Source organism: Rhodococcus sp. NyZ502, from assembly GCF_041464245.1.
Taxonomy (GTDB): domain Bacteria; phylum Actinomycetota; class Actinomycetes; order Mycobacteriales; family Mycobacteriaceae; genus Rhodococcus_F; species Rhodococcus_F qingshengii.
Genome location: NZ_CP167156.1, coordinates 229,226 through 284,037, shown reverse-complemented (window position 1 = coordinate 284,037; position 54,812 = coordinate 229,226). Strand labels below are relative to the sequence as shown.

The 54,812-nt window shown below is 63.1% G+C and carries 63 protein-coding genes and 3 pseudogenes (2 of these 66 running past the window's edge); 36 read left to right on the top strand and 30 right to left on the bottom strand.

The window, feature by feature from the left end; genetic code table 11:
* Window positions 1-11, bottom strand: the beginning of a protein-coding gene (locus ACBG85_RS30430; RefSeq protein ID WP_285183354.1) for a three-helix bundle dimerization domain-containing protein. The gene continues 193 nt to the left of window position 1, outside the view; only the first 11 of its 204 coding nucleotides appear in the window; its start codon is at window positions 9-11; its stop codon lies off the left edge, out of view.
* A gap of 78 nt (window positions 12-89) precedes the next feature.
* The gene (locus ACBG85_RS30425; protein WP_285183355.1) at window positions 90-254 is read right to left on the bottom strand and encodes a hypothetical protein; all 165 of its coding nucleotides are present in this window, start codon (window positions 252-254) and stop codon (window positions 90-92) included.
* A gap of 36 nt (window positions 255-290) precedes the next feature.
* Between ACBG85_RS30425 and ACBG85_RS30420 the strand changes: the two genes are divergently transcribed.
* Complete coding sequence (locus tag ACBG85_RS30420) at window positions 291-656, top strand: hypothetical protein (protein WP_285183356.1); 366 nt, start codon at window positions 291-293, stop codon at window positions 654-656.
* 33 nt (window positions 657-689) lie between these two features.
* Here ACBG85_RS30420 and ACBG85_RS30415 read toward each other — a convergent pair.
* Window positions 690-1,139 (bottom strand): annotated as a pseudogene (locus tag ACBG85_RS30415) (SOS response-associated peptidase); the annotation flags it as partial.
* 103 nt (window positions 1,140-1,242) lie between these two features.
* Between ACBG85_RS30415 and ACBG85_RS30410 the strand changes: the two are divergent.
* Window positions 1,243-2,382, top strand: a complete 1,140-nt coding sequence (locus tag ACBG85_RS30410; protein ID WP_372027966.1) for a tyrosine-type recombinase/integrase — start codon at window positions 1,243-1,245, stop codon at window positions 2,380-2,382.
* Window positions 2,383-2,617: 235 nt separating this feature from the next.
* Here ACBG85_RS30410 and ACBG85_RS30405 read toward each other — a convergent pair whose 3' ends face one another.
* A complete protein-coding gene (locus tag ACBG85_RS30405; protein WP_372027965.1) occupies window positions 2,618-2,767 on the bottom strand; it encodes a hypothetical protein in 150 nt (49 codons plus the stop codon).
* Between the two features lie 285 nt (window positions 2,768-3,052).
* Here ACBG85_RS30405 and ACBG85_RS30400 point away from each other — a divergent pair, with 285 nt between their 5' ends.
* The 3 genes from ACBG85_RS30400 to ACBG85_RS30390 are packed head-to-tail and all read left to right on the top strand — an operon-like array spanning window position 3,053 to window position 5,476.
* Window positions 3,053-3,949, top strand: coding sequence for a hypothetical protein (locus ACBG85_RS30400; protein ID WP_372027964.1), 897 nt, complete (start codon window positions 3,053-3,055; stop codon window positions 3,947-3,949).
* Window positions 3,936-4,868, top strand: a complete 933-nt coding sequence (locus ACBG85_RS30395) for a tyrosine-type recombinase/integrase (RefSeq protein ID WP_372027963.1) — start codon at window positions 3,936-3,938, stop codon at window positions 4,866-4,868. Before ACBG85_RS30400 ends, ACBG85_RS30395 begins: the two co-directional genes overlap by 14 nt.
* On the top strand, window positions 4,865-5,476 hold the full coding sequence (locus ACBG85_RS30390; protein ID WP_372027962.1) for a DUF6262 family protein: 612 nt from the start codon (window positions 4,865-4,867) through the stop codon (window positions 5,474-5,476). The genes ACBG85_RS30395 and ACBG85_RS30390 overlap by 4 nt, the downstream gene beginning before the upstream one ends.
* A gap of 134 nt (window positions 5,477-5,610) precedes the next feature.
* On the opposite strand, the gene ACBG85_RS30385 is transcribed toward ACBG85_RS30390, so the two are convergent.
* Window positions 5,611-5,748, bottom strand: coding sequence for a hypothetical protein (locus ACBG85_RS30385; protein ID WP_372027961.1), 138 nt, complete (start codon window positions 5,746-5,748; stop codon window positions 5,611-5,613).
* A 213-nt stretch (window positions 5,749-5,961) separates the two neighbouring features.
* A complete protein-coding gene (locus tag ACBG85_RS30380) occupies window positions 5,962-6,153 on the bottom strand; it encodes a maleylpyruvate isomerase N-terminal domain-containing protein (protein WP_372027960.1) in 192 nt (63 codons plus the stop codon).
* 176 nt (window positions 6,154-6,329) lie between these two features.
* Here ACBG85_RS30380 and ACBG85_RS30375 point away from each other — a divergent pair, with 176 nt between their 5' ends.
* On the top strand, window positions 6,330-6,770 hold the full coding sequence (locus ACBG85_RS30375) for a MarR family winged helix-turn-helix transcriptional regulator (RefSeq protein ID WP_372027959.1): 441 nt from the start codon (window positions 6,330-6,332) through the stop codon (window positions 6,768-6,770).
* Window positions 6,771-6,834: 64 nt separating this feature from the next.
* On the opposite strand, the gene ACBG85_RS30370 is transcribed toward ACBG85_RS30375, so the two are convergent.
* Window positions 6,835-7,377, bottom strand: coding sequence for a PadR family transcriptional regulator (locus ACBG85_RS30370; protein WP_372027958.1), 543 nt, complete (start codon window positions 7,375-7,377; stop codon window positions 6,835-6,837).
* A 46-nt stretch (window positions 7,378-7,423) separates the two neighbouring features.
* Here ACBG85_RS30370 and ACBG85_RS30365 point away from each other — a divergent pair, with 46 nt between their 5' ends.
* Window positions 7,424-7,990: a peptide deformylase gene (locus tag ACBG85_RS30365; protein WP_372027957.1), complete on the top strand. Its 567-nt coding sequence runs from the start codon at window positions 7,424-7,426 to the stop codon at window positions 7,988-7,990.
* A gap of 269 nt (window positions 7,991-8,259) precedes the next feature.
* Here the strand turns inward: ACBG85_RS30365 and ACBG85_RS30360 are convergent.
* Window positions 8,260-8,532 (bottom strand): annotated as a pseudogene (locus ACBG85_RS30360) (SOS response-associated peptidase family protein); the annotation flags it as partial.
* 166 nt (window positions 8,533-8,698) lie between these two features.
* Here ACBG85_RS30360 and ACBG85_RS30355 point away from each other — a divergent pair.
* Window positions 8,699-8,827 (top strand): hypothetical protein, encoded by a 129-nt coding sequence (locus ACBG85_RS30355; protein WP_256063984.1) that lies wholly within the window; start codon window positions 8,699-8,701, stop codon window positions 8,825-8,827.
* 420 nt (window positions 8,828-9,247) lie between these two features.
* Here the strand turns inward: ACBG85_RS30355 and ligD are convergent, their stop codons facing one another.
* Window positions 9,248-10,303, bottom strand: a complete 1,056-nt coding sequence (gene ligD, locus ACBG85_RS30350) for a non-homologous end-joining DNA ligase (RefSeq protein WP_350318890.1) — start codon at window positions 10,301-10,303, stop codon at window positions 9,248-9,250.
* Window positions 10,304-10,310: 7 nt separating this feature from the next.
* Here ligD and ACBG85_RS30345 point away from each other — a divergent pair, with 7 nt between their 5' ends.
* The 9 genes from ACBG85_RS30345 (at window position 10,311) to ACBG85_RS30305 (ending at window position 17,705) form a co-directional block, all read left to right on the top strand.
* Entirely contained in the window at window positions 10,311-10,505 is a 195-nt protein-coding gene (locus tag ACBG85_RS30345) for a hypothetical protein (RefSeq protein ID WP_083471082.1), read from the top strand.
* 244 nt (window positions 10,506-10,749) lie between these two features.
* A complete protein-coding gene (locus tag ACBG85_RS30340; RefSeq protein ID WP_054186475.1) occupies window positions 10,750-11,136 on the top strand; it encodes a hypothetical protein in 387 nt (128 codons plus the stop codon).
* Window positions 11,137-11,138: 2 nt separating this feature from the next.
* On the top strand, window positions 11,139-11,558 hold the full coding sequence (locus tag ACBG85_RS30335; protein WP_147343833.1) for a hypothetical protein: 420 nt from the start codon (window positions 11,139-11,141) through the stop codon (window positions 11,556-11,558).
* A gap of 372 nt (window positions 11,559-11,930) precedes the next feature.
* Entirely contained in the window at window positions 11,931-12,524 is a 594-nt protein-coding gene (locus ACBG85_RS30330; RefSeq protein WP_054186477.1) for a site-specific integrase, read from the top strand.
* A complete protein-coding gene (locus tag ACBG85_RS30325; RefSeq protein ID WP_054186478.1) occupies window positions 12,521-13,405 on the top strand; it encodes a site-specific integrase in 885 nt (294 codons plus the stop codon). The genes ACBG85_RS30330 and ACBG85_RS30325 overlap by 4 nt, the downstream gene beginning before the upstream one ends.
* Entirely contained in the window at window positions 13,402-14,088 is a 687-nt protein-coding gene (locus tag ACBG85_RS30320) for a hypothetical protein (RefSeq protein ID WP_054186479.1), read from the top strand. Before ACBG85_RS30325 ends, ACBG85_RS30320 begins: the two co-directional genes overlap by 4 nt.
* 61 nt (window positions 14,089-14,149) lie before the next feature.
* Complete coding sequence (locus ACBG85_RS30315) at window positions 14,150-15,250, top strand: hypothetical protein (protein ID WP_054186480.1); 1,101 nt, start codon at window positions 14,150-14,152, stop codon at window positions 15,248-15,250.
* A 332-nt stretch (window positions 15,251-15,582) separates the two neighbouring features.
* Window positions 15,583-17,304: a hypothetical protein gene (locus ACBG85_RS30310; protein WP_147343832.1), complete on the top strand. Its 1,722-nt coding sequence runs from the start codon at window positions 15,583-15,585 to the stop codon at window positions 17,302-17,304.
* Window positions 17,301-17,705 (top strand): hypothetical protein, encoded by a 405-nt coding sequence (locus ACBG85_RS30305; RefSeq protein ID WP_054186482.1) that lies wholly within the window; start codon window positions 17,301-17,303, stop codon window positions 17,703-17,705. The genes ACBG85_RS30310 and ACBG85_RS30305 overlap by 4 nt, the downstream gene beginning before the upstream one ends.
* A 28-nt stretch (window positions 17,706-17,733) precedes the next feature.
* Here ACBG85_RS30305 and arsA read toward each other — a convergent pair whose 3' ends face one another.
* Genes arsA through ACBG85_RS30255 form a run of 10 tightly spaced genes read right to left on the bottom strand, consistent with a single transcriptional unit; the run spans window position 17,734 to window position 25,065 of the window.
* Window positions 17,734-19,491, bottom strand: a complete 1,758-nt coding sequence (gene arsA / locus ACBG85_RS30300; protein WP_054186483.1) for an arsenical pump-driving ATPase — start codon at window positions 19,489-19,491, stop codon at window positions 17,734-17,736.
* 16 nt (window positions 19,492-19,507) lie between these two features.
* Window positions 19,508-19,915 (bottom strand): arsenite efflux transporter metallochaperone ArsD, encoded by a 408-nt coding sequence (gene arsD, locus ACBG85_RS30295; protein ID WP_054186484.1) that lies wholly within the window; start codon window positions 19,913-19,915, stop codon window positions 19,508-19,510.
* 58 nt (window positions 19,916-19,973) lie between these two features.
* On the bottom strand, window positions 19,974-20,384 hold the full coding sequence (locus ACBG85_RS30290) for a low molecular weight phosphatase family protein (protein WP_054186485.1): 411 nt from the start codon (window positions 20,382-20,384) through the stop codon (window positions 19,974-19,976).
* 27 nt (window positions 20,385-20,411) lie between these two features.
* The gene (gene trxB / locus ACBG85_RS30285) at window positions 20,412-21,398 is read right to left on the bottom strand and encodes a thioredoxin-disulfide reductase (RefSeq protein WP_182263378.1); all 987 of its coding nucleotides are present in this window, start codon (window positions 21,396-21,398) and stop codon (window positions 20,412-20,414) included.
* A 37-nt stretch (window positions 21,399-21,435) separates the two neighbouring features.
* On the bottom strand, window positions 21,436-21,852 hold the full coding sequence (locus tag ACBG85_RS30280) for an arsenate reductase ArsC (protein WP_054186421.1): 417 nt from the start codon (window positions 21,850-21,852) through the stop codon (window positions 21,436-21,438).
* Window positions 21,849-22,937: an ACR3 family arsenite efflux transporter gene (gene arsB / locus ACBG85_RS30275; protein WP_372027956.1), complete on the bottom strand. Its 1,089-nt coding sequence runs from the start codon at window positions 22,935-22,937 to the stop codon at window positions 21,849-21,851. Before arsB ends, ACBG85_RS30280 begins: the two co-directional genes overlap by 4 nt.
* Window positions 22,934-23,317, bottom strand: a complete 384-nt coding sequence (locus ACBG85_RS30270) for a helix-turn-helix transcriptional regulator (protein WP_037131620.1) — start codon at window positions 23,315-23,317, stop codon at window positions 22,934-22,936. Before ACBG85_RS30270 ends, arsB begins: the two co-directional genes overlap by 4 nt.
* Before the next feature lie 24 nt (window positions 23,318-23,341).
* Window positions 23,342-23,668 (bottom strand): DUF3349 domain-containing protein, encoded by a 327-nt coding sequence (locus ACBG85_RS30265; RefSeq protein WP_054186447.1) that lies wholly within the window; start codon window positions 23,666-23,668, stop codon window positions 23,342-23,344.
* A gap of 36 nt (window positions 23,669-23,704) precedes the next feature.
* Window positions 23,705-24,376, bottom strand: a complete 672-nt coding sequence (locus ACBG85_RS30260; RefSeq protein WP_054186448.1) for an arsenate reductase ArsC — start codon at window positions 24,374-24,376, stop codon at window positions 23,705-23,707.
* A complete protein-coding gene (locus ACBG85_RS30255) occupies window positions 24,373-25,065 on the bottom strand; it encodes a helix-turn-helix domain-containing protein (protein ID WP_054186449.1) in 693 nt (230 codons plus the stop codon). The genes ACBG85_RS30260 and ACBG85_RS30255 overlap by 4 nt, the downstream gene beginning before the upstream one ends.
* Before the next feature lie 231 nt (window positions 25,066-25,296).
* Here ACBG85_RS30255 and pstS point away from each other — a divergent pair, with 231 nt between their 5' ends.
* The 6 genes from pstS to ACBG85_RS30225 all read left to right on the top strand — a co-directional run bounded on the left by pstS (window position 25,297) and on the right by ACBG85_RS30225 (window position 31,158).
* On the top strand, window positions 25,297-26,424 hold the full coding sequence (gene pstS / locus ACBG85_RS30250; RefSeq protein ID WP_054186450.1) for a phosphate ABC transporter substrate-binding protein PstS: 1,128 nt from the start codon (window positions 25,297-25,299) through the stop codon (window positions 26,422-26,424).
* 98 nt (window positions 26,425-26,522) lie between these two features.
* Window positions 26,523-27,503, top strand: coding sequence for a phosphate ABC transporter permease subunit PstC (gene pstC, locus ACBG85_RS30245; RefSeq protein ID WP_054186453.1), 981 nt, complete (start codon window positions 26,523-26,525; stop codon window positions 27,501-27,503).
* Window positions 27,500-28,402, top strand: a complete 903-nt coding sequence (gene pstA, locus ACBG85_RS30240; protein ID WP_054186451.1) for a phosphate ABC transporter permease PstA — start codon at window positions 27,500-27,502, stop codon at window positions 28,400-28,402. Before pstC ends, pstA begins: the two co-directional genes overlap by 4 nt.
* Window positions 28,403-28,423: 21 nt before the next feature.
* Entirely contained in the window at window positions 28,424-29,200 is a 777-nt protein-coding gene (gene pstB, locus ACBG85_RS30235) for a phosphate ABC transporter ATP-binding protein PstB (RefSeq protein ID WP_118606089.1), read from the top strand.
* A 91-nt stretch (window positions 29,201-29,291) separates the two neighbouring features.
* Complete coding sequence (locus ACBG85_RS30230; RefSeq protein ID WP_054186436.1) at window positions 29,292-30,041, top strand: response regulator transcription factor; 750 nt, start codon at window positions 29,292-29,294, stop codon at window positions 30,039-30,041.
* 52 nt (window positions 30,042-30,093) lie between these two features.
* Window positions 30,094-31,158, top strand: a complete 1,065-nt coding sequence (locus ACBG85_RS30225) for a helicase associated domain-containing protein (protein ID WP_011331631.1) — start codon at window positions 30,094-30,096, stop codon at window positions 31,156-31,158.
* Window positions 31,159-31,518: 360 nt separating this feature from the next.
* Here the strand turns inward: ACBG85_RS30225 and ACBG85_RS30220 are convergent, their stop codons facing one another.
* Entirely contained in the window at window positions 31,519-31,977 is a 459-nt protein-coding gene (locus ACBG85_RS30220; RefSeq protein WP_003944650.1) for a heavy metal-responsive transcriptional regulator, read from the bottom strand.
* Between the two features lie 302 nt (window positions 31,978-32,279).
* Here ACBG85_RS30220 and ACBG85_RS30215 point away from each other — a divergent pair, with 302 nt between their 5' ends.
* From ACBG85_RS30215 to ACBG85_RS30200, 4 genes are read left to right on the top strand one after another with little or no spacing between them, the layout of a single operon-like run.
* Window positions 32,280-32,660 (top strand): helix-turn-helix transcriptional regulator, encoded by a 381-nt coding sequence (locus ACBG85_RS30215; protein WP_054186437.1) that lies wholly within the window; start codon window positions 32,280-32,282, stop codon window positions 32,658-32,660.
* Complete coding sequence (locus ACBG85_RS30210; protein WP_372027955.1) at window positions 32,653-34,605, top strand: heavy metal translocating P-type ATPase; 1,953 nt, start codon at window positions 32,653-32,655, stop codon at window positions 34,603-34,605. The genes ACBG85_RS30215 and ACBG85_RS30210 overlap by 8 nt, the downstream gene beginning before the upstream one ends.
* Window positions 34,602-35,126 carry a signal peptidase II gene (gene lspA, locus ACBG85_RS30205; RefSeq protein WP_011133466.1) on the top strand — a complete coding sequence of 175 codons (525 nt, stop codon included), beginning with the start codon at window positions 34,602-34,604 and terminating at the stop codon, window positions 35,124-35,126. Before ACBG85_RS30210 ends, lspA begins: the two co-directional genes overlap by 4 nt.
* Window positions 35,127-35,175: 49 nt before the next feature.
* Window positions 35,176-35,778: a cadmium resistance transporter gene (locus ACBG85_RS30200; protein WP_003944587.1), complete on the top strand. Its 603-nt coding sequence runs from the start codon at window positions 35,176-35,178 to the stop codon at window positions 35,776-35,778.
* 362 nt (window positions 35,779-36,140) lie between these two features.
* Here ACBG85_RS30200 and ACBG85_RS30195 read toward each other — a convergent pair whose 3' ends face one another.
* The 6 genes from ACBG85_RS30195 to ACBG85_RS30170 form a co-directional block, all read right to left on the bottom strand.
* Complete coding sequence (locus ACBG85_RS30195) at window positions 36,141-37,508, bottom strand: rhodanese-like domain-containing protein (RefSeq protein ID WP_003944677.1); 1,368 nt, start codon at window positions 37,506-37,508, stop codon at window positions 36,141-36,143.
* A gap of 53 nt (window positions 37,509-37,561) precedes the next feature.
* Window positions 37,562-37,831, bottom strand: coding sequence for a metal-sensitive transcriptional regulator (locus ACBG85_RS30190; RefSeq protein WP_003944639.1), 270 nt, complete (start codon window positions 37,829-37,831; stop codon window positions 37,562-37,564).
* Window positions 37,832-37,909: 78 nt separating this feature from the next.
* A complete protein-coding gene (locus ACBG85_RS30185) occupies window positions 37,910-38,683 on the bottom strand; it encodes a sulfite exporter TauE/SafE family protein (protein ID WP_003944622.1) in 774 nt (257 codons plus the stop codon).
* Window positions 38,683-39,099 (bottom strand): DUF302 domain-containing protein, encoded by a 417-nt coding sequence (locus tag ACBG85_RS30180; RefSeq protein WP_011133463.1) that lies wholly within the window; start codon window positions 39,097-39,099, stop codon window positions 38,683-38,685. The genes ACBG85_RS30185 and ACBG85_RS30180 overlap by 1 nt, the downstream gene beginning before the upstream one ends.
* A 44-nt stretch (window positions 39,100-39,143) precedes the next feature.
* Window positions 39,144-39,395 carry a YgaP-like transmembrane domain gene (locus ACBG85_RS30175; protein ID WP_003944652.1) on the bottom strand — a complete coding sequence of 84 codons (252 nt, stop codon included), beginning with the start codon at window positions 39,393-39,395 and terminating at the stop codon, window positions 39,144-39,146.
* Window positions 39,396-39,421: 26 nt separating this feature from the next.
* A complete protein-coding gene (locus tag ACBG85_RS30170) occupies window positions 39,422-41,578 on the bottom strand; it encodes an MMPL family transporter (RefSeq protein WP_030538075.1) in 2,157 nt (718 codons plus the stop codon).
* A gap of 544 nt (window positions 41,579-42,122) precedes the next feature.
* Between ACBG85_RS30170 and ACBG85_RS30165 the strand changes: the two are divergent.
* The 3 genes and pseudogenes from ACBG85_RS30165 to ACBG85_RS30155 all read left to right on the top strand — a co-directional run.
* Window positions 42,123-42,509, top strand: a pseudogene (locus ACBG85_RS30165) (HAD-IC family P-type ATPase); the annotation flags it as partial.
* Between the two features lie 56 nt (window positions 42,510-42,565).
* On the top strand, window positions 42,566-42,991 hold the full coding sequence (locus ACBG85_RS30160) for a DUF3703 domain-containing protein (protein WP_087503898.1): 426 nt from the start codon (window positions 42,566-42,568) through the stop codon (window positions 42,989-42,991).
* A complete protein-coding gene (locus tag ACBG85_RS30155) occupies window positions 42,978-43,316 on the top strand; it encodes a hypothetical protein (protein ID WP_003944633.1) in 339 nt (112 codons plus the stop codon). Before ACBG85_RS30160 ends, ACBG85_RS30155 begins: the two co-directional genes overlap by 14 nt.
* 364 nt (window positions 43,317-43,680) lie before the next feature.
* Here ACBG85_RS30155 and ACBG85_RS30150 read toward each other — a convergent pair whose 3' ends face one another.
* On the bottom strand, window positions 43,681-44,046 hold the full coding sequence (locus tag ACBG85_RS30150) for a DUF4229 domain-containing protein (RefSeq protein ID WP_019747393.1): 366 nt from the start codon (window positions 44,044-44,046) through the stop codon (window positions 43,681-43,683).
* 554 nt (window positions 44,047-44,600) lie between these two features.
* Between ACBG85_RS30150 and ACBG85_RS30145 the strand changes: the two genes are divergently transcribed.
* From ACBG85_RS30145 to ACBG85_RS30135, 3 genes are read left to right on the top strand one after another with little or no spacing between them, the layout of a single operon-like run.
* Window positions 44,601-44,930 (top strand): helix-turn-helix transcriptional regulator, encoded by a 330-nt coding sequence (locus tag ACBG85_RS30145; RefSeq protein ID WP_054186557.1) that lies wholly within the window; start codon window positions 44,601-44,603, stop codon window positions 44,928-44,930.
* 26 nt (window positions 44,931-44,956) lie between these two features.
* Window positions 44,957-45,349 (top strand): DUF3703 domain-containing protein, encoded by a 393-nt coding sequence (locus ACBG85_RS30140; RefSeq protein WP_054186556.1) that lies wholly within the window; start codon window positions 44,957-44,959, stop codon window positions 45,347-45,349.
* On the top strand, window positions 45,342-47,513 hold the full coding sequence (locus tag ACBG85_RS30135) for a cation-translocating P-type ATPase (protein ID WP_054186555.1): 2,172 nt from the start codon (window positions 45,342-45,344) through the stop codon (window positions 47,511-47,513). Before ACBG85_RS30140 ends, ACBG85_RS30135 begins: the two co-directional genes overlap by 8 nt.
* A 134-nt stretch (window positions 47,514-47,647) precedes the next feature.
* Here ACBG85_RS30135 and ACBG85_RS30130 read toward each other — a convergent pair whose 3' ends face one another.
* Window positions 47,648-48,529 carry a metalloregulator ArsR/SmtB family transcription factor gene (locus ACBG85_RS30130; RefSeq protein ID WP_054186559.1) on the bottom strand — a complete coding sequence of 294 codons (882 nt, stop codon included), beginning with the start codon at window positions 48,527-48,529 and terminating at the stop codon, window positions 47,648-47,650.
* A gap of 99 nt (window positions 48,530-48,628) precedes the next feature.
* Here ACBG85_RS30130 and ACBG85_RS30125 point away from each other — a divergent pair, with 99 nt between their 5' ends.
* The 3 genes from ACBG85_RS30125 to ACBG85_RS30115 are packed head-to-tail and all read left to right on the top strand — an operon-like array spanning window position 48,629 to window position 52,324.
* Window positions 48,629-49,981 carry an NAD(P)-binding domain-containing protein gene (locus ACBG85_RS30125; protein ID WP_054186558.1) on the top strand — a complete coding sequence of 451 codons (1,353 nt, stop codon included), beginning with the start codon at window positions 48,629-48,631 and terminating at the stop codon, window positions 49,979-49,981.
* A gap of 10 nt (window positions 49,982-49,991) precedes the next feature.
* A complete protein-coding gene (locus ACBG85_RS30120; RefSeq protein ID WP_054186554.1) occupies window positions 49,992-51,236 on the top strand; it encodes an MFS transporter in 1,245 nt (414 codons plus the stop codon).
* Window positions 51,237-51,253: 17 nt separating this feature from the next.
* The gene (locus ACBG85_RS30115; protein ID WP_054186553.1) at window positions 51,254-52,324 is read left to right on the top strand and encodes an NAD(P)/FAD-dependent oxidoreductase; all 1,071 of its coding nucleotides are present in this window, start codon (window positions 51,254-51,256) and stop codon (window positions 52,322-52,324) included.
* Between the two features lie 434 nt (window positions 52,325-52,758).
* On the opposite strand, the gene ACBG85_RS30110 is transcribed toward ACBG85_RS30115, so the two are convergent.
* Both ACBG85_RS30110 and ACBG85_RS30105 read right to left on the bottom strand, forming a co-directional pair.
* Window positions 52,759-53,265 carry a hypothetical protein gene (locus tag ACBG85_RS30110; protein WP_054186552.1) on the bottom strand — a complete coding sequence of 169 codons (507 nt, stop codon included), beginning with the start codon at window positions 53,263-53,265 and terminating at the stop codon, window positions 52,759-52,761.
* Window positions 53,266-54,002: 737 nt separating this feature from the next.
* Window positions 54,003-54,812 carry the 3' portion of a DHA2 family efflux MFS transporter permease subunit gene (locus ACBG85_RS30105; RefSeq protein WP_372027954.1) on the bottom strand. It continues 648 nt past the right edge of the window, so the window shows 810 of its 1,458 coding nt (coding positions 649-1,458); the start codon falls outside the window, past its right edge — the gene reads right to left on this strand; its stop codon occupies window positions 54,003-54,005.

Genomic DNA, 54,812 nt, shown 5'->3' with positions numbered 1-54,812 from the left:
TCGGTCTTCATCGGTAAATACTGCGCCCCACCTGCCCACAGTTCAACAGGAAAGACAACTATCGGCTGAAGGCGACGATCAGCACATGGTCACGCTGTGCTGCCACGAGTCGAACCCGACCGGCCGAGTTCGTCCCACACCGGCGACGGTGCACGGAACCGGGATGCGATGTCCACCGACGCCCCGATCGACACGGGCGTCACCGAACCCTCCACGAGGGTCGTGGGCCCGAAGTCCTCGATCGCCGCGTGCATGGCGGGGAGAGGGATCTCGGAGGACGGGCGACGGTCGTGAGCGCCGCCGATGCCCACCCAGATCAGCCGCGGCGCCTTTCGGCGTCGCCACCGGCGTTCGGCCGGGTCGTTGAATCGAGTAACGACTTCTACAGTGCGGCGGATCTGGTCGCTCTGGGCTATGTGTCCGCGCGTCTGACGTCGGTGTTCGGTGAACCCGATTCCATCGACGGGGAGTTCCGTTGGGATGCCGACACCGTTGACGCCGTCGAGCGGGACGTACTCGCTCCCGCTGCTCGGATCATGTTCGATGCCTTCGCTCCGGAGTGGAACACACGGGTCCAGATGAGCGGATCGAACCTCGCTCTCGGATGGCCGCAGATGGAGCAGATGCTCGCCCGGGTGACGATGCGGGAATCCTGACCTCTCGTCGAGCGCGAAGGCCCAGAACGTCAGTCAGTGGACCGGTTCGAGCAAGCTCGGGCCGTTGTTCCTCGGACTATTGACCGCAGTCGAGACTTCGTAGGGTTCGAGGTGCGGCTCCGGAACGGAGTTGATCATGGCCTGGACCTCGCCTTTGTCGGTGAGTGTCGGGTCGAGCCAGTGTTCCCAGAATGATTCGGGCAGGATCAGCGGGGATCTGTCGTGTATGTGTCCCGTGGAATCCGTAGCTGGCCGAGTCAAGACAGTGCAGGTCCATACCCACTTGTTCGGATCGTCTTCTGGCAGTTCAGGATCGGGCCACAACTCGTAGAGTCCAGCCATCGCGATCAGGTCACCGTCTCCGTGAAGAAAGTACGGAATCTTCTTTCCCTCTTCGCTTTTCATCCATTCGTAGTAGCCGTTCGCGGGAACGATGGCCAGTCGTTTGGCAGCACTACTCCTGAATGAGGGCTTCTCCGTTATCTACTCTTGGTTGCCTGGTGGAGGCACGTTGGTCGACAGTTGTTCGTGCGACGTTCCTTTTCGTTATCAGGGTCTTTGCTGGCGCGTTGGTTAGCTTTGTCATGTGGACGTCTTCGTCGCGGAACGGGCAATGTCACCATCGGATGACTCACTCCGTTATGTCGTGATCGATGGCGCGTACCGCGTGCACACCGAAGCGTCGGCGTATTTAGCGGCGCTGCGCGCATTGGACCGGTCACCGAACACCGAGCGGGTATACGCGAGCCGTATAGCGTTGTTTCTGAGCTACTGCGGGCGATTCGGATTCGATTGGCAGAAAATACAGTTCAGCGACTTGGCGCGCTTTTTGCGGTGGCTGGTCGCTGAGCCGTTGCCGCCGCGCCGACCGAGTTCGCCAACGCGGTTTCGCAGCGCGGGCACAGCGAACGCGGTGATGACGTCGGTGTGCGAGTTCTTACGGTTCGCCGCGGCGCACGGTTGGGTCTCGTCAGAACTGATACCACGGTTGTCACATCGAAAAGACCTGCGATACCTGCCGGGCCACGACAGCGGGGAGATGGGCCAATTCGCCTCCATCCGGGCGAAGTCGTTGAAGTTGACGGCGCCGGTACCCGAGATCGAGTTCCTGACCGCACGGCAGGTAGACGAGCTGATTGCAGCGGCGGCGCGAACCCGAGACCGGTTTCTGATAACTCTGATGGCTCTCACCGGTATCCGAGTCGGCGAAGCGCTGGGTCTACGCCGTGAGGATCTGCATCTGCTACCTCGTGGCGCTTTGGTCGGATGCTCGACCGACGGCCCGCACGTCCATGTGCGCCGACGATGCAATGCCAACGGCGCACTCGCCAAATCCCGGTATCCACGGTCGATTCCGGTAGTGAACGATCTGGTCGGCCTTTACGCCCAGTACCAGCACGAACGGTTCGCAGTCGCGGGCGCGATGGAGTCTGACCTGGTCTTTGTGAACCTCTATCACGAGCCGATCGGCGACGGAATGCGCTACGGCAACGTGCGATCGTTGTTCGCGCGGCTTTCCGCGGCTGCGGGTTTCACAGCGCGCCCGCACATGCTGCGACACACAGCCGCCACCCGATGGATCGAGAATGGTGTGCCCCGCGATGTCGTGCAGGACCTCCTCGGACACGTGTCGTCGGTCTCGATGGATCCGTACCTGCACCCGCCAGAAACGGCCAAACGTGCTGCGGTGGAACGAGTGGCAGCAAGACTGGAGGGATATGACTAGTTCGCAACACTCAGCGTCGATGTTCTCACCGAGTGTCGAGTCCGACTGGATCCGGTGGTTGCGCCGACACACCGACACGAGCTGGCGGCCAGGTGAATGGGACCACGAGCTGTGGTTGTGCACCGCGGACCCTGGCAACCCGCAGAGCACCGTCGACCTCTGCGTGACCCGGGCGTGCACACAAATACTCGGCGACCGCGGTATGTGCACGCATTGTGTTCGCGCGCTGAGCAAGTCAGGTATATCTCGAGACGAGTTCATCGACACCCATGTACCCGACCGGCCGCGCACGAAGTACGGGCAGCGGACAGAACAATGCCGAGTGGAGCGCAACGGTGTACGTTGCGCTCGGCGCTTCGATGTACGCGGCTTGTGTCGACGTCACTACTCCGAGTGGCGCTCACACTCACGACAGAATCCGGCAACCGAACTCGGAACCTGGGTCACTTGTGTCGCCGAACCATTGGGTCCAGAACAGGAACGTATGTGCCTGGTGTTGGGCTGTCTACTGACACCACGCGGGGCAATTCCGTTGTGCCCGTTGCATTACACCCGCCGCAAGACCAACACGCCTGATACTCCGGTCGAGGTATTTGCACGCACCCAACCTCCGTATCTAGGAGCGAACCAGTTTTCGCTCGGTCATCTCTCGGAGCAGCTTCGTTGGGAAGTGCTCTACGCGGTCCAGCAACGGGACCATCGCAACGGGCGGCTCTCCCCTGGTGTCATGCGGCAAGTTGTGCGGGAGTTGGAGCGGGTGCCGAGCGTGGCGACGATGGAGGAGAAGGATCTACCCTCGCTCATCGCCAGCCACGGAACCTCAAGCGTGCAAGCGCACCTGGTCGAGTTCGCGCGCTCGTTGCGTCAGGCACACGACGAGATGCTCGGCATCGAGCACACCGAGAAGATGGTGTGGGATCTAGTTACGTTGGGTGTACAGCCCGACCCCGCCATGCTCGGTGGGCCGCGTCGTCGAGCCGGCACCATAGATTTCGGGGAGATCGAGGTCGAATGGCTGCGCGAACTCACCCGTACATGGGCACGCACAGAGCTGCCCGAGGGCAGGATCATGGTCGAAACGGTGCGCGCGGCAGCTCTGGCCGCGCGAACGCTGCGACAACGCGCCGACCTCGGCGAGAGACCACCTGCCCTCGACCGTGCCGACATAGACCAGGTCGTGGAGGTTTTCCGCACACTCAGCCACGCCGACGGCGCAGTGTTGAGCGTCAGCCGGCGCCGCACCATGGCGCGGCGGTTCTTCGAGCTGATCGAGTACGGCCGCATCAACGGGCGGCTCAACGGGCTCGGTCCCGGTTTCAACCGGCACCGCTTCCACATGATTCCGTTCACAGGCGACCGCGAGGAGGAAGTTGGTCGAGCCCTGCCTGCTTCGGTTCTCCGGCAGCTTGATGCCAACCTTGACCGTATCGGTGTCGGCTTCAGCCACGGCGAACTCACCCCCGGGCAGGTCAACGCAATGTTCCGAACTATCTTCATTGTCATGCGCGACACGGGTCGACGCCCACTTGAGGTCGCCAGTCTGCTCCGGGACTGTGACCGGAAATGACGAACCAACGCTGCATTGGAACAACATCAAATCCAAACGGCTCGGCCGCAAACTACCGATTACCCGGGCAACTGCTGCCGCGATCGGCGAGTGGCAGGAAATCCGACAGACCTTGCCAGCACCACCTGCGAGCAGCGAGTACCTGTTCCCCGCGAAGTCTTCGATTGCACGCGAGCCGTTTATCCGGACGCACTACATCTCCCGTGTGATGCGGGCATGGGTGGACCAGATAGACCGGCTCGATTCCGATTCCGTCGATGCCGACGGCATCCCACTCCCGTTCGATCGAACCCTGGTTTACCCCTACACACTCCGCCACACCTACGCGCAACGGCACGCCGATGCCGGCGTGCCCGTCGACGTACTGCGCGACCTGATGGACCACAAACACATCAACACCACCACGATCTACTACGAAATCACTACCAGCCGAAAACGTGAAGCCGTCGCGACCGTGGCCTCATTCACCGTCGACCGGGCCGGGCGGCCGGCCCCGATGAACGACCAAGCTGCCTACGAGGTGCGGGCGGTCGCGGTCCCATTCGGCAACTGCATCGAACCGTCCACCGTGAAAGCCGGCGGCGGAGCCTGCCCCGTGCGTTTCCAATGCGCCGGATGCGGCTTCTACCGGCCCGATCCGTCCTACCTGACCGCGATCGAAGAACATATCAACTCGCTCAAAGCCGACCGGGAAACCGCCCACGCGATGGACGTCGCTGGATTCGTCGTCGAGAACCTCACCGCACAGATCGACGCGTTCACCCACGTGCACCAGACCATGACCGACCAGCTCGACACCCTCGCCCCGGACGAACGAGCCCGCGTCGACGAAGCCTCGGCCGTATTGCGGAAATCACGTGCGGGCATCGCAGGCCGCTCACTGCCGTTGCACGTAATCGGCAAGAACACCGCAACATGAGCAGTTCACGCACCTCCGCCGATGTCCTGGTCCAAGCGCGCCGACAAGCATCCCAACGAAAACGCGCACACGTCAAAACCGTTGTCGACCAGATGAAAACCAGCGCCACCCCGATCACCTTCACCGCCGTCGCCAAGGCTGCGGGCGTGTCCACCTGGCTCGTCTACGCCGAAGGCATACGCGGCTACATCGAACAGGCCCGCGCCGACCAAGCCGCCGCACCGGACCGCGCAACAGTGACTGGCACCCGCGCCAGTGCCGCCAGCCTACGAACCGACCTAGAACTCGCTCGTCAGGACAACCGCGCCCTCCGCTCCGAAGTCGACCGACTCACGACCGCCCTGCGACACAATCTCGGCCGCCAACTCGACGAAGAATCCACCCACCATCTCCGCTCCCGCGTCGACGACCTCACCACCGCCAACTCGAAGCTGCAAGACGAAATCCGTGGCCTCACAAAAGAAAACATCGACCTGCAGAACGCACTACGCACCACAGAAGACGATCTCACCGCGGCTCGCACGGGTCTGCGCCGGATGATTCGCGAACAAACCAGCCAACTCGACCGCGAGCTCGGGCACCAAGTACTGGACAACGAAAACCCTTGAACAGTACAAGCACTCACCGATGGAGAATTCTCCACTCACACAAGAACTTCGGACACTTCAATTCCGTGCGCCTCCGGCACCTCCACACGCACAACGATGCTGTCCATCGGGCGGATGCAACCATAGTTCGACCGTTAGACCCGGCCCGACATTCTGAGCGCACTCGCCCATACCGAATCGACATTTTCGATCGGCGATTTCTGCAGCACCGTCAGGGTCCGGTGGGCAACCTCGGCGGCCGGGCGGTAGTCGAATCCCATCGCTTGCGCCAAGTCCCAACTGTGGATGACGGTGTCGCTGACGTGCTTGTCATAGATGGCGCCGGCGTCGAGGTCGACCCCGTCAATGCAGTAGCGCAGCTCAGCAGAGGAAACGGATATGAAGGCTTCCTCCGCTCGGCGGGCCGTCTGACGATACAGCTCCTCGAACCCGCCGCCGTAGATATTTGCCGAGGTGTCGAGGGCCGACCTCCGCGATGAGTCGACTTAATGGGGCACGTGTACTACCTGATGGGTGAGCCCTGCAGTAATGGCGATATTTCGGTCGATGAGGTGCACGTACAGGTCGCCGACATCCCATGCAGGCACCGGCGTTTGCTGCCTGAGATCGCCGTGGGTGACCTCAGAGAGCCATCCCGCGAGGTTTTCGGTCACGGTGTGCAACATGGATACGTCCATAGCGGCCCCCTTCGGGCATAGCCGAGACATCACACTCGACCACTTGGTCGTGGTCGAGGTGCCGAGACCGGCAAGGTGTGAATTAACGTCAAATGTGCAGAGAACTAAACTTGATCCTCTACCTCGGTAGATGAACTGATCCTCTACTACGGTAGACGATAATGGGAAGGCCGTCCATGACCGGTTCCGAAAATCCAGCACACGAAGAGGCAGACCTCGCTGCGCTCATGTTTCGAGTCCTGCCGCGCTTAGGCGCTCTGGAGGAGCCCCTATTGCGCGATGCCGGACTGTCGATGTGGGAGTACGCAATCTTGACCGAGGTCGCCTCGAGCGCCGCCATGTCTCAGGTGGAGCTCTCCCGCCGGACCCGCCGTGACCCCACTCGATTGGGTCGACATCTGGACGCATTGGTCTCGCAGGGACTCGTCAGCCGCGAACGCTCCCGCGACCAACGTCAGCGCACTGTCGGCATTACTTCAAGTGGGCAAACCTTGCTCGATGCGGTCCGCGGAAAAATCAGGGAAGCGGAAGACGAACTCCTTCACGCAGCGCTGACAGAGAGCGATGCCACGATCCTGCGCGAGATGCTTGCTCGGCTCGCCACGGCCTGCGAATGACACAAGACCGTGCCCTGACGGCACATGCTTAAGCGCGCCAGGGAGACCTTCCGACTGCCACAAGCTAACGCGCTTCGAGTTTGTCGATACTGTCGAGCACCTCTCTGTGCCAAGATATTTCGGTTTGGATACGCATCTTTGCATGAGAGACGATGAGATCGTCCGCGACGCTCTGATCTGGCCACCGCCGGTCGAGTTGATGATCGAACTGCAACTCACGGGCAGCAAGGACCGCGATACGGTCCTCGATGTAGCCGCGCAATACCTCGCGGTCGAGGTCCGCACTTACGGCCAGGGCGAGGTCGACAGGGTCCGGTTTGAGTTCGAACTCGGTGAATGCCTCATCCCGCAGGGCTCGCAGTTCTCTCGCCCCTTCCTCGGTGATCTCGTAGACGGTTCTGGCGGGCAGCGCTCCGTCCTGCTCGGTGCGTAGTGGTCTGATCAGCCCCTCGCCTTCGAGTCGATGCAAAGCGCCGTAGAGCGAGCCAGGCTTGACCTGCGACCACAGTTCCGCACGATCCACGCGGGCGTCGCGACGAAGCTGGTGACCGTGCATGGGTCCTCGCTTGGAGAGAGCGCCGAGGACGAACAGCCGCGTGGGATTCATACCCATAGTTCTACCTGAGTACTCGTATTTGAGTACTCTCTTTCGTATGACTATTCGACCGATCCTCATCGCCGGCGACCCACGCCTGACCACACCAGCGGTCACGGTAACGGTGTTCAACGGCGAACTCGCAGCTTTCGTCGATGATCTCTACGAGACGAACACGGCAGCTAACGGGGCTGGGCTCGCGGCTAATCAAGTCGGAGACCAACGGTCGGTCTTCGTCTACGACCTGATCGACGACGGCCGGCGGTTCCGAGGTCACGTCGTCAATCCGAAACTGGAGACATCAGTACTGCCAGAGACGATGCCCGACCCGGAGGATTTGGAAGGGTGCCTTTCCGTTCCCGGTGAGCATTACCCGACAGGGCGAGCCGAGTGGGCGCGGGTAACCGGGGTGGACGTCGACAACCAGCCCATCTCGGTCGAAGGCACCGGCTATCTGGCTCGATGCCTACAACACGAAACCGATCACTTGGCAGGCCACCTCTATCTAGACCGGTTGATCGGACGTAATCGGCGTGCGGCTCGCAAGATGATCAAACAGCGTCTATGGACTGAACCCGAAAACGTATGGGTCCCAGGGTCCGACAAAGATCCCTTCGGCTGGTAAGGGATCGTCGACACGAACGCTCCGCACCGGCGACGATCTACTCCCCGGATCTAGCCCGATCACAAATCGGACTAACAGGGGCTAGAGACCCAGGACGACTCCAACTCGGCTCGACACCGTTGACAGCCATAGGAAAATCAATCACCAAAGGCTCCCCCGGGCACTGCCATGCCTTACATGCCTGAGCAACTCCTAGCTGGTCAACATCGCATAACGCGCAGTTCAAATGATGCAAAGTCGCTATCCCGAAGCTGGCAGGGGCAGATAATCTCCGTGACGGTTTCACTGCGGGCGTTGATCAGCTTGGACGCCATCTTCCGGTCTTTTGCCCAGGCAGGCAACAAACCCCAGCGGACGGTCCGGAGCTGGCGCTGGGGCTCGGAGTCGGGTTCCTCGCGTGGGGTTCGTTCGAGGATCACCCGGACCGGTTGGGTGGGGGCGACGTTGTAGGACGGTGGGAGTTCGTCGCCGACGGTCTGCATGGTGTCGAAAAACGACTGCAATTCCTTGCTCGAGCTTGTGCTTGCGTAGCGCCCACACATGGCCTGACCTCCTCATAGTCGGTTCACGTCTCATTGAACAGCGTGGGTCCGACTTCCGCGTCAAACGGCGTGTGATGATCTCTGCGAGTACGTCGTCGACTGTCTCGGAAGGGGAAGTGCGATCACCAGTCCTCGCCCGGCGTCTACCGATGTCGCGTTGGCGATCGTGGCCGCAACGGTCCTCGGTGTCACCGTCGGGGTTCTCCTCGCTGACGTGGTGGCCGGCGTCGCAGTCGGGGCCGGTACCGCGGTGGTGTTCCGCTTCGTGTTGCGGACGATCATCACCCGGAAATGACGACCTACGCTGGTCAGCCGTGCGGAATAACTCTTCGCGGGTGTTCGTTGTAGAGGCTGTCGGTGTTCGATTCTTTGCCCCGGGTACCACCCCAGAAATGCCGCTTCGAGCGGCCACTTGCCGAGAGGCGCAAGACGGGCACCGACCCTGTGAAGCCGCTGACACCATTTCGGTGCCGGCGGCTTCGTCATCTGCCTCTATTGGGGGCGAGCTTCTTTCAACCGCCACACCCCGCCCGAACAACACTGCGGCAACGGCGGCAACACGTGACCGGCAACATCGGTACTGACCCGATGAGCGTCACCGCAATCGCACTCGTAGAAGCCGCTGACCGGCGCTTTTTGTCCCGGATGATAGGTCTGTTCAGCTGTACTCATAACTGGATTTCTTTCCCGAACAGCGCATCTTCAAACAACATGGTCAGTGCCGACCGGGAAGGTCGACTTCATCGGCGGTCTTGTCGTTCCGCAGCCCTCGAAAGGATGGATGCCGAAGGCTGCCACCGGTGAACTCCCGGTACTCCACATCGCAGACAAGGACAGGTCTTGACCAGGAAGCATTGCGGGTGACAGCTCTCGGCGGCTCGACGGTGAACGGACTGACCGACTGTTCGAGCTCGACGAGCTTGTCCCGCAGTTCGCGGCGCTGTCGATCGGTCAGGCCCGTACCAACGTTTCCGATATATCTGAGGCCCCCTGAGTCGTCGTGGGCGCCGAGGATCAGCGACCCGGCTCCTCCCGCTGCGCCACCCGATCCAGGGACGAATCCGCACACTACGGCCTCACAATTAGCCCTCAGAGGCGTTTTGATCCAATCCCGAGATCGCTTGCCTGGCTGGTAGATCGAGGAAATATTCTTGGCGACTATACCTTCCAGATGGTGTTTCTTCGCGACTTCCAACATGGTCGGTCCGTCGACGTTGAGCCAGTGTGGTGGGACTTTGATGCGTGGATGTTCGAGGCTGAGGTTGGCGAGCGCTTCACGGCGCTCGAGGTAAGGAAGCTCGGTCGTCGACTTTCCGTCGACGTCGAGGACATCGAACACATAGTACGAGGTCAGAGCCTCGTTGCGGAGCTGAGCGGTGGGCCGCAGAACGTGCATCCGGCGCTGCAACAGGGAGAAGGACGGGACACCGTCGGGTCCGAGAGCGACGATTTCCCCGTCGAGGACGGCTTCACGGTGATCGAGCACCGAACGGAGAGCGTCGACGATCTCGGGGAACGAGGCACTGATGTTGTTACCGTTGCGCGACCACAGAGTCGTGGACGTGGAACCTGTTGTGGCTATTGCCCTTTGGCCATCCCATTTCGACTCGAATGCCCAGCGCTCCCCCGTCGGTGGGCCCAGCGCTCCCCCGTCGGTGGATTGCCGAGCGTGGCGAGCATCGGCGGAACCGGTTTTCCTGTGGCGGCGCTCATCTCTCCACTGTGCGCAGGTTTGTCCTGCTTCGCGGCTGTTTTCGGGAGGTTGAGACACTGTCGATATGACTCGACCCCCTGCCCCGGACGAGGGCTGGACTCCGCCGCCTGACGAGGGTCAGGCCGGAATGGTTCTGTTGCCGAATGGTTGGTGGGGATTTCGGTACAAGGCTGGGGTGAGGCCACTCATCGTGGAGAAACCGGAAGAGCGCGACGCACCGCCGGGCACGTCCGCCGGGTGCGATCGTCCGGATCATTGATCCTATAGGTCGAAAAAGGTCTTTCAGCTGGGAAGACGACACGTCCCCTCACTCCTCGAAGGGTCGGCCGGCCGGGCGCCGGCTCGCCCTCCGGATCAGGGGACACCCCGTTGAGTTCAACGCCCGATTTCGGACACGATGCGCAGGTCATCGAGCCGCTCGATGACTCACCCGGCCAGTCGCACTCGTGCGTTCGTGAGCGATGCACTGCGCTTGGACTTCGACGAAAGCTGAGCAGAGCATCATGAGCATCGCAACACGATCGTCACCCTCGACGATCACGGCATGTGCCCTCACTGCCGGGCACCGCGTGCAGTTCGTTCAACCGGCAGACCTGTGGTGGACCGTCCGTGCGGTATCCGACGACCACCAATTCGTCATCCTCACCAGGCCGAACCCTGAAGGCGAGGGTGTCGTCTACACAGTCATCGACAACAACCGCGGTGTTCGAGGGCCGGCCAGCATGTGGGGGAACGGTTACGAAACCGACGATCAGGTTGCCCGATCGCTCAGCGACCTCGTCGATGGAAGATCGGAAGTCAGCCGCCGGCCATCGCGATGGGAAGAGACGCGCATCGCCGCGGTACTGCTGCCCGTGAGTCCGCCGAGCGTCGACGGCGAGCAGCGATGACGATGACGTCGCCATATCTGAGCTGCCATGGGTGTGGAATCACCGCCGGCGAGAACGAAAACGGTTGCGCTGACATCGAATCCGTTCTCGAACGAGGGTGGACGCATGCCAGAGACGAAAGCTACTGCCCGATTTGCGCTGATGTTCGGTCACAGACCTGGCCGGACACCGAGGAAACGGAGGAAAGGGCCGAACCCATGATTCCGAAAGCAACTCGCCGAGTGCGCGAAACGACGATCAGGGCCGGAGTGGCCGGCATCGCGGGCGGGTTCGCACTCGCGACCATCTTTCTCACCTTCACCCCTTACCTTGCTGGTGTCGCCTGCGGTGTGTGTCTAGCCGTGGTGTCCGCCGTCGCGTTGGTCATCGCCTGCGCACCCGAGATCCGGCGCGAGGCCAAGACCAGGCGCACGCGCGATTGACCGATTCTGTGATGTTAACTTGCTGACAAGTTGGCAGGTGAACACCTCTCGATGCCCCGGCGACGTTGTCGGGGCATCGCCGTATCCGGACTCTCCCTCTCGGTGAGGGACCGGAACGTGTGCAGGTCAGCGGATCGCAGAGCATCGCCGGCGCCTGACCGCGCCTCTGTTCGGGAACCGCTGGCCCTCTGATCGCCGGCACACGCCCGCGCGGTGCGCCGTGGGGGCAGTTCTATTGTGCGGCGCTTACCGCATCGGAAGTAACCCATAACCAAAGGTCCAAGCCTGTTTTACCGTCGCCCGTGGTGGCGTGAATCTTCACACAAGCGAGCTTGTGTACCGTCGGTCATTGACCGCAGAGGGGAAACCGAGATGCTGTTGTCTTCCTGGCGAGTGTGTATCACCGAAACTCGTGTAGCCCGTCCCTCGGATTACGGTGCACCGGAGGGTGCCGTAAGAATTTTCTTTCCAGAAGACCCGTTTCCCGGTTCACCGTTTTTGTTGTCTCCGTCGTTCGAGTACGACGTGGACCTCAATTCGTACTTCCGAAACCCGAGTTTCGTCACGATGTCACCGATCAGCCAGCAGGGCTATGCACGCAACATCGCCGCGTTCCTTTCATTTCTCACCTCAGCGCGGAGCGGCATCTCATGGCGTGATGCGAATGAGGACGACCATGTCGCTTACCTGGTCTGGCGACGGCGCGATGCTTCCGGCCCACGAGTGTCCGGAGCAACTTGGAACCGAGAAGTCGCGGCAGTCAACAACTTCTATCGCTGGCAGTGCGCAAGGGATTCGTCGCCGCGAACCCGATCCCGCACCATGCCCGTAGTGGTCGCTCTCATACCCCGGGCCGCATCGACGATCAAGGAAGTAGTCCCACGACCTATTCGCGAGATGTCAACCGGGACAACATCGAGTGGATTCCGCAAGCCTCTTATCGGCGATGGAGAGACACCGGAATGAAGGGTATGAACGCGGACGGTCTCCCTCGCCCCGCATTCCGCGGACGCTGGGCGACGCGTAATGCGGTGTTCTGCGATCTCATGGTGCGAACCGGACTACGCCTCGCCGAGCAGTCCGCACTTACGGTCTTCGACCTGCCCACCGAGCACCAGCCCGTGTCCTATCAACGCTTCCGACTCCCGGTAGCCATCGCCAAAGGCTCCTCGACCAGATGGGTGTACATACCGGAATCCATCGTCAGAGAACTGATCAACTACCGCGATGTCGATCGCCGCCAGATTATCGACGACGCTCGCGCACACGGACGGTACGACAAAATCGCTCGCCCGCTCGTCGTCGAGGACCCTGCCCAACCTATCGCTGTCGACTACACGAACGCCGGCGTCAAGGCACGCGTAAAGGTCTCCAATCTGGACCACACCGACCGGCGCCGCCTATACATCGCCGGTGATCGCGGATTGGAACCCGCCTCGTTCTGGCTGACGGAACGAGGAATGCCAGTGTCGGTGTCGAGGTGGAAGGGTCTGTTCCACGAGGCCAACGTCCGGTGCGCCGACGTCGGTATACCTCTGCGCGTGCACCCACACATGTTGCGCCATACCTTTGCGGTGGTAACCCTCGAACAACTTCAACGCGGCCATATCGCGGCATTGCGCGAACAGACTGCGGAACAACGTGGCCACTACACACGAATTTTCGGCGATCCCCTCGACTGGGTTCGGCGCCGTATGGGACATCGCTCGATCACCACAACGATGATTTACCTTCACACCCTCGCCGAGCTGGAAATGGAGACCCGGATGGCATTGGTGCCTGACGATTGGGAGGAACCGCCAGCGCCGCCAAATCCATTGGCCTCGAACACGAATGCCTCGCAGTGAAACCCCGCACGGGTGCCGGAACTCATACCGGTCAACCATCGAAGACACCCACGGGTCAGTATGACGTTTCACCACGCCACGAACCGTCGACCGCATCTGCTCCGGCCGACGCTGCGAGCACCACATCGGTCCAGTTCATCGGAGATGACGGACGGACACGGACGTTCTCCGCCGACAAGTGGCCCATGCCCGGCTGGCACGGACCGGCACTCGATGCATTCGCCCGACGCACAGGTCCGACCGGAACATTGCGGACAGAAGCGTCCGCGCGTTCGATCTGGCTGCTCCTCTCCTCGTTTCTGCGGTATCTCGACTTGGTTCCCGATTCGCCAGCAGTACCGTCCGCTCTCACGCTGCGGCATGTCCAGGGGTATCTCCGGCAGCGAGCATCTGTGGCCAGTATCAACCGATCGCTGGAGTGCCAGACAATTTTGCGGCGAGTATTGATCGAACCTCCGTTGCGCGAGATGATCGCCCCCGACATCCACGCTGCTCTGGCACGTTCGGTTCCGAAGTTCAGAAAGCTGAATGCGTCCGGATACTCGGATGGAGAATTCACGCGAATCCTCGGCGCTGCACGCGCTGACGTCTCGGCAACCCGGTCACGAATCGAGTTTTCGGAACGAATTCTTGCCGGTAACAATCCCAAAGTCCACCGAAAAGTCCTTGTCCGCTATAGATAGGGCGAAACTACGAAAGATCGCCAGCACCGGAATCGTTCCGCGTTCCCCGGCCGGACCGTCTATGACGTGGCGGCGCAGACTCGCCCAGGCAGAACAACTGTTCCTCCTGAAGAGGGATCTCGTTCCGATCCTCATTCTCCTGATCGCGCTGACCGGCCGGAATGTGGAAACTCTCAAAGACTTACCAGCCGAACACCAGATCCTGGAAGGAACGGCCGTGCAAATACAGCTGACGAAACGTCGTCGGGGCGATCAGCACTGGCATGAAACCGTCACCTGGGAAATCGGTCCACCGCATCGGGAACTCGACACACCGGGAGGGCTGTACCTGCTACTGCACCGATTGATGACCCGCGGGCGAACGTACACGGATTCGACTGCACTGTGGTCGATCTGGCGCAACGGAATCGCAGGCGGCATCACCGGCATTGCTGAACACATGAGTCCGTTTCGCGCATCTTTGTCCGACCCACCCCTCATGCCCAGCGAATGGGCGGCGGGGCATTCACTGCTCACAGATCCGCCGAGCGAAACGGAGGTGGGACGGCCGTTGACGGTGACGTTCGGCCGGATCCGGACCACTATCGAAGTTGCCAGAGTCAAAAGGTTGGGCGGTCATCTGCCCTCTGCAGCACGCTCGAACAGTGTGGAAGTGCTATTTGGGAATTACCTTCGAGGGGACGCTTCGGCAGCAGAATGGAGCGCCGAAACTCTCACCGCTGCCATCGCCGAAGCCGAGAGCGCTGCGCTCGATGCCCATGTTCGCGCACTTGCGGCCGCGGGCGGCTCGCTGAAGGTAGTTCCGGAAGCGGCAGTCCCTGCGGATCATGAGGCACTCTGGAATGGTTGCACTGACCCCGACGCTCACCCTGCGACCGGCCGAATATGTCGTCGCACAACATTTCTCGACTGCTTCCACTGCGCGAACTGCGTCATCACCTCAAGTCACCTTCCCGCTGTGCTCGGCTTGCGGCAGGCGCTCGACGAACGGCGATCGGTGCTATCGGAGTCCGACTGGTGGAGCCGCTACGGCCCCGTCTGGGTGACCATCGAATATGAAGTACTCCCCAAATTTACGCCGGGACAAGTCTCACACGCCGAGTTGATCAAGCCTGCTGATGCTCTTCTCGACCTCGTCGAACATCCCTGGGACATCCCATGACCGAACCACAACCCCACTGCGATACAGGCCCCCATGTACTCACAGGGCGGCCGCTGCGCCCCGATATCCCCGATGATCGCCTTCCTCGATACGCGGACATGGTGTGGCGACTCGACGCCGCCCAGCTGCAATCACATCTGAGTTCGGAGCGTTTGGATTTCACCACCATCCCCGCCCGTCAACAGCGCACCGCGAAAGAGCTTTTCGCCGCCCTCTTATCGGGACCGTTACCGCTGGGAGAGTATCGCCTGGCCATGGGCACCGTCACCGCTCTGTTTCCACAGGTTAAACGGTTTCTAATCTGGGCCGATGGCACGTGTCCCAGAATTTCGTTGGCCGCCCTGTCTCCCGAGATGCTCGGAAACTACGCCCTCTTCCTACTCGCCGATGTCCCCGACACCGGCCACCGCGAGAACGCCCGACGCGCAGTGCGCATGCTGTGGCGGTATCGAAGCGCCCTGACCGAGCCCCTCAACTTCGACCCTCAGTACGCAGCCGAGGGATGGTCCCAGCAATCGCGCTCACGCGCGGAAAACATCACCCCTCGCATCCCTGAACAGGTACTCGGTCCGCTCATTGCATGGTCGTTGAGATTCGTCGACGATTTCGCACCCGACATCCTGACCGCCCTCGAACACAGCGGGCCCATCAAGAACCGAACCAAGCCCTCCGCTCTTGGCCGAAACTCCGGAGCACACGCAGCCCTGACGGAGGTCCTCGATCGCTACATCCGAACTGGACAACCCCTACCCGGTACGAGGCGAGGAGTGAACCGATCACTCCTCGCCGCGGAGGCCGGCATCAGCGACATCCGAAGACCTGAACAGTGGGAATCGATCGCCGCTGCCGAAAAGCTGGTCGGCGTCGATCCGTACACATGGTTTCCTATAACCATCTCGGGGAGACTCGACGAAAAGCCGTGGACCAACGGGATCTGCGCAAACAACCATCCGAGCAAGTCCGCGAGAGTGCTCTCACGGATGCTCCTCACCGCCTGCTACGTCCTTGTCGCCTATCTGTCCGGCATGCGCGAAAGTGAAGTCAAAAGCCTGCGACCCGGCTGCGTCACGGTTCTCCGAAGATCCGACGGAACCCCATACCGATGGACAGTTTCCGGCACAGCCTTCAAGGGCGCCAAAGATCCACACGGCGTCGACGCCACATGGACAGTCGGCGCGCCAGTGGCCCGCGCCATCGACGTCCTCACCGAACTACGCCGGCCAGGCACCGAGTATCTATTCACCTTTCTCACCCAATCGCGCGACGAAGCCAGTGGTTTCCGCCCCAATCGAGTTTTCACCACCTGCGCCACCAATGTGCAGCTCAACGATCTGTGCAGCTGGATCAACAACTACTGCGCCGACCACGGACGCACCGACATCGTTCCCACGGTGAACGGCGCACCATGGATACTGTCCACCCGACAGTTCCGACGAACACTTGCCTGGTTCATTGCCCGACAACCCGGCGGAGCCGTAGCGGGCGCGATCGCATACCGCCACTTGAGCATTCAAATGTTCGAAGGATACGCCGGAACCTCAGATTCAGGTTTCCGTGCGGAGGTCGAAGCTGAGCAAGCGCTACTGAGAGGCAACGATCTTATGGCCATGATCGATCAACACGCCCACACCCCGTTGACCGGTCCAGCCGCAGCAGAAGGCGCAACACGACTCGCGGCGCTGGCCGGCCATCCCCAGTTCACCGGGGCTGTGATCACCGACCCCAAACGGCTCGCACGTGTACTGAAAGGCAAAGCCGGAGCCATCTACCCAGGCGAATACGCAACATGTGTCTTCGATGTCCGAAAAGCGCTGTGTCTGAACAGCAGCGCCGACAAGAGCGCAGTTCCGCAGCTCGATCACTGTCAACCGCTCGCCTGCACGAACGTCGCGCTCACGGTCGGCAACCTCACGAAACTGAACGCAGAGGCCGAGAAAATCGCGGCCACCCTTCGTGAACGTCCCACACTCCCACCGCTCCTACACAGCCAACTCTCCGAACGGGCCTCACAGATTCACGCATTCGTCGACCGCCACCGCCCGGACCCACGATGACCCCGCCCAGCGGATTGCCAACCACGGCAGTTGTATCCGTGGAGCTTGCCGCGTTACTGGCCGAATCGGCCGAACGTGGAGTCCTGCCCAGTGCTCTTGCTCTCGCCCGCCGCCTCGGCATCGCGAACACCACCCTGAGGCGCAATTTTCCAGAGACAGTCGAGGTGCTGACGAAGCACCGGCAGACCGACCGCAGTACGCCCACACTCGCGGCGCCACCCAATCACATCCAGAATCTCGAACTCGAGAACCGGAAGCTCCGCACGCGTAATCGCGAACTCACCGAACAAGTCGCTCTAGCTTCGTCACAAATCCAGCAACTCAGCCTCGAAGCGCACCAACTTCGCACGGAGCTCCATCAACGCACGGCCGTCGCCACCATATCCAGCCCCCGTAAATGACCAGCCAGAAGTCGATTCCGCACTCCCGTCAGGCCTTACTCAACGCCGTCAATGCATCTGTGCCGATGGGTTCTTCGGCGAGCATCGGGACGATGGCGGTTCGTTGGCTGTATTGGCTTGTGATGCTGCCGATTTCGGCGATCTCGCCGGCTGCGCGTTGCTTCAGGAGCGGCGAGGTCGGTTCGGCTGCGACGAGGGAGTTGTTGACCACCCACGCCCAAGGCTCGATTCCTGCGCGTTGTAGGTCGGCTTGCAGACCGGCGGCTTCGAGGACGGGTGTGGTTTCGGCGAGGGTCACGAGTAGGACTTTCGTGGCGTTCGGGTCCTGTAGTCGCATGAGCGGGGTGGTGAAGTTCGTGTTCTCACCCATTTGTCGGGCGATTTCCCGGTGGTAGGAGCCGGTGGCGTCGAGCAACAACAAGGTGTGACCGGTCGGGGCGGTGTCGACGACGACGAATTTGCGGCTCGATTCGTGAATCACCCGCGAAAACGCCTGAAAGACCGCCACTTCCTCGGTGCAGGGCGATCGGAGGTCTTCGGCGAGGTTCGCGCGGCCGCGGTCGTCGAGATTCTTGCCTTTGGTGGTCAGGACCCGGTTGCGGTACTGCTCGGTGGCGTCGGCGGGGTCGATTCGGGAGACCTGGAGGTTGTCGAGTTCCCCGTTCAAAGTTTCTGTCAGGTGTGCGGCCGGGTCGGTGGTGGTCAGGTGCACCTGGTGGCCGCGTTCGGCGAGGGCGACAGCGATGGCGGCGGCGATGGTGGTCTTGCCGACTCCGCCTTTGCCCATGCACATGATCAGGCCGTGATCATCGGTGTCGAGTTCGTCGATCAGGGATGAGAGCGGAGCACTGAGCAGCTGCAGGGACGGGTCCGCTGAGGCCGCGGATACCGGGCTGAGGTCGGCAGCGAAGAAGCTCTCGAGTGCATCGATGCCGACGATGTTGGTCTCTTTGAGCGGGACCTGATCGGTCGGCAATTGCGCCAATTCGGTTGGCAGGGCGGCGATCGCGGCTTGTTCACGCCGGTGGATCGCGGTCGCGAGCGGATCGGTGTCGTCGCCCGGCGCCGGGAGGACACCGTTGATCACGACATGCTGATGGGTCAGTCCGATGTCGGCGAGTTCGCGGTGGGTGCGGGTGATTTCGGTGAGCGTCGAACGCTGGGCGCGCGAGACCAGGACGAGGCGGGTCCGCTGCGGATCTGCGAGCGCGGCAACGGCGTCGGCGTAGATGGCGCGCTGCTTCTCGAGCCCGGACAGCGGACCCAGGCATGATGCATCGCCTTTACCGTCGTCGAGGAACTCGGTCCACGATCCGGGAAGCTGCAGCAGCCGGATGGTGTGCCCCGTCGGAGCGGTGTCGAAGAGGACATGGTCGAAGCCCGCGGTGATGTCGCCTTGGCCGGAGAGCAGTCCGGTGAACTCGTTGAACGACGCTATTTCGGTGGTGCAGGACCCGGAGAGCTGTTCGGCGATCGCCGCGATCTCCTTCTCGGGGAGCAGTCCGCGGACGGGGCCGATGATCCGCTCGCGATAGGCGGCAGCGGCTTGTTCCGGATCGATCTCGAGGGCCGACAGCCCCGCCGCTGCGGGGATCGAGGTGATGGTGTTGCCGATACTCACACCGAACACCTGCCCGACGTTGGAGGCGGGATCGGTGCTCACGAGCAGCACTTTCTTCCCGGCGCGGGCGAGGGTGATCGCGCTCGCGCACGCGATGGAGGTCTTTCCGACACCGCCTTTGCCGGTGAAGAACAGGAATCGGGGCGCATCGTTCAGGAACTTCATTGCGGTGTCGGCGCTTTCAGCAGCAGGTGGTGGAGTCGGCGTCGTCGGTGGAGCAGCATGCCGAGCCGTCGGCGAGTCCGAGCATGGCGATCCCGGCCGGCGCGTCCGCGGCGCCCGGTTCGGTGATGCCTGCCCATTTCGCGAGCTGGTTGCGGGTGGGATAGGTGCCGGTCAGGGCGGTGACTCCGTCGACGATCGCCAGCGGGAGTCCTTCGGAGCCTGAAATTTTGAGGAATGCTGCGACGGTGTCGTTGCCGGCGAACGCAAGGGGGTCGTTGGCGAGGTTGTGGCGGGTGATGGTGCCGCCGTTGCTTGCGACCCAGTCGAGGTCGGCGGTGAAGGTGATCAGCGCTTGGTCGACGTCGTCGCCGCAGACGCCGGTGTTGCAGCACAGTGCGGGTTCGAATACTTCGATGGTGCTCATGGTGATGTCCTCTTTCTTACTTCGCGGGTCTTCGATGGTGCGGCTAGCGGTTCCGATATCAGCGGGTCGCTAGACGGGCAGCGAGAGCGTCGACGCGGGAGGCGATGTCGTCGCGGACCAGGCGCATTCGTTCGATTCCGTCGATGCCGCGTTCGGACGGCTCGTCGGTGTCCCAGTTCTCGAAGTCGGTACCGGCGACGGGATCGACCTTCGCTTCGCTGCCCAGGGTGACGACGAGGTCGACATCGCGCACCAGTTGCGGATCGATCAGCGTCGGGGTCTCACCAGTGATGTCCACCCCGACCTCGAGGAGGGTTTCGGCAGACAGGGCGTTGACCGCCGAGCCTGGTTTCGTGCCGGCCGAGTACACGTCCACCTGGTCACCGGCGGCTTTGCGCATGAGGCCGGCGGCCATCTGGGATTTGCCGCCGTTCTTGACGCACACGAACAGCACTGAAGGCTTGCTCATCGAAGTTCCTTTCGCTGGGCGTGGGAGTCAGACGGCGTCGACCGTGTGGCCGGCTGCGTCGAGCGTGTTGGCGGTGATGTCGCCGCGGTCGGCCAGCCAGCGTTCGGCGTCGATTGCTGCGGAGCATCCGGTGCCGGCAGCGGTGATCGCCTGACGGTACGTGTGATCGACCAGGTCACCGGCAGCGAAGACGCCGTCGACGGAGGTCGCGGTGGAACCGGGAGCGACGCGCACGTATCCGACGTCGTCGAGATCGACCTGGCCCTTGACGAGCTCACTGCGCGGGTCGTGGCCGATGGCGACGAACATGCCGGTGATCTCGAGTGTGGAAGTTTCACCGGTGACAGTGTCGCGCACGACAAGGCCGGTGACGCTGTTCTCACCGAGCACCTCGACGGGCTCGGCATTGGTCAGGAAGCGGATCTTCTCGTTGGCCTTGGCGCGCTCGAGCATGATCCGTGAGGCGCGGAACTCCTCGCGGCGGTGCACCAAGGTGACCGAGCGAGCGAAACGGGTGAGGAAGGTTGCTTCTTCCATCGCGGAATCGCCGCCGCCGACCACGACGATGTCCTGGTCACGGAAGAAGAAGCCGTCGCAGGTGGCGCAGGCGCTGACGCCGCGGCCGAGGAGGCGTTCTTCACCGGGAATGCCCAGGTAGCGGGCTGCCGCGCCCATGGCGAGGATGATCGCGTGCGCGGCGTAGGTTTCGCCGTTCGCGACGACCGTCTTGATCGGGCCGCTGAGATCGATCTCTTCGACGTCCTCGGTGCGGATGTCGGTGTCGAAGCGCAGTGCCTGCTCGCGCATCTGTTCCATCAGATCGGGGCCCATGATTCCTTCGCGGAATCCGGGGAAGTTCTCGACCACGGTGGTGGTCATGAGGGCGCCACCGAACTGGGTTCCCTCGAAGAGCAGGGGCGCGAGCTCAGCGCGCGCGGTGTAGACACCAGCGGTGTAGCCGGCCGGTCCGGAACCGACAATGATGACGTCATGGACCGTGGACGGGATGGTCATAGTGTCTCTTTCACGGAATCGAAGGGGGCGTGGGTGGTCAGCGCGATACCGACGGGGCGGTGAGTTCGCTGATCAGGGCTTGTACGCGAGTCTTGATCTCGTCGCGGATCGGGCGAACCGCATCGATGCCTTTGCCGGCCGGATCGTCGAGGACCCAGTCGCGGTAGCTCTTGCCGGGGAAAATCGGGCAGGTGTCGCCGCAGCCCATCGTGATCACGACATCCGAATCCTGCACGGCATCGGCGGTGAGGATCTTCGGGGTCTGGGCGGAGATGTCGATTCCGAGTTCGGCCATCGCTTCGACTGCGGCGGAGTTGATGGTGTCCGCGGGGGCGGATCCGGCGGAGCGGACCTCGATGGCATCGCCGGCGAGGTGGCTCAGGAAACCGGCGGCCATCTGCGATCGGCCGGCGTTGTGGACACAGACGAACAGGACACTGGGCTTGCTGGTCATGGAGCTGAAACCTTTCCGTCAGTGGGGGTGAAGCGTTTACGTAGAGCAAGGGAGACGTAGACCAGCCCGACGAGCACCGGTACCTCGATCAGCGGGCCGACAACACCGGCAAGAGCTTGCCCCGAGGTGGCGCCGTAGGTGGCGATGGCTACGGCGATCGCGAGTTCGAAGTTGTTGCCCGCGGCGGTGAACGCCAGGGTCGTCGTGCGTTCATAGCCCAATCCGATTGCGGCACCGAGGACGTAGCCACCGCCCCACATCAACGCGAAGTACACCAGCAGCGGCAACGCGATCCGGACGACATCCCACGGCTGTGAGGTGATCTGTTCGCCCTGCATCGAGAAGAGCACGACGATGGTGAACAGCAGACCGTAGAGCGCCCAGGGGCTGATCTTGGGGATGAACTTGTTGTCGTACCAGTCGCGGCCTTTGGCGCGTTCACCGAAGAAGCGGGACAGAAAACCTGCCAGCAGCGGGATACCGAGGAAGATCAGGACCGATTTCGCGATCTGCCAGGGCGAGGTGTCGATGGTGGTCTGTTCGAGGCCGAGCCACCCGGGCAGGACCGAGAGGTAGAACCAACCGAGCACGGCGAACATGATCACCTGGAACACCGAATTGATGGCGACCAGCACCGCGGCGGCTTCGCGGTCTCCGCAGGCCAGGTCGTTCCAGATGATCACCATCGCGATACAGCGAGCGAGACCGACGATGATCAAACCGGTTCGGTATTCCGGCAGGTCAGGCAGAAACAGCCAGGCGAGGGCGAACATCAGCGCCGGGCCGAGAACCCAGTTCAGGAACAGGGAGCCGGCGAGGAGTTTCTTGTCCCCGGTGACAGTGTCGAGGCGGTCGTAGCGAACTTTCGCCAACACCGGGTACATCATGATCAGCAGGCCGAGGGCGATCGGTAACGAGATGCCGTCGATCTGCACCTTGTCCAGGGCAGTGTTCACACCGGGGATCCAGCGTCCAACCAGCAGGCCGACGACCATGGCCACGCCGATCCAGACCGCCAGATAGCGGTCGAGGGTGGAGAGTTTTCCGACGACTTCGGGGTGTTCGGTACTGGACGGGGCGCTCATACGGCGGTCTCCTGTGGGACGTCGGCGGCAGTGGATGATGCTTCCACGAGCAGAACGGCGGAAAGTTGTTGCAGGGCTGCGGGTATCACCCAGTAGTACACCCAGGTCCCGCGACGTTCGCAGTCGAGGAGTCCGGCCTGGCGCAACACCTTGAGGTGATGCGAAATCGTCGGCTGGGACAAGTCGAAGGTGTCGGAGATGTCGCAGACGCAGGCCTCCCCACCCTCATGGCTGGCAACCAAGCTCAGCAGTCGCAGCCGGACGGGATCGCCGAGCGCTTTGAACATCCGGGCCAGATCACCAGCCCAGTCTTCGGTCAACGGTTCACGGTTGAGTGGCGAACAACAGGCGCCGGTCTCCGCCACATCTTGATTCGACATACATCAATATTGACATCGATCAAATCAGTTCGCAACATGGGGCACGCCTCTGGTTCTGCAGCACGGGAAGGCCCCTTCCCTGGACGCGGATTTCTCGATGGCCGCGCATACGGCACTCAGATCGGCGGGTGAGGGCATCCGCCGTGCGACAGCCGTGATGGCCACTTGGATGTCGATGGCCTCGGTGGCCGGCTCCCAGTCGAGCGCGATCACGATCTCACTGATCTGCGCAGGTGAGAGCCGTTGATCCATCAGAGCCAGTAGCGGGCTGTGACCGTATCTCGGTGCGTCCTGCGGGTAGCCGCTGCGAAGCCAGTGCACAAAAGCGGTGACCACTGCCGGAATGAACATGAGAGACCTTCTTCGCAAGGAATTCATCGACGAGCATCAGTGCTGGGCGGCGATGTCGATCTCGTCGAGCAATGTGAGTACTCGCCGTTCGATCTCGTCACGGATCGGGCGGATCGCGTCGACCCCGAGACCCGCGGGGTCGGGAAGGACCCACTCCTCGTAGCGACGCCCGGGGAAGATCGGGCATGCATCTCCGCAGCCCATCGTGATGACGACGTCCGCTGCGCGGACCACTTCGTCCGTCCATGGCTTGGGGTATTCACCGCTGATGTCGATGCCACGTTCGGCCATTGCTTCGATGGCAGCTTCGTTGACGCTGGTGCCGGGTTCGGATCCGCCGGACCATGCGACGGCACGTTCCCCGGCGAGTTTTTCGAAGAATCCCATGGCCATCTGGGAGCGTCCGGCGTTGTGCGTGCACAAGAACAACACGGTGGGCTTGCCGTCGTTGGAGAGTCCTTCGACCTTGGCCAGGGCGCGCAGTCGCTGCCGGGCGAAGCGTTCAGCCAGGAGAGGGAGGTAGTTGACGACGGAGGCGCGGCCCGCGAACTGGTCGTAGGAAGAATGCAGGAAACGCTCGATGGTTTCGGTGTTGAAGACATCGGTGAATTCCGTGGCCAGGTGTGCGGCGGCACTCTTGAGCGCCAACCGTTGATCGATGGTCAGGTCGTCGCGGTGATGTGTTGCGGTGCTGAGGTTGTCGGTCATGAGAGTTCTCCGTTCGGGAGGCAATGGGGGGCGAGTCGAGCGACTCGGTGGTCGATGTCGTCGAAGGCTCGGTCGAACGCTGCGGCACTACCGGTGCGGGCAGGGTCCGGAATCGACCAGTGAAGAGAGTTCGGGTTCTCGCGCATTTCTTCGTGGGCGTTGTCGCACACGGCGATGACCATGTCCCCAGGAGCGAGGACATCGGCGACATCGGCCGGGCGCGTGGCGTCGAGAGGTAGGTCGTGACGGCGGGCGGCGGCGAGTGCTCCACTGTGAACTCGGGGAGCGGGGTGGGTGCCCGCCGATGCTGCCGGGATGTGCGATTGCTTGTTCCACAACGCCGCAGCCAGTTGCGAGCGCGCGGAATTGTGAGTGCACACGAACACGATCCGCGTCACAGCCAAGGGCGACGAGGTAGGAACGAGCACATCCAGCGCGGCGGGCTCGAGCCGGAGGTAGGTACGGCGCTTGTCGCCTTCCGATCGTGATCGGTGCACGAGACCAGCGCGTTCGAGGACCCCGAGGTGGTGGGCGAGCAGATTCGAGGAGATGGAGAGTCGGCGTTGCAGTTCCGACGGCGATGCGTCGCCGAGCACGAGCATGTCCACGATCGACAACCGTGCCGGATCGGCCAGGGCGCCGTAGAAGGCGGACCGCTGTTCCAGCGAGAACTTTTGCTCAATACTCATTGAGTCAATAATCACTGAGTTAATTTGAGATTGTCAAGCAATACCTGCCGGTAGTCGGGCTGTTCATTCAACTTTCGCCCATGGATTCATGTTCCGTTCATTTTCACAGCGATATCCGTTCATCCCCGGCCTCTAGGTTCATCACCCGAGCGGCAATCAGCCCTGCTCAGTGTCACTCGATCTCGGTGGCCGCGCGCCGCGCGAGCAACCCCGATACTTCGAAGGAACTACGTGAAGCTCAAGCGATCTGGCGCCGCCCTCAGTGTGCTGGCGGCCAGCACCCTCCTGCTTTCAGCGTGCGGCAGCGACAACAACACCGGCGCGACGGGTTCGACCGGATCCACTGGCGCGGGCTCGACCTCGAATGTCGAGTGCGGCGGAAAATCGGCACTCAAGGGCAGTGGTTCCACCGCCCAGGCCAACGCCATGACTCGTTTCGTGAATGCTTTCGAGCAGGCGTGCAGCGGACAGACCCTCAACTACACCTCCAACGGCTCCGGCGCCGGTGTGAGTGAGTTCATCGGAAACCAGACCGACCTCGGTGGTTCCGACTCCCCCCTCAGCAAGGACAAGGGCGAGTACGACCGCGCGAAAGAACGCTGCACCAGCGACGCCTGGAACCTTCCCGTCGTCTTCGGCCCGCTCGCGGTGACCTACAACGTCAAGGGCGTCGACGACCTCGTCCTCGACGGCCCCACCTCTGCCAAGATCTTCAACGGTGCGATCACCACTTGGGACGATCCGGCGATCAAGGCTCTCAACGAGGGCGCTTCGCTGCCGTCGGAGAAGATCAACGTGATCTACCGCAACGACGAGTCGGGCACCACCGACAACTTCCAGAAATACCTCGACTCCGCCTCGGACGGGGCCTGGGGCAAAGGCGCGGGCAAGTCGTTCGTCGGTGGCGTCGGTGAGGGCGCCAAGGGCAACGAGGGCACCTCCGCCGCCATCAAGAGCACCGAAGGCGCGATCACCTACAACGAGTGGTCCTTCGCCAAGGCCCAGAACCTGCAGACCGCCAAGATCGTGACCTCCGCCGGTCCCGAACCGGTCGAGATCAGCACCGAGACCGTCGGCAAGACCATCGCCGGTGCCACCATCAAGGGTGAGGGCAACGACCTCGTTCTCGACACGTCCACCTTCTACAAGCCGGCCGAGACCGGCGCGTACCCGATCGTGCTGGCTACCTACGAGATCGTGTGCTCGAAGTACCCCGACGCCGAGGTCGGCACCGCCGTCCGCGCTTTCCTGCAGTCCACGATCGGCGCCGGCCAGAACGGTCTCGAGGAAAACGGGTACATCCCGCTCCCGAGCGCGTTCCAGCAGAAGCTGACCACCGCAGTCAACGCGATCTCCTGATTGCCTGATCAGCGATGGCTCTGCACCCCGACGACGTAACCCGCTCCCCGGAGACGCCCACTGCGGCGACTCCGGGGGCGGGCGGAAAGATACCCGGCATGCCTGATCACAGCGGCAAGACTTCCCCGACGATTCCCTCGTCTCTCTCGACCGGAAAACACCAGTTCGGTGACAAGTTCTTCCGGTGGCTGGCCACCGGTGCCGGTGCCACGATCGTCGTCTCCATCGGCCTGATCGCCATCTTCCTGCTCATTCGCGCCATCCCGTCGCTGCAAGCGAACAACGCGAATTTCTTCACCAGCACCGAATTCGTCACCAGCGATGCATCGAATCTGCGTTTCGGTATCCGTGACCTCCTGACGGTCACCGTGCTCAGTTCGGTGTTCGCTCTGGCGATTGCGGTGCCGATCGCACTGGGTATCGCTGTGTTCTTGACGCAATACGCACCCGCGCGTCTCTCGCACGCATTCGGCTCGATCGTCGATCTCCTCGCCGCGGTGCCCTCGATCGTGTTCGGTCTCTGGGGAATCTTCATCCTCGCCCCCAAGCTCAGCCCGGTCGCGGAGTTCCTCAACGACAACCTCGGCTGGTTCTTCCTCTTCAGCGAAGGCAACGTCTCCTTGACCGGAGGCGGCACCATCTTCACCGCCGGAATCGTTCTCGCGGTGATGATCTTGCCGATCATCACCTCGGTCACCCGTGAGGTCTTCCGCCAGACACCGCGCACGCAGATCGAAGCGGCACAGGCGCTCGGCGCCACCAAATGGGAAGTCGTGCGCATGACCGTGCTGCCTTTCGGTCGCAGCGGCATCATTGCCGCGTCGATGCTCGGCCTGGGGCGCGCTCTCGGTGAAACCGTGGCCGTGCTGATCATCTTGCGCTCGGCTGCCAATCCCTCGAGCTGGTCGCTGTTCGACGGCGGATACACCTTCGCCTCGAAGATCGCCTCTGCAGCGGCAGAGTTCAGCGCTCCCCTTCCGACCGGCGCGTACATCGCCGCTGGTTTCGTCCTCTTCGCATTGACCTTCGTCGTCAACGCACTCGCTCGCATGGTCGCGAAAGGCAAGGTCAACGGATGAGCGCCGATCTCCTCAATGCACCGGCCAAGGCGCCGACGTTCCAAAGCATCAGCACCAGCCGCAAAGCCAAGAACGGTATCGCCACCGTACTGTTCTATGCTGCCTTCGGTATCGCGCTGATTCCTTTGGTCTGGGTGCTGTTCACCGTCATCGAAAAGGGATGGCGCGCCATCACCTCCTCCGGCTGGTGGACGAATTCTCTGCAGGGTGTGCTTCCGGAACAGTTCGCCGGCGGCATCTACCATGCGCTGTACGGCACCTTGATCCAAGCAGCGATCGCAGCGATCATCTCCGTCCCGCTCGGCATCATGGCAGCGATCTACCTGGTCGAATACGGGCGCGGAGCCTTCGCTCGCACCGTGACGTTCATGGTCGACGTTCTCGCCGGTGTGCCCTCGATCGTTGCGGCGTTGTTCGTTTTCAGCCTCTGGATCGCGACTCTCGGATTCGAACAGAGCGCTTTCGCCGTCTCCCTGGCGCTGGTGCTGCTCATGCTGCCGGTCGTCGTACGCAACACCGAGGAAATGCTCAAGCTCGTCCCGGACGAGCTTCGGGAAGCCTCCTATGCACTGGGCGTCCCGAAGTGGAAGACGATCATGCGCATCGTCATCCCGACCGCGATGCCGGGCATTATCAGCGGAGTCTTGCTCTCCATCGCCCGAGTCATGGGTGAAACAGCTCCGGTCCTCGTGCTCGTCGGCTATTCCCGCTCGATCAACTTCGACGTCTTCGAAGGCAACATGGCCTCGCTCCCGCTGCTGATCTACACCGAGCTGATCAACCCGCAGCCCGCAGGCCAGCTCCGAGTGTGGGGCGCAGCCCTGACGCTGATCATCGTCATGGCGCTCCTCAACCTTCTCGCTGCGCTCGCGACCCGCTTCCTCACCAACAAGCGCTAGAAACGGACAGGAACACCAGACATGGCCAAGCGCCTCGACATCAAAGATCTCAACATCTACTACGGCAAGTTCCACGCCGTCGCCGATGTGGGCCTGTCCGTCCCGCCCCGGAGCGTCACCGCCTTCATCGGCCCGTCCGGCTGCGGAAAATCGACGGTCCTTCGCACCCTCAACCGCATGCACGAAGTCATTCCCGGTGCGCGCGTCGAGGGTTCGGTCCTGCTCGACGGTGAGGACATCTACGATTCCAGCGTCGATTCGGTCGGCGTCCGCAAGACCATCGGCATGGTCTTCCAGCGGCCCAACCCCTTCCCGACCATGTCCATCAAGGACAACGTCGTCGCCGGCCTGAAACTGAGCGGTGAACGCAACAGGAAAAAGCTCGACGAGGTAGCCGAGCGTTCGCTGCGCGGCGCCAACCTGTGGAACGAGGTCAAGGATCGCCTCGACAAGCCCGGTGGCGGCCTCTCAGGCGGTCAGCAGCAGCGTCTGTGCATCGCGCGTGCCATCGCCGTCTCGCCCGACGTCCTGCTCATGGACGAGCCGTGCTCCGCGCTCGACCCGATCTCGACTCTCGCGATCGAGGACCTGATCACCGAGCTGAAGAAGGACTTCACGATCGTCATCGTCACGCACAACATGCAGCAGGCTGCGCGTGTGAGTGACCAGACGGCATTCTTCAACCTCGAGGCAACCGGTAAGCCCGGTCGACTCGTCGAGATCGACGACACCGAGAAGATCTTCTCGAACCCGACACAAAAAGCTACCGAGGACTACATCTCCGGCCGCTTCGGCTGAGCGACACTGTGGCTGTGTGGGCAGTCGACCTCCTCCTCACCGGCTACTTCAGGTGAGACAATGGGTACGTTCTGAAATAGGGGGTCGACAGTTGACTATCGAATTGCGTCAGCCGGACCGGGAGGTCGCGGCGGGAGCGCATTACGGCTACTCCTTGGCCGATTCGCATACGCGTCTGCTTCTGGCGGAGCCGGACCCAGCCACCGCTGCGCAGTTCATGGCGGCCGCCGACCACATGGGGATTCGCACCGACTGGTGCCGTGACGGTGCCGAGACTCTACTGGCGGTGGGTGCGGAGGTGCCGACCGTCCTGATCTTGGCTGCTCACACCGACAACGTCGACGCCGCACGAGTGGTGGCCACGATTCGAAGCCGGTCCGATGTTCCGATCCTGGTCGGTGCAGCCAAGTCGGGCGACGAGCGCATCGTGCGCGAAGTCCTCGCCGCGGGCGCCTCGGCGGTCGTTGCCCGCCCGTACGACATCACCACCATTGCTCCGTTCGCCGGCATCACCACACTCTCACCCGCCGAAGACAGTGTCGTCACCGCCGGACCGATCCGGGTCAACCCCAGTGGCTACGAGACCCGCGTCGGAAACCGCGAAGTACAGTTGACTCAGCGGGAACTCGAACTGCTCGTCTACCTGATCAAACGCCGCGGCCACGTCGCCAGCCAAAGCGAGATCAGCCTCGCAGTATGGGGTCACAGCGCCGAAACGAACACCGTCGCGGTGCACGTGAAGCGGCTACGTGAAAAACTCGGCTCGGATGCGCAGCACGGACAGTTCATTCGCACCATCCGCGGCGCCGGCTACCGCCTCGCTCCTTCCTTATGTGCATGAACCCATCAGCTCTCTGCGGTAGCAGAACCCGGAAGAACTCCCAGGTCGTGTGATGGGCGCACCCACAGACGACTGGGAATCAGGATTCCGAGCGCTGACGAAGTTCGTCGAACTCAAAGGTCATGCCGGCCCCGCAGGTCGAGTCCATGCGTTCGGAATCGACCTCGGCGGGTGGGTGGCACGTCGACGGATCGCATACTGGGACGGCACACTCTCCGCCGGTGAAGCCGACCTCCTCGAAAACCTACCCGGCTGGACCTGGGGGAAACCGCGACGCAAAAGTTGGCGAGCAGCACTGTCCGCATTATCGGACGAGCTCGCCGCGCGCCCCGACACGGACCTGTCGTCGACTCTCGTGATCGATGGTATCGATCTGGTCGCATGGGCGAACGCCCAGCGCACAGCCCACCAGAATGGCGAGCTCACCGACACCCAGATTCTCATGCTCGAAGCCCTACCCGCCTGGATGTGGGACAACGACACCGTTCGTTGGGAAACCGGGCGCTCTGCACTCGAGATGTACCTCCGAGAGCACGATGGTGCCGATGTCCCTCGCTCAGCGCGCGCCAACAGCTTCGACGTGGGCAAATGGGTGTTCCGCTGCCGAGAAGAGCATCGCGCCGGCACCCTGCCCCCGGATCGTATCGCCGAACTGAACAAGCTCCCAGGGTGGCGATGGGGCCGCGAGAGCGACGCGTGGATACAGGGGATCTCGGCCCTTAAGGCCTACACCGCCATCCACGGAACAGCCTCCCCCCGACAATCAGAGATCCTCGACGGGTTCTCCCTCGGACAGTGGGTCCACCACCGGCGCCGCGACTACAAAACCGGCACCCTGGCGATCGAGAAAATCGCCGCCCTCGAAGCGCTGCCCGGCTGGGACTGGGATCCTTTCCAAACACAATGGGAGAGAGGGTTTTCCGTATTGACTCAGTTCGTCGCGAACTCCGGTCATGCTCGACCATCCAAGAGCGCGGTCACCGGAACTTATCCCCTCGGCGAATGGGTCAGCACCCAACGAAAACACCACCACCGAGGAATTCTGTCCGACGCCCGCTCCGCACGACTCGAACAACTTCCAGGTTGGCGCTGGATCGACGACAAACAGCACGAGTAAACCCGGCAAGTGAACCGTCGCAAGACAACCCCACTCATGCTCGCCAGCAACCTTGGATCACAGCGATGCAGGTTTCGCAGAGGATTCCTGCTTTCCAAGGCAAGGCGAAGTGCACATGGCTCCCTGGGAACGAAAGTTCCGGAAACGCTCAATGGTGACCTCGGCCCCCGAGTGGCGGCGCCTGTCAATTCCCGCACCCGGAGAATCCGCCGAATCGATGTTCCCGACAGATCCCGACACCACTACTTCTGCACCGGACTGATCAACACACCGGCAACACCGCTACAACCGCTTCGCTCACCTCATCACATTGCTGAGCGCCGAACCTGCTGAAACAGGGGGGTGCACCCGCAATCGATTTCACGATTCAGCAACACCGTCCTGAGGCTCAGATTCCAGGATCCAGCACACACCGACATCGTCGGTTTCCGGCGGAATCCCACTTTCCGCTCGACCCAGCAGCGCAACAAGGTTTGTTTCGAGGGTGGCAAGTTCGCGGATCTTGCCACGAACCTGGGAGAGATGCTCCGAGAGCATCTCCACGACCTGCTCACAAGGAGCCGCCCCGCGGTCATGGGTGGTGAGGATCTGGCGGATCTCTCGCAAGGTGAGACCTGCAGACTGGGCGCTGCGGACGAACCGCAAACGCGAAAGAGATTCCGGACCGAAATCCCGGTAGCCGTTGGACTTTCGGACCGGGACGGGAATCACCCCACTGTCCTCGTAGAAACGCAGCGTCTTCGGGGCAACGCCACTCCGAGCGGCCAGTTCACCAATTTTCACGAGATCCTTGACCTTCCATCGCACTGGAATGTCCATTATGGATGACGTTCGGGAACCGCAGGTGACTCGGACCGCTCGTCGTCGCGCTGACGGCGAACGCTCAGAAGGAGGTGTGAAATGAACCCACTGGAGATGTTGTGCGACTGGCTGTGTCGAGCGATGGGTCCTTGCTGTCCCCCCATGTGATGCCGTGGCGAGCAACTCGGAATCTACCGATGTCACTTCGCCGTTCCTGGTGAGGTACGTCGGCCGGCCACCGTTCGGCTGGCGTACCGCATTCACTTCCAAGTCCGGTGCATCATCTTCCTCGAATCGCCCTACATTGCTATCATCGTTTTATGACGATGAATAACGAGTCGGGATGCCTCGCTGCAACCGGCAGCGGGTCCAGTCTGGATGCGGCAGTGGCACTGTTCCACAGTCTCTCGGACGGCACCCGGTTGTCGATCGTGCGCCGTCTCGCCGAAGGAGAGGCGCGGGTTGCGGATTTGATCGGTGAACTCGGCCTCGCCCAGTCGACGGTGTCCGCACATGTTGCATGCCTACGTGATTGCGGTTTGGTCGACGGCAGACCGGAAGGTCGGCAGGTGTTCTACTCGCTGGCCCGGCCGGAATTGATGGACCTACTCGCCTCGGCGGAGACGCTGCTTGCCGCGACGGGGAACGCGGTTGCCTTGTGCCCGAATTACGGCACCGCCATCGGAGATAGCCGTGAGTGACGCATGCGGTTGCGGTCACGACGAACCCCGCGTCGAAGGCGAGGAAGAACACGGGCCCGAAAAGTGGTGGCAGGTTACCGAGATCCGGGCGGCTGCAGCTGCGGGCGTGCTGCTGATCGCGGCGCTGATAGTGGGCCTGACCGGTGGGCCGGATGCTCTCGGGCTCGGTCTCGAGGTGGGCGCCCTGCTCATTGCCGGTTACACGTTCGTCCCGTCCACTCTCGCACGCCTGGTCAAGGGCAAGATCGGGGTCGGCACCCTGATGACGATCGCGGCTGTCGGCGCGGTACTGCTCGGTGAGGTGGGCGAAGCGGCCATGCTCGCGTTCTTGTTCGCGATCAGCGAGGGACTCGAAGAGTATGCGGTCACCCGCACTCGCCGGGGCCTGCGGGCCTTGCTGTCTCTGGTGCCGGCCACCGCGACAGTTCTCCGCGACGGCCGCGAGGAAACCGTTCCGCCCTCCGAACTCCAGCTCGGCGAGCTCATGGTCGTCAAGCCTGGGGAACGGATCGCCACCGACGGGGTCATCCGCACCGGACGCACCGCTCTGGACACCTCCGCGATTACCGGTGAATCGGTGCCCGTCGAAGCCGGTCCCGGCAACGAGGTGTTCGCAGGATCGATCAACGGCACCGGCGTCCTCGAAGTCGAGGTCACCGCAGATGCGCAGGACAATTCGCTGGCCAAAATCGTGCGGATCGTCGAGGCCGAGCAGTCCCGCAAGGGCGAGGCGCAACGCCTCGCCGACAAGATCGCCAAACCGCTGGTTCCAGGTGTGATGATCGTCGCCGCAGTTATCGCCGCGGTCGGCAGTGTGCTCGGCGATCCGCTGGTGTGGATCGAACGCGCCCTGGTGGTGCTGGTCGCCGCCTCCCCGTGTGCGCTGGCCATCGCGATCCCTGTCACCGTTGTCGCCGCGATCGGTGCGGCGTCCAAGCTCGGTGTCCTGGTCAAGGGCGGCGGTGCACTCGAGGCCCTCGGCCGGATCCGCACCGTTGCGTTGGACAAGACCGGCACCCTCACCCGCAACCAGCCTGCCGTGATCGATGTGGCCACGGCGGACGGCGCCAGCCGCGAGGACGTTCTCGCGGTGGCCGCAGCGTTGGAGGCGCGCAGCGAGCACCCTCTCGCTCGCGCGATTCTCGCCGCCGTCGACGACTACGCACCCGCCGACGACGTGGACGCGGTCACAGGGGCGGGCCTGACCGGGGCCATCGACGGCATACCTGTGCGCCTCGGTCGACCGGGCTGGATCGACCCGGGTCCGCTGGCAGGGGATATCGAGCGGATGCAGCATGCCGGCGCCACTGCGGTGCTGATCGAGCGCGCCGGAACGGTCATCGGGGCGGTCGCCGTCCGTGACGAGCTCCGACCGGAAGCACGTGAGGTGGTTGCCGGGCTACGACGCGGCGGGTACACCGTCGCGATGCTCACCGGCGACAACGAACGCACCGCCCAGGCGCTGGCCGCCGACGTCGGGATCGACGACGTGCACGCCGACCTGCGCCCGGAGGACAAGGCACGGATCGTGGAAACCTTGCGTGCGAGCCGCCCGACGGCAATGGTCGGGGACGGTGTCAACGACGCCCCCGCCCTGGCCACCGCCGACTTGGGCATTGCCATGGGCGCGATGGGTTCCGACGTGGCCATCGAGACCGCCGATGTTGCTCTGATGGGTGAGGACCTGCGGCACCTGCCGCAGGCGTTGGCGCACGCGCGCCGCTCCCGGACCATCATGTTGCAGAACGTCGGACTGTCGCTGGCGATCATCACCGTTCTGATGCCGTTGGCCTTGTTCGGGGTTCTCGGCCTGGCCGCCGTGGTCCTGGTGCACGAGGTCGCTGAGATCGTGGTCATCGCCAACGGTGTCCGGGCCGGCCGCGCGCAAGCCTTCCCCACCGGATCGGTACCCGCACCGGCGGGGAAGGTCGAGGCCCGCACGTGAGCGAATTAGCGGCTCGATCAATCCGCACAGGTAGCACGCGGCGGGTGATTCTCGTGGTCGTCGGTCTCGCTCTCATCGCGATCGCACTGTCGGCCGAACCCGTTGCGCGCCGTACCCTTTCCGGTGCACGCACCGTCGATATGGGATTGCTGCAACTGAAGTTGGCGTACAACAGCGGTGTCGCGTTCAGCATCGGCCAACAGCTTCCGGCCTGGATCATCCTCGCGGTCACCGCCGCCATCACTCTCGGCGTCGGAATTTACGCCTGGCGCACCGTCCCCACCGCTTCACTGGTGGGGACGGTGGGTTGGTCGGCGATCCTCGCCGGAGCTGCCGCCAACGTGATCGATCGTGCCGTCGACGGAAAGGTCACCGACTATTTCCACACCGGCTGGTGGCCCACCTTCAACCTCGCCGACACCTACATCACCTGCGGCGTCGTGCTGCTCGTCGCATCACTGATCTTTGAGTCCACCCACGACCCGGCCGATCCCCCGCCCGCACAGGAGAGTTCGAAATGACAGCAATACCCGAGATCAGGCCGCGCCGCGGCAGCCGCCGGATGCGAGGATGATCGGCACCATCGCCGCGGCGGTAGCGATGTTCGCCGGCACCAACATCGACGACATCGTCGTACTGACCGTCCTGTTCGTCGCCTCCGCCAGTCAAGGACGGCCGCGGGCATGGCAGATCGTTGCCGGCCAGTACCTCGGCCTGATCACCCTCGTCGCGATCAGTGTGGTCGCCGCCCTCGGGTTGGTGATCGTGCCCGAGGACTGGGTTGGACTACTCGGATTACTTCCCCTGTCGCTAGGAATCTGGGGACTGATCCAGGGCTTACGCAGCGACGGAGACGGTGAACCCGTAGTGGTCGCGGCCGGGACGATCAGCGTCGCCGCCATCACCATCGCCAACGGCGCCGACAACATCGCCGTCTACACCCCGGTCTTCCGCACTCTCGGTGCGCCCCAGACCATCGTTACCATCGCCGTGTTCCTGATCTGTGTCGGACTCTGGTGCGCCGCCGGCAGAATGCTCGGCACCCACAAGAAGGTCATCGACACCCTCGAGCGCGTCGAGCACTGGCTCGTGCCCACAGTCTTCATCGGGCTGGGCGTCATCATCCTGCTCGAATCCGGTGTGATCGGCCGCCTGATCGCCGCCGCGGCATGACCGACACTGCTGGCACGGTGGCACCTTGATCCGTCCCGGCTCCTCGCGGTCGCCGGGGCACGCGGATGTCTGCGACTCCGCGCACCGCATCCCGGCCGGAACCGTGCATGGCGCGTCACAACGGTCCGGCCACCGAAGCAAAGGCGAGCGGAAGATCCAGTGCGAATTGGCAGAACGACAAACTCGGACGGCGCCCGAATGATCGTTGGACCAGCGGTGGCCGCCTTCTCGGACGTCGGCACGGGCAGGGGTTGGGCTTCCTGCCCTCTGTCGGAATTATCCGATGGCCGTTTGCTGAAATCGGGGAGATCAGCCCCGTGAACCACTCGCATCGTGCGGCTTGCGCAGCGGCGGCGCATTCGTCAGGCGGGCGATGTGTGGAGGCCGAGCTGCACGGCATGCTCGTAGTCATCGTCGATGAGGACCACTGTGCGGTGTTCGCGGTCGAGAAGTGAAGCGGCGATCGATGCGCGGTAACCGGATGCGCAGTGCACCCACACTTCGGCCGCGGAAACTTCCTCGAGTCGGTGTGGTAGCTCGTGGAGGGGGATGTTCACGGCACCAGGAAGGTGGCTGTCCGCGTACTCGGACTGTTGACGCGCATCGAGGACGCTTATCTCACGTTCGCCGGTGGCCGCCGCGAGTCCGGCGAAGTCGGATACATCGTAGGAGCGGACCTTTCCGTCGCCGACGAGCGAGTGAATCTCACCGACGGCGGATCCGGAGGGACTGTCGATGCCGATCCGAGCCAGCTCGCGGGTCGCCTCGGCGATCTGGTCGGTTGTTTCACCGATCAGCGTCAACGGCACGCCCCACTGATAAAGCCATCCGAGATAGGTGACGAAGCTGGTCGACAGTTCGAACCCGAGAGAGCCATCGACGTGGCCGGCGGCGAAAGCGGTGCGTGCTCGTAGGTCAACGACCCATTGCCCGGCGTCGATGCGGCGACGTAGTTCGTCTGGATCGACGGGCTCGGGCATGGACAGGTCGATCGGGGCCGGCCCTTTGGTGTTGATGACGCCCATATGGGCGTAGTACGCGGGATATGCAGACAGGCCCGCGATCAGCTCGTCGACATAGGTGTGTTCGTCCTGAGTCAGTGCGGGGTTGGACTGCTGCTGTTCACCGATGGTGGATGAGTCCCCGCTGGTCGGAGTTGCGGCACAGAAGCTACCGAACCCATGTGTGGGGTAGACCTCCACCTCAGCGGCCAGTTCGGCCGCGATACGGCGGACCGAATGGTACTGCGCGTGGGTCAGTTCATCAGTGTGCTCGGAGCCGAGCAGGTCAGTGCGCCCGGTGGACCCGTAGAGCATGGAGCCGCCGGTGAAGATTGCGATCGGCTCGCCGCGCCGGTGCAGAACGTAACTGACGTGGTGATGAGTATGCCCTGGGGTGTGCATGACCTCGAACGTCGTCGATCCCGCGTCGACGACATCGCCGTCGACGACTGCTCGGCGCTCGTATTCGACCGGATCGCCGTCCGGGACGACGTATTCGGCACCCGTGGCGCGCGCAAGTTCCAGGCCGCCAGTGACGTAGTCGTTGTGGATGTGAGTTTCCAGCACGTGGGTGATGACAGCGTTCTTTTCTGCTGCCAGCGCCCGGACGCGGTCGATGTCGCGTTGTGGATCGATCACCACGGCGATACCGTCGTGGCTGATCAGATAGCTGCGGTCGCCGAGGCTGGAAGTTTCAATGATGGCGATGTCCGGGTCGGTCGTGCTCATGGGGAGCTCCTACATGTTGTCGGTCGGCCTCGTTCCTGATGTGAAGCGGGCGTTCAGGCCAGCGCCAGGAAGAGCTTTTCCAGTTCTGCTTCGGTCATGGGTTCTTTGTTGTCTGCCGCTTCGCCTGTCATGCACTCTCGGAGACCGGTAGCGACGATCTTGAAGCCAGCTTTGTCGAGGGCCCTGGAAACAGCGGCGAGCTGGGTGACAACGTCTTTGCAATCGCGTCCGTTCTCGATCATGCCGATCACTCCCGAGAGTTGGCCGTGTGCGCGGCGGAGGCGGTTGAGGACCAATGCGATGCTGTCTTCGTCGCCGATCATGGGGTCTCCTTCAGATGCATGATGATGCCAGAAATTGCCAGATTACCCCCGGGGGCATCCAACGGGGTGCACGGTAGATCATCCGAGAACGAGAGTGTCGATGAGGACGTAACCTGCCACGACAAACACCAGGTAGGCGAACCACTGCCGAAGTGAGTCCGTGGCGATGCGTGTACCGAATCGTCCGGCCACCAACGAACCCGCAATGGCTGAACCTGCGAACGCTGCCGTCAAGGGCCAGTTTCCACCTAGGCCGTCGGCCTGAGCGATGAGTCCGGCGGCGGAGTTGGCGACGATGACCACCAAAGAGGTTCCGACGGCGACACTCATCTCGATTCCCAGCAGCAGAACCAATGCGGGGATGATCAAGAAGCCCCCGCCGACGCCGAACAGTCCGGTAAGGACACCGACGCCGAATCCGGTCGGTATGGACCGAGGTGCGCATCGGCGCCAGTTGATCCCGGAATTGCTCGTCCTGCAGGCGGTTCCGGGATTGTCGGGGCTGCGCAGCATGCGTGCCCCCGCGAGGATCATGACGATCGCAAAGCCGATCATCACGGCAGTTTCAGGTAGATGCTTGCCAAGGGCAGTGCCGGCCAGGGTGCCGAGGACTCCGGTGGCGGCGAAGATTGCCGCGAGTCGCCATTCGATGAGCCGCGCCCGCACCTTGGAGATGACCCCGACCGCGGAGGCGACACCGATCACCAACAGCGAAGTCGGTATCGCCTCCGGCAGGGGGAACCCGAGAGCGTACACGAGGATCGGGACAGCGAGGATCGATCCACCGCCTCCGAGGAGACCGAGCAGGATTCCGACGGTGAGGCCGAGCGCCAGCGCCAGGGTCAACGTCATCAACTGCGCACTGCATCCCGACTGCCGAGCGTGTCCAGGGCGGCTTGGAGTTTGGTGGTGGCCTCGGCCGCGACATCTGACAGTGCTGGTTCGCCCGTCACTTGGACCATGAGGTCCGGGTTCATCGCCTCGACGATGACCGATCCGGCGGTGGTGTCGGCACGGACGACGACGTTGCAGGGCAGTAGCAGGCCGATCTCACGCACGATTCCTACGGCGCGGTGTGCAAGCGTGGGATTGCACGCGCCTAGGATCAGATACTTCTCCATGTCTGTGCCAAGTTTGGCTTTCAGGGTGGCCTGCATGTCAATTTCGGTCAGCACACCGAAGCCTTGCTCGGACAGTGCTGCTTTGGTGGCGGTGACCGCCGTCTCGAAGTCGGTGTCGGTCAAGGTGGTCGAGAGTGCGATGGTCATGGTGGAGAATTCCTTCCGTTCGTCGAACTGCGGCAATTGTGTGCCTATCCGCTTCGGGGGTGGCGAAGACTTGGTACGCCCGCTCTGGTGAGAAGCGCACTTGCCGGGCACCAGCCGACCGCGGCGTAGAGGGCGAGGTTCGCGGCGGCGAAGGCGCTGAGCAGCCTCCACCGTGGTGCGTGGAGTTCGCCGAGGGTCAGGCCCGTCGCGGTGACGCCGGCGGCCAGTGCGGGGACGATACGTTCGATCGGCCACCCGGCAGACGTGCTCGAATGCGTGATGTTCGGATCGGTCATGATTCCTCCGTGAGGTGTTGTAATGGTCAGTGCGAGAAGCGGATCGACGGCAACATTCTGCGCAGCCAGCCCGGTGCCCACCATGCAGCGTGACCGCTCAGCCGGAGCAGGACCGGGAGCAGGATCAGCCTGATCAGGAAGGCGTCGAGCAACACCGCGACGCCGAGGATGATGCCCATTTCCTTGGGTGGGAGCGGATCGGAGAGCGCGAAGGTGAAGAACACGGCGACCATGACCGCCGCAGCGGCGAAGATGACGCGTCCGGAGTGCGCGAGGCCGTCGACCTGAGCAGCCTTCGGGTCCCCGGTCTTCTCGTAGTGTTCTTTCGCGGTGGCGAGCAGGAACACGGTGTAGTCCATGGCGATGGCAAAGATCATCGCGAAGAAGAACACCGGCCCCCAGCCGTCGAGGAAACCTTGAGGGGTGAAGCCGAGCAGCGACGATCCGTGTCCGTCTTGGAAGATCAGCTTCGCAACCCCGAACGCTGCGGCGGTCGACAGCAAACTGACGGCGGTGCCGAGGATCGCGATCAGTGGTGCCTGCAGAGCGACGAGCAGCAGGATGAAGCCGAGGGCGAGGATGATCCCGATAACCAACGGTAGGTAGTCGTTCAGGGCTTGCTGCAGGTCGAGGTTCTCCGCTGGCGCGCCGCCGACGAGCGCGGACTCCGGTAGTTGTGCGCGTAGGTCACCGAGGATCGTGCCCATGGCCTCTGCGGAAGGGTCCACGGCAGGAAACGCTTGCAGCAGTGTGTAGTTCGAATCGTCTGTTGATGGTGTGGGCGGGGTGACCATCGAGATCCCGTCGACGCTGCTCGCTGCCGCGGCGGTAGCAGCCGCATCGGAAGACGGGACAACTATCTGCAGCGCGCCGGGTGCCCCGTCACCGAACTGGGCCTGAACCAACTCGTAACCTTGCCGAACGGGCGCATCGTCGGGAACGACAGCGATGGACGGCATTGCCACCTTCAGTCCCAGGACAGGTAAGGCCAGGGCGACGAGGATGCCGACGGAGACCAGCGCGAACGGCCATGGGTACTTGTGAAGCAATTCGCCCCACGCAGCGAACTTCGGGGATCGGTGCTGTTGGCGTTTCGCGTAAGGCAGGGATGCTGCGTTGACCTTGGGGCCGAGTGCGCCCAGCGTGGCCGGAAGAAGTGTCATGGTGGCGATCAGAACGAACGTGACGGCCAGCATGATGCCTACGGCCATGGTGCGCACGGCCGGTGCGGGAACGAGCAGCACTGCCGAGAGGCTGACCAGGACGGTAAGTCCGGACAGGAGCACCGCTTTGCCTGCGGTGTCCATGGTTTCGGCAACGGCTGCTCGTGGATCGGCCGTACGGAGGGCGTCGCGGAAGCGGGCGACGATGAACAAGGCGTAGTCGATGCCGAGAGCGAGGGCGAACATCATCGCGAAATTCATCGCCCATACCGAGATCGGTGTGACCTCGTTGAGCAGCACCAAACCGCCGGCGGAGGCGACGAGTCCGGCCACTGTGAGCAACAGCGGCAGCCCGGCAGCGACGAGGGAGCCGAATGCGAGCACCATGATCGCCAAAGTGACTGGCCAAGAGAATAGTTCAGCCTGAATCATCGCATCGTGGTTGGCTTTGTTGAAGTCGGACCACAACGCGGAGGATCCGGTGGGATAGACCTCGATACCGTCGCCGGAGAGTGCGGTCAGCTCGTCTTTGACATCGTCGACGGCTTTGACCATGTCGTCCGCGTTTGCGTTGGCGCCGGCGATGAGGATGCCGGTGTGGCCGTCGGGGCTGATGGTCATACCAGGCTGTGGGGCGATGACGGCACCGAACCGGGTGTCACCGTCGAACACAGCTGTGACGTCGATGAGTCTCTGCTGCACGGTGGGATCGTCGATCGACGCGGTGTCCGAATGGACCACCACCTGAACCGCGGCCGAGGAGTTCCCGCCGAAATGCTGTTGCGCGAGTTCACGGACCTGGACCGATTCGGATCCGTTGGCTTGCCACCCAGCACCCGCCAGTGACGAAAAAACCGACGGCGCTGCAGATCCGAGCGCGACAAGCGCGATCAGCCAGACACCGAACACCCATCGGCGGCGTGCGACCATCGCGCTTCCCAGGCGTCCGAGTATGCCGGGTGTAGATACGCGATCACGATCGTCACGACCGGTGGCCGTCACGGTGTCGGGCACAGACATAACTTCTCCTAAAATACGGGCTGGGGTATTCAAATGAGCGAGCTAGACCTCGGTAAACCTGACCCAATTGGAAGGTTAGGCCCTTGCACTCGCGACCGGGATTGGCGGCGAAACAGCGATCGCGAGGCGCTGGCGCCGATCGATAGGACCAACGGTCTCAGCAGAGCAGGTGCACTGCCGAGGCCGTGAAACATCCTTCGTGACGTCGTCGACATGTCGATCGCAACCTGCCCACGCGATCTTGTCGCATATCGGGCACGGGACGGGGTAACACATAGACAGTCCTTTCTGACGAGCGTCTACCCACTGTTGCATATACCCAGGGGGGTATGCAAGTACCCCTGGGGGTATACGCTCGGGTAGGCCGTTCGCTCCTCTCGGGCGCCCACCCGAGGGGGTGGGCCGTCCGGGTCGTCGAGTGCCCAGGCGAGGTACCGCTTTCTGGGTAGCCGACGCACACGTCGGCGCATCCGTCGAGACGACTCAGTCCGGGTGCGGCGGCCACGCCATCGGTGAGAGGTCTCGGGAACTCGTGGCGTGGATCGAGCGCGCCGGAACCGTCATCGGGGCAGTCGCCGTACGAGACGAGCTCCGACCGGAAGCACATGAGGTGATCGCCGGGCTACGACGCGGCGGGTACACCGTCGCGATGCTCACCGGCGACAACGAACGCACCGCCCAGGCGCTGGCCGCCGACGTCGGGATCGACGACGTGCACGCCGACCTGCGCCCGGAGGACAAGGCACGGATCGTGGAAACCTTGCGTGCGAACCGCCCGACGGCAATGGTCGGGGACGGTGTCAACGACGCCCCCGCCCTGGCCACCGCCGACTTGGGCATTGCCATGGGCGCGATGGGTTCCGACGTGGCCATCGAGACCGCCGATGTTGCTCTGATGGGCGAAGACCTGCAGCACCTGCCGCCGGCTCTGCATCCGATGAACCGAATGCTCGCACAATTGCGCAGTGTCTACACGAAGCGCATCGCTTGCACGACCGACACAGCGCCGTCGCGTTTCGGCCCGCAAAGAGGACCGCAGCCGGCCGCACCAGCGATGACACCCAGCGTTGGCATCACCTCGAACGCACACATGTCCTCTCCCAGCCCTGTCCATGGCCACACAAACCACCTCGCCATGCTCCCCTGGCCTTACATCAGCGTGACTGCCGCGAAGCCGTCGGGCAGGTTCTTCGCATCATCGTCGTCGCCGCCCCGGGATCCGCACTGGGCCGCTATCCGGAGGGCAACACCGAACGAACTCGTGCCGGTCTTATGACACCGATGCCGATACCTGACGATCTTGCCGAGAAAATGCAGACCTACCAGTCCTGGGTTTCGTTTACCGCGAGCTGTCCTGCACTGCCGCATACTCGAAACCACACGCCGACGGAGGAACACCATGATGCACCTTGAAATTTTGCAAGTCCCGGACTGCCCGAACGTGCAGCTCCTCGAACAACGGATCGAGCACGTTCTCGCGGAGGAGTCCATCGATTGGGAACTGCGCCACGTAATCGTCGACGATCCTCGATCCGCAAGGCTTGCGGGCATGACCGGATCGCCGACGTTGCTCGTCGACGGCCGCGATCCGTTTGCCGAACCGGACCAGGTCCCCAACGTGTCATGCAGGCTCTATCGAGATTCCACGGGCGAGGTCGGTGGCGCTCCTACCGTTGCTGCACTGAGGGGTGCGTTCGGTATGGCTGCGCCCACAGCTGATGTAGAGGGCGATGAGTGAAAGTATCGGCCACCCACCGGTGGTCCCAACAGGGTCGTCTCCAGCAGCAGCCCCGGGGTTCCTCACAAGGGCGAGCTGACTCAACGGTCCTCCGTACTGCGCCTGCTCGAGTCTCGTCCGCCTGATCCCGCAGCTTGTACCGATTCCGAAACTCGAGACCACCACGGATACCGCCGACTCCGCACCTGATCCCGTCACCTGACATCTTCATCCCAATGCCAATCAATGCATGATCGCGCGCCCTCGGCATCACCCAGGAAGGCAGCTTTGAGCGGTCATACGTCCAAAAAAGACAGGTTGTGGCACCGATGCTGGGCATTTTCGTTACTGGAGCTTTCACGCGCACCTAACCGGAGGGAACCCTTCACCGGGTGCGCATTGCACGCCGTTTTTCATCTACGACCATCACTTCTTCATTGATCCGGCGGCGCAATGACCGGAACGCGATCGCAGAGATGGCGAATCCGAGCAGCACCGCCCCGAACAGTGCTAACACACCGGGGATTTCGAGTTCGAGTATGGCGTTGATTCCCATGATGATCACTGCGAGGCCGGCGATCAGGGCGAGTCGAACCGCGGTGTAGTACATCACCAGACGCACGAGCTTTGACCGTGCTACACGGTTGATCCGCGCCACGCGCGTCTGCGGTGCTTGATGGGCACCCAGTGCCGCAATTTCTGGGCTGACTGGTGGATTGATACGGCCCTTCGGAGCGGACTGGCGTTTCACGATGCTCGATTCTCGGGTTCGGATCCCGCCTCTGGTTGGCGGGGGCGACAGAACGAACCATATGTCTACTATGCACAATAGTAGTTCAGTGTTGTCCCGGTTCACCGCACCACGCTTGGAGGAAGTGCATGCAGGCACAGTCTCCGCGAACGAGGTCACCAGGTACATCAGGCCGAGGCACCCTCGTCGTTCTCGGTGCAGCCATCGCCTTCCTGACGCTTCAGAGCCCAGAGGATGAATACGATTGTCATCCCAGAAAACCTCCGGGGCACCGGACGACTGCTTTCCCACAACAATCTGCACCGAGCCCTGCTCAACCGAGCTGTCGGGCAGCCGCGTGGCAGGCAAATGAGAGGGAAGACGTGATTGCTCAACCGGCATGAAGATGCCGGCGGCGCACGCTCCGACCGGGGACCCACGGAGCCTTTGAGTTGACCCACTCCAGTTCGTCGGCACGTACGTCATCCCATCGTCGACACTTACCATCAACGTTCTCAATCGACCGATCTTATTCACATTCTCCTGTATTCAGTATTTTCTGTATCATTGCGGCAATGGATACCCTGCTGCATCGTGACGCATTGTCGAGGTTCGGCTACGCACTCTCGGACTCGACCCGAACCCAGGTGCTGCTCAGCCTGCGGGAGACCCCCGGCTATCCGTCCGACCTTGCCGACCAGATCGGGGTATCCCGCCAAATCCTCTCGAACCACCTCGCTTGCCTGCGCGGATGTGGGCTCGTTGTCGCCGTCCCTGAGGGCCGCCGAACCCGTTACGAACTGGCCGATCCCCGGATCGGGGACACCCTCAGCCAATTGATGGACCTCGTCCTCGCCGTCGACCCCACCCTGTGCCCGAAATCGGATGACGAAAGCTGCTGCTGACCGTGACGCGAAAAGGGAGAACCCTCATGTCGACACCGACCACCGCAGTTCGCGCACTGTACGAGCGTGAAATGTCCTCCGCGCACATCGCTTCCGACGACGCGAGTCGGTGGAGTCACCTCGAACGCGCCCATATCCTCTCGCAACCACATCCGTGGCTGCATACCCGTAACCACCTCTCGATGCTCAACCTCGCGCTGCGGCAACACGATCGCCCCGAGGCGTTCGGTCAGGTTCTGCGGATCGTGGTCGCCGCGCCCGGATCGCTGAGTGGGCGGTATCCGGTCGGTAACACCGGCCGCACTGCTGCCGGGCTGATGACACCGATGCCGATCCCTGCGGATCTGCAGAAAGTGCTGGCCCGCAGCCACTCCGACGACATCGGCACTACAACCGAACCGGAGAACACTCATGGCTGACGCCTGCTGCGGCCCGGACCCCACCCCACCCGCCGCCACCAAAGTGCACGAGAATGGGCAACGACTCTGGCAAGTCCGCGACCTGCAGATAGCCGCCGTCGCAGCGCTCCTACTGGCGATCTCCTGGCTGATCGGACACACCGTCGCCGCCACGGCCGGCACAGCCGTAGCGCTCGTCGCCGCGGTGATCGCCGCATCGACCTTCGTGCCGAACACCCTGCGGAATCTGCGCCACGGCCGCATCGGCGTCGGAACCCTGATGACGATCGCGGCCATCGGCGCGATCGCACTCGGACAGATCACCGAAGCTGCGATGCTCGGAATCCTGTTCTCCATCGCCGAAGGCCTCGAACACTATGCCGTGACCAAAACCCGCCGCGGCCTGCGAGCACTCCTCGCCTTGGTGCCCCCGACCGTCTCCGTTCTGCGCGGCGGCCGCGAAACCGTGATCGCACCGGACGAATTGACCGTCGGCGACCGCATGCTCGTGCGCCCCGGTGAACGCGCCGCCACCGACGGCACCATCGCCGCCGGCACCACCAGCCTGGACCTGTCCGCGATCACCGGCGAATCAGTGCCCGTCGAAGCCGGACCGGGCGATCAACTCCATGCCGGGGCGATCAACGGCGGCGGAGCCATCGAAGTCGACGTCACTGCCCGCGCCTCCGACAGCTCGCTGGCTCGGATCGTGCACATCGTCGAAGAAGCCCAGGACCGCAAGGGATCCGGCCAACGCCTCGCCGACCGCATCGCCCGCCCCCTGGTGCCGGCGATCATGGTCCTCGCTGCGCTGGTCGCGGGAATCGGCGCACTCCTCGGTGATCCGATGATGTGGATCGAACGCGCGCTGGTGGTACTCGTCGCTGCATCGCCCTGCGCACTCGCGATCTCCGTGCCGCTGTCGGTGGTGGCGGCGATCGGTGCCGCAAGCCGAAACGGCGCCCTCGTCAAAGGCGGAGCTGCACTCGAAGAACTCGGCCGCATCACGGTGGTCGCCCTCGACAAGACCGGCACCCTCACCGCCGGAGCGCCCGAAGTCATCGACGTCGTCACCACCCCTGGAACCACCCGTGAACAAGCACTTTCGGCCGCAGCTGCCCTCGAATCGCGCAGCGAACACCCCCTCGCCCGAGCGATCCTCGCCGCCACCGAGACCATCGAACCGGCCGACGATGTCACCGCCGTCGCCGGACACGGATTGCACGGCACACACCACGGCGTAGTACTGCGGCTGGGAAAACCGGTCTGGGTCGAACCCGGTTCCCTCGCAACCGATGTCGACCGCCTACAGCGAGAGGGCGCCACCGTCGTCCTGGTCGAAGCCGACGGCGCGGTAATCGCGGCGATCGCCGTGCGAGACCAACTGCGGCCCGAAGCACCCGAAGCGATCCGCCAACTCGCCGCACTCGGCATCGACACGGCCATGCTCACCGGTGACAATCACCGCACTGCACAGGCATTGGCCGTGCAAGCCGGAATCAGCACCGTCCACGCAGAACTGCTCCCCGAAGCCAAAGCTCGTCTCCTCCCCGACATCGCGCGCGGCCGCCACATTGCCATGGTCGGCGACGGAGTCAACGATGCCCCCGCGCTGGCCACCGCGAATGTCGGAATAGCCATGGGCGCAATGGGCACCGATGTCGCCATCGAAACCGCCGACATCGCACTCATGGGTGAAGACCTCAGACATCTGCCGCAGGTCCTAGCTCACGCCCGTCATGCCCGAGCCGTCATGTTGCAGAACATCGGACTCTCACTGGCCATCATCGGCGTCCTCATCCCCCTGGCCGCCACGGGCGTCCTGGGGCTGGCCACCGTCGTGTTCGTCCACGAATTCGCCGAAGTCCTCGTCATCGCCAATGCGATTCGCGCGGCCCGCACCACGCCCCTACCCGGCCAACCCGAGCTTCCTCGCACAACAGGTCAGTTGAACGTGAGTATTGCGCCGCCACGTCACGATCTCGATGACCCCTGCTGCACACCTCCACCCCAGACATTGAACAAACGCGAAAAGACAACCCCCACCACCTTGATGCTGACCACGGCGAAGCCCTCGACAACCGGCCGTGAATCCGACGGCGGCTGCTCTTGCTGTGAAACCGCTGCCCCGAGCCCCCAGGGACTCACCACCGCAGAAGGTGACTCAGCTCATGAAGGGATTTGACAAGGCCAGCGGAAATCACCTCTCAGCGGACTCAACTTTGCAATCCTCGATACTCGCACCAAGCGCTGCTTCGAGTCGCTGATCGCACATGACGGATCGGTTGCCGAAACGACCTTCGATTGCTGTTCAGAAAATCAGGAATGCGTGGAAGTCCGGCGTTCGAGAAGGACGGTGTCGCGCCAGATGCCGTCGAGTTGGGCGATCTTTTCCCGGATTCCTATGGTGCGAAAACCTGCCGAATGGTGCAAGGAGACGGAGGCACGGTTTTCGGGGAAGATCGATGTCTGCAGAGTCCAGAGACCATCGGCGTCGGCTGCCATGACTTGCTTGCGTAGCAACGCTTTTCCGACACCTCGCCCGCGCATCCCGTCGGCGACGTAGACGGAGTTTTCGGCGACTCCGCGGTAGCAGTCCCGCCCGGACACCGGACTCAGGGCAGCCCAGCCGACGACGACGTCGTCGATGGTGGCGACCCAGCGGTGATTCGGTAGCCACTGCGCATCGAGGTACTCCCGGCTGGGGACTTCGGTGGTGAAGGTGGCGTTGCGCGTGGCGATGCCTTCGCCGTAGATCCGCAGAACGGCGTCCCAGTCGTCATCGGACATGGACCGGACGGCGACATCGTCGGGAAGATCGCTCGGGCAGCACGGCCGCGGCGCGAGAACTCCCATCACGATGTCGGCGGCCTGCGGCAACGCGACGCAGCACGTCGGATTCATCGCGACAACGGTGCTGGTCCCCTCTTTGCGCAGGCTGACGAATCCCACGTCGGCGAGCTTGCGTACATGGTGGGAGACCGTGGGCTGCCCGATCCCCAGGGCTTCGGCGAGAGCCCCGATCGTGATCCCGCCAGCAGCGCTCGCGACGCGGTGCAGCAGCCGGACCCGCATCGGTTCGGCCAGGCACGCGAACCACTGTGCGTAGGTGTCGGCGTCAGCTTGCTCGAGCACGTTCGAGTCGACCGCACCTTGGTCCGAATCGCCGACGCGCACCGTCGGGGTCTGCAGCGATGTCATGCACACACTATATCGACCTTCGTCGATGGTTGCATTCATCGACTGATGTCGATACAGTTCGAATTAAAGATCGATCATTGTCGATGAAAGGAATGTGTGATGACCGAACTACCCGTTGTCGTGATCGGAGCTGGACCGATCGGCCTCGCCGCCGCCGCGCAACTGCGCGAACGAGGACTCACGCCGCTGGTGTTCGAGCGCGGCGCCGTCGCTGGTGCCGCGATCGCCGAATGGAATCATGTCCGACTCTTCTCCCGCTGGTCAGAGCTGGTCGACCCGGCTGCCCGCCTCCTCCTCGAGCAGGCCGGGTGGAGCGCTCCCGACGGAGATGCGTACCCGACCGGACAGCAGTGGCGTCAGCTCTACCTCGAACCCCTCGCCGCCGCCCTCGGTGATGCGGTGCAGTTCGGTACCGAGGTGGTCGGCGTCGCTCGACGTGGCCGCGACCTGGTCGTCGACGCCGGCCGCGAGACCGAACCTCTCTCCATTCACCTGCGCCGCCCAGGCGGCAGCGAGGACCGCGTCTTCGCTCAGGCCGTCGTCGATGCGTCCGGCACCTGGGGCACCCCGAACCCGCTCGGCGGGGAAGGACTGCCCGCCCTCGGCGAGAGGGCTGCCGGATCCGCGATCACCTACCGTGTGCCCGATCTCGACGACGAGGCGATCCGCGCTCGGTTCGCCGGCAAGCACACCGTCATCGCAGGTAGCGGCCATTCCGCATTGACTGCCATCGTCGCGTTGGCCGGCCTCGAGGCAGAAGGCCCGGGAACCCGCATCACGTGGGCGGTTCGCCGCGGGGCTATCGGTTCCGCGTTCGGCGGCGGCGAATCGGACGAGCTGCCCGCCCGCGGCGCCCTCGGACTGCGCGCGAAGAAGGCCGTCGACGACGGACTTCTCACCGTCGTCACCGGTTTCCGCACCGCAGCCGTCGAATCCGCCGACAAGGGTCAGCTCGCACTGGTGTCCGATGCCGGCACCCGGATCGAGAACGTCGACAACGTCGTCACCTTGACCGGATTCCGCCCCGACCTGTCCTGGCTCTCGGAAATCCGACTGGGCCTCGACCCCATCCTGCAGGCACCGACACAGCTGGCGCCTCTGATCGACCCGAACGTCCACTCCTGCGGCACCGTGTATCCGCACGGCGCGAAAGAACTTCGCCACCTCGAACCCGGCGTGTACCTGGCGGGGATGAAGAGCTACGGCCGTGCGCCGACGTTCCTGGCGATGACCGGCTACGAGCAGGTTCGCAGCATCGCCGCAGAACTCGCCGGTGACCACGAGGCCGCTGCCCGGGTGGAGTTGATCCTCCCTGAAACCGGAGTCTGCGGCGGCGCAGGTGTTTTCGACGAACCCGACACCGCGGAATCCGAGGGCGGCTGCTGCGCCGCACCGGCTCCGGAGCTGATCTCGCTGTCCAGCCCCTCCGGCAGTTCCAACTCCTGCGGATAAGACGCAGCCGATGACGACCATCGAGGATCCGCCCCAGCGCCCCGTCAGCCTCGACCCGTCGGGGCTGCGGCGGGTCCTGGTGGCGCTGTGTCTGACCGAAATCACCAGCTGGGGAATCCTGTACTACGCGTTTCCTGTTCTGTCGGTAGCCATTTCCCGCGATACCGGATGGTCGACCTCGGTGATCGTGGCGGCGTTCTCGGTCAGCCAACTCGTCGCCGCCGTCGTCGGCATCCCTGTCGGACGGATCCTCGATCGCCACGGGCCCCGCTGGATCATGACCGCCGGATCCGTCCTCGCTGTACCCGCACTGGTGGTCATCGCGACAGCTCACACCCTCCCCCTGTTTTTCGCGGGGTGGGTGTTCGCCGGTGTTGCGATGGGCGCGGTGCTGTATCCACCGGCATTCGCCGCCCTGACCCGCTGGTACGGCGACAACTACGTCAAAGCACTGATGATTCTCACCCTCGCCGCGGGTCTGGCCAGCACGGTGTTCGCGCCACTGTCTGTCGCTCTGGCCGATCGTTTCGATTGGCGCACAACCTACCTGGTCCTCGCCGTCATCCTCGCCGTGATCACTATCCCGGGTCATGTGTGGGGTTTGCGGGGTCGGTGGCCTGACCCGATTCGTCTACCGCACGCACAGTCCGGTGATCATCGCCGGACATCCCGCAATCCGGCTTTCCTTGCTCTCACCGTCGCGCTCGCGGCGGGCGCCTTCGCTGCGTTCGCCGGAGTCTTCAACCTCGTTCCGCTGCTGATCGAACGCGGGTTCAGCCCGAGCCTCGCCGCCCTGACACTCGGATTGGGCGGTGCCGGTCAGGTCATCGGCCGCATCTTCTACCTGCCCCTCGCCGCGAAAACCAGTGTCCGCGTGCGCACCGTATCGGTCATCGTCGTTGCCGGTCTGAGTACCGCATGGTTGGGACTGGTGAGCACAGCGGCGGCGTTGATCAGCATCGCCATCGGCGCCGGGCTGGTCCGCGGCATCTTCACCCTGATCCAGGCCACCGCGATCACCGACCGGTGGGGTAGCGAACATTACGGGCGGCTCAACGGACTCATGTCCGCGCCGATCGTCATCGTCATGGCCCTCGCGCCGTGGGCCGGCACCGTGCTTTCCACCTGGACCGGGAGTTACGTCCACGCCTACCTCGTTCTCGGAGCGATCGCCCTCGTCGGCGCCCTGATCAGCGCCGCAAGCATCCCCGCCATCCGCACAACCAGCACGACAACGATTCCGATCCCCTCCTGACCGAAAGAGAAACTCTCATGACGCACTACGACACCATCGTCGTCGGGGGCGGTCAGTCCGGCCTGGCCGCAGCCCACCATCTGCGCCGCCAGCGGCTCGACACCGCGATCATCGAAGCAGGTAGCGAACCCGTCGGCTCCTGGCCGCAGTACTACGACAGCCTCACCCTGTTCTCACCAGCAAAGTACAGCTCCCTCCCCGGTCTACCGTTCGACGGCGACGGTGACCGCTATCCCGGCCGCGACGACGTCGTCGACTACCTCCGGCGTTACGCGAAGACTCTCGATGCGGACATCCACGTCAACGAACGAGCCGACACCGTCACCACCAGCGGCGGCCAGTTCACCGTCCGGACCGACAGCGGACCCGCCTACACCGCACCTCGAATCATCGCCGCCACAGGAGGATTCGGCACTCCACACATTCCCGCGCTGAAGGGACTCGATGCCTTCACCGGGACTGTTGTGCACGCCGCCGACTACCACGAACCCACCACCTACACGGGGCAGAACGTCATCGTCGTCGGCGCAGGGAACTCCGCAGTACAGATCGCTGCCGAGCTCGCCGAAACAGCCGATGTGATCCTGGCCAGCCGAAACCCCGTGACATTCGCCCCGCAACGACCCCTACGCCGCGACATGCACTTCTGGTTCAAGTACACCGGAATCGACACCCTCCCGATCGGGCATCTTCTCACGCGCCCACCGACGTCGCCGGTGTTCGACACCGGCCGCTACCGCGCCGCGCTCACCGCCGGCACACCACAACGCCGCGCCATGTTCACCAAACTCGAAGGAAACCAAGCCTTCTGGCCCGACGACACCACAACAACCGTCGACGCGGTCATCCTCGCCACCGGATACACACCCAACCTGAACTACCTCACAGAACTCGAGGCACTCACCGACACCGGCCATCCCCGCCACAAGAAAGGCCTGTCCACCACCCACCCAGGACTCGGATACGTGGGACTGGAATGGCAACGAAGCCTCTCGTCCGCATCCCTACGCGGGGTAGGCCGCGATGCTCACTACGTCATCCGACGACTCACACCTGCTGACGTCGCTCGGTTGCATCCAAACGAATAATGCCCGGCCTGAGCTTCGGTTGGCATAGCGACCGCACACGGCCTGACCTCCTGTTAACCGGTTCCCGTCCCATTGAACAGTGTGGACCCGACTTCCGCTTCTCTCGCCATGTGGTGATCTCTGTGGATGCGTCGACAGGCGTGGAGAAGGGTGTGCGATCAACAGTGTCCTCGGCGGACTCCTCCGATGCCGCATCGACGATCACTTCACCTCCAGGAAAACAACGAATCGTCAGAGGAAGGAAACAGTGATCCCGCGCCAGGGTTTTAGTGCCTCGACGGCGACCGCCCGAATCCGGATGGTGCGTGTTTGGGGGATGCTCGTCGAGCCCTTCGGACGCGCGGTCCGCATCGTTCCCGTCCGATACCGGCGTATCCGGAAACGCGGCTGCGACTGACACCCATAGAGTCAGCCGCTACCGGTTTCCTACGAAGTTAGCTGCCGAATCCGCCGAACAGATCGAGGAGATCGTCGAGACCGAAGTCAGCGCTGCCGCCACCCGCAGTGGCCGAAGTGACGGTGACCCGCACCGAGGGAATCGGGTCCTGGTAGTCGACATCGCCCTCCTCCTTGCACTTGGTGCGCACCTGGTACTCGCCGTCAGGGAAAACGGCCGATGTTCCGACGCCCGCTGCATTGGTCAAAATCTGACCGGCGACCATCGTCGAACCCGTTACAAGGAAGCTCTGGCCGACTTTGGTGGTGGAGTCGAGAACCGTTGCATCCGACCGGTACACGGTGCCTTCGCACTTGACGAAGGGTTTGGTGGTGGTCAATCCGGTGATCGAGGTGGTGATGGTGCCGGCGCCGGCGTTCGCGCTCACGGTCGCCGATCCGGTGACCGCTGCGGAACCGATCGCGGGGTTGGCGAGCAGCGCGAGCGCGGAGAATCCGGCGATGACGCCGGCGCCGGCGAGGCGCCGCTTGGTGGAAGTAGCCACGAGAATGATGTCCTTGTCGTTGGTCGCCGGGCCCCCGCCCGCGGCACATGTGAACCTGATGCCTTCCCGTGCGCGAGAGTCCGGATATCGGATCGACCACGCGAGAAAGGCTACCCTTTGTGAGGGTGGGCTAATTGAAGACTGTGACTGCCCTGAAAGTCAACGAATGTGTCGGTCGCCACTTTCGGGGTGCACCAGCCTGCTGCGACTGGAATCGTCCCGGACGTCGCAGCATCGAGGCACTCACAATGACGGAAACAGCCCCCTCGGATTGGAAGCGCCGCCCGATAATCGGCCGCATCGTCTACCTACCACTCGCAACGAAGACCAGTGTGCGAGTACGCACAATGATCGTTATCGCTGTCGTCGGTCTGACACCGCATGGCTGGGACTCGCGAACTCGGTGGCGGCGTTGATCGGCATCGCCATCGGCGCCGGACTGGTCCGCGGCATCTTCACCCTGATCCAGGTCACCGCTACTATCACCGACCGCTGAGGCGGCGAACACTGCGGGCGGCTCAACGGGCTCATGTCTGCACCAATCGTCATCGTCGTGACCTCGGACCGTGGGTTGGTACCGTGCTCTCCACCTGGTCCGGGAGCTACGCCCACGCGGATGGAAGCACGTTCTTGATCGATTGTGCGGTGCTGTCGTGCAGTGTGGTTGCCAGTGGGTTGGCAGGGCCGGTGTCGCGACGCGGACCCGGCGATTGGCCTCTGGAGGAGAGTGATGACGTCTACACAACTCGCCGGTTTGGTCGGGCTGCCGATGGTTTGAGAGTGATGGCAGCTACGACCGCCCCGGCAAAAGCGGTGATGGCGGCGATACCGAACCCGAAACTCCAGCCGGCTGCCATGGCCGTGATTGGGACGTTCCCATCGGCGACGAGTTGAGCAGTTCTTGCAGCGCTGACCGTGGTGAGGACGGCGAGACCGATAGCACCGCCGAGCTGCTGGCCTGCATTGAACAGCGCCGAGGCGATCCCACCATCGGCTGGATCCGTGCCAGAGACTCCCGCCGCGGTCAGCGGCGCGAAGGCCAAACCCAAACCGAGCCCAGCCAGTACCACCCCTGGCAACACAGTGCCCAAGTAACCGGCGGCGGGTCCGATGCTCATCAGTAGAGCGACACCGAAGGCAACAAGTAGCGAACCACCGGCAGCGAGGCGGTGCGGACGAACCGATGCGAGGGGCCCTCCAGCCAGTCGTGCCGCGATCGCGATGGCGACAGTCATCGGCAGGAACGCCAACCCGACCTTCACAGGGTTGTAGCCGAGAACAGTGGCCAGGAAGATGCTGAGGAAGTAGAACAAGGCATAGATCGCGACGCCGAAGATCAAACCGGTCACATCCGCTCCCAACACGGTTCGGTTTCGCAAAAGTCGCAACGGCACCAGCGGATCGCTCCGACGGGCTTGCAACAATCCGAATGCCGCCAGAAGCACGAACGCCGTCCCCAGTGCTACCAAGGCTTCCGTCGAGACCCATCCCGTGTCGGTCGTCCGGACCAAGCCATACACCAGTGCTATCAAGCCGCCGGTCACCGT

What these genes read in the sequence shown, in the direction of transcription:
- ACBG85_RS30425 (WP_285183355.1), bottom strand. Translation starts at nt 254, where the DNA reads ATGCACGCGGCGATCGAGGACTTCGGGCCCACGACCCTCGTGGAGGGT.
- ACBG85_RS30390 (WP_372027962.1), top strand. Translation starts at nt 4,865, where the DNA reads ATGAGCAGTTCACGCACCTCCGCCGATGTCCTGGTCCAAGCGCGCCGA.
- ACBG85_RS30380 (WP_372027960.1), bottom strand. Translation starts at nt 6,153, where the DNA reads ATGGACGTATCCATGTTGCACACCGTGACCGAAAACCTCGCGGGATGG.
- ACBG85_RS30375 (WP_372027959.1), top strand. Translation starts at nt 6,330, where the DNA reads ATGACCGGTTCCGAAAATCCAGCACACGAAGAGGCAGACCTCGCTGCG.
- ACBG85_RS30370 (WP_372027958.1), bottom strand. Translation starts at nt 7,377, where the DNA reads ATGAATCCCACGCGGCTGTTCGTCCTCGGCGCTCTCTCCAAGCGAGGA.
- ACBG85_RS30365 (WP_372027957.1), top strand. Translation starts at nt 7,424, where the DNA reads ATGACTATTCGACCGATCCTCATCGCCGGCGACCCACGCCTGACCACA.
- ACBG85_RS30345 (WP_083471082.1), top strand. Translation starts at nt 10,311, where the DNA reads ATGACTCGACCCCCTGCCCCGGACGAGGGCTGGACTCCGCCGCCTGAC.
- ACBG85_RS30340 (WP_054186475.1), top strand. Translation starts at nt 10,750, where the DNA reads ATGAGCATCGCAACACGATCGTCACCCTCGACGATCACGGCATGTGCC.
- ACBG85_RS30335 (WP_147343833.1), top strand. Translation starts at nt 11,139, where the DNA reads ATGACGTCGCCATATCTGAGCTGCCATGGGTGTGGAATCACCGCCGGC.
- ACBG85_RS30330 (WP_054186477.1), top strand. Translation starts at nt 11,931, where the DNA reads ATGCTGTTGTCTTCCTGGCGAGTGTGTATCACCGAAACTCGTGTAGCC.
- ACBG85_RS30325 (WP_054186478.1), top strand. Translation starts at nt 12,521, where the DNA reads ATGAAGGGTATGAACGCGGACGGTCTCCCTCGCCCCGCATTCCGCGGA.
- ACBG85_RS30315 (WP_054186480.1), top strand. Translation starts at nt 14,150, where the DNA reads ATGACGTGGCGGCGCAGACTCGCCCAGGCAGAACAACTGTTCCTCCTG.
- ACBG85_RS30305 (WP_054186482.1), top strand. Translation starts at nt 17,301, where the DNA reads ATGACCCCGCCCAGCGGATTGCCAACCACGGCAGTTGTATCCGTGGAG.
- arsA (WP_054186483.1), bottom strand. Translation starts at nt 19,491, where the DNA reads ATGAAGTTCCTGAACGATGCGCCCCGATTCCTGTTCTTCACCGGCAAA.
- arsD (WP_054186484.1), bottom strand. Translation starts at nt 19,915, where the DNA reads ATGAGCACCATCGAAGTATTCGAACCCGCACTGTGCTGCAACACCGGC.
- ACBG85_RS30290 (WP_054186485.1), bottom strand. Translation starts at nt 20,384, where the DNA reads ATGAGCAAGCCTTCAGTGCTGTTCGTGTGCGTCAAGAACGGCGGCAAA.
- trxB (WP_182263378.1), bottom strand. Translation starts at nt 21,398, where the DNA reads ATGACCATCCCGTCCACGGTCCATGACGTCATCATTGTCGGTTCCGGA.
- ACBG85_RS30280 (WP_054186421.1), bottom strand. Translation starts at nt 21,852, where the DNA reads ATGACCAGCAAGCCCAGTGTCCTGTTCGTCTGTGTCCACAACGCCGGC.
- arsB (WP_372027956.1), bottom strand. Translation starts at nt 22,937, where the DNA reads ATGAGCGCCCCGTCCAGTACCGAACACCCCGAAGTCGTCGGAAAACTC.
- ACBG85_RS30270 (WP_037131620.1), bottom strand. Translation starts at nt 23,317, where the DNA reads ATGTCGAATCAAGATGTGGCGGAGACCGGCGCCTGTTGTTCGCCACTC.
- ACBG85_RS30265 (WP_054186447.1), bottom strand. Translation starts at nt 23,668, where the DNA reads ATGTTCATTCCGGCAGTGGTCACCGCTTTTGTGCACTGGCTTCGCAGC.
- ACBG85_RS30260 (WP_054186448.1), bottom strand. Translation starts at nt 24,376, where the DNA reads ATGACCGACAACCTCAGCACCGCAACACATCACCGCGACGACCTGACC.
- ACBG85_RS30255 (WP_054186449.1), bottom strand. Translation starts at nt 25,065, where the DNA reads ATGAGTATTGAGCAAAAGTTCTCGCTGGAACAGCGGTCCGCCTTCTAC.
- pstC (WP_054186453.1), top strand. Translation starts at nt 26,523, where the DNA reads ATGCCTGATCACAGCGGCAAGACTTCCCCGACGATTCCCTCGTCTCTC.
- pstA (WP_054186451.1), top strand. Translation starts at nt 27,500, where the DNA reads ATGAGCGCCGATCTCCTCAATGCACCGGCCAAGGCGCCGACGTTCCAA.
- pstB (WP_118606089.1), top strand. Translation starts at nt 28,424, where the DNA reads ATGGCCAAGCGCCTCGACATCAAAGATCTCAACATCTACTACGGCAAG.
- ACBG85_RS30225 (WP_011331631.1), top strand. Translation starts at nt 30,094, where the DNA reads ATGGGCGCACCCACAGACGACTGGGAATCAGGATTCCGAGCGCTGACG.
- ACBG85_RS30220 (WP_003944650.1), bottom strand. Translation starts at nt 31,977, where the DNA reads ATGGACATTCCAGTGCGATGGAAGGTCAAGGATCTCGTGAAAATTGGT.
- ACBG85_RS30215 (WP_054186437.1), top strand. Translation starts at nt 32,280, where the DNA reads ATGACGATGAATAACGAGTCGGGATGCCTCGCTGCAACCGGCAGCGGG.
- ACBG85_RS30200 (WP_003944587.1), top strand. Translation starts at nt 35,176, where the DNA reads ATGATCGGCACCATCGCCGCGGCGGTAGCGATGTTCGCCGGCACCAAC.
- ACBG85_RS30195 (WP_003944677.1), bottom strand. Translation starts at nt 37,508, where the DNA reads ATGAGCACGACCGACCCGGACATCGCCATCATTGAAACTTCCAGCCTC.
- ACBG85_RS30190 (WP_003944639.1), bottom strand. Translation starts at nt 37,831, where the DNA reads ATGATCGGCGACGAAGACAGCATCGCATTGGTCCTCAACCGCCTCCGC.
- ACBG85_RS30185 (WP_003944622.1), bottom strand. Translation starts at nt 38,683, where the DNA reads ATGACGTTGACCCTGGCGCTGGCGCTCGGCCTCACCGTCGGAATCCTG.
- ACBG85_RS30180 (WP_011133463.1), bottom strand. Translation starts at nt 39,099, where the DNA reads ATGACCATCGCACTCTCGACCACCTTGACCGACACCGACTTCGAGACG.
- ACBG85_RS30175 (WP_003944652.1), bottom strand. Translation starts at nt 39,395, where the DNA reads ATGACCGATCCGAACATCACGCATTCGAGCACGTCTGCCGGGTGGCCG.
- ACBG85_RS30170 (WP_030538075.1), bottom strand. Translation starts at nt 41,578, where the DNA reads ATGTCTGTGCCCGACACCGTGACGGCCACCGGTCGTGACGATCGTGAT.
- ACBG85_RS30155 (WP_003944633.1), top strand. Translation starts at nt 42,978, where the DNA reads ATGATGCACCTTGAAATTTTGCAAGTCCCGGACTGCCCGAACGTGCAG.
- ACBG85_RS30145 (WP_054186557.1), top strand. Translation starts at nt 44,601, where the DNA reads ATGGATACCCTGCTGCATCGTGACGCATTGTCGAGGTTCGGCTACGCA.
- ACBG85_RS30140 (WP_054186556.1), top strand. Translation starts at nt 44,957, where the DNA reads ATGTCGACACCGACCACCGCAGTTCGCGCACTGTACGAGCGTGAAATG.
- ACBG85_RS30135 (WP_054186555.1), top strand. Translation starts at nt 45,342, where the DNA reads ATGGCTGACGCCTGCTGCGGCCCGGACCCCACCCCACCCGCCGCCACC.
- ACBG85_RS30130 (WP_054186559.1), bottom strand. Translation starts at nt 48,529, where the DNA reads ATGACATCGCTGCAGACCCCGACGGTGCGCGTCGGCGATTCGGACCAA.
- ACBG85_RS30125 (WP_054186558.1), top strand. Translation starts at nt 48,629, where the DNA reads ATGACCGAACTACCCGTTGTCGTGATCGGAGCTGGACCGATCGGCCTC.
- ACBG85_RS30120 (WP_054186554.1), top strand. Translation starts at nt 49,992, where the DNA reads ATGACGACCATCGAGGATCCGCCCCAGCGCCCCGTCAGCCTCGACCCG.
- ACBG85_RS30115 (WP_054186553.1), top strand. Translation starts at nt 51,254, where the DNA reads ATGACGCACTACGACACCATCGTCGTCGGGGGCGGTCAGTCCGGCCTG.